This is a genomic window from Streptomyces sp. NPDC102467 (assembly GCF_044765445.1).
In the GTDB taxonomy this organism is placed as follows: domain Bacteria; phylum Actinomycetota; class Actinomycetes; order Streptomycetales; family Streptomycetaceae; genus Streptomyces.
The window spans coordinates 169,904-226,628 of sequence record NZ_JBIWKA010000008.1 but is presented as its reverse complement, the minus strand read 5'-3'; the positions used below and the strand labels follow the sequence as shown (position 1 = coordinate 226,628).

51 protein-coding genes, 2 tRNA genes and 1 pseudogene (2 of these 54 cut by a window edge) are annotated in these 56,725 nt (G+C 70.0%); 17 read left to right on the top strand and 37 right to left on the bottom strand.

Going from position 1 to position 56,725, the window contains the following annotated elements; genetic code table 11:
• Positions 1-734, bottom strand: the 5' portion of a protein-coding gene (locus ACIREE_RS18710) for a metallophosphoesterase (RefSeq protein WP_404152822.1). Its footprint begins 334 nt before the window's first position; only the first 734 of its 1,068 coding nucleotides appear in the window; the start codon lies at positions 732-734; its stop codon lies beyond the left edge, outside the window.
• A 216-nt stretch (positions 735-950) separates the two neighbouring features.
• On the bottom strand, positions 951-2,063 hold the full coding sequence (locus ACIREE_RS18705; protein ID WP_404152819.1) for a LacI family DNA-binding transcriptional regulator: 1,113 nt from the start codon (positions 2,061-2,063) through the stop codon (positions 951-953).
• Positions 2,064-2,443: 380 nt separating this feature from the next.
• Here ACIREE_RS18705 and hisC point away from each other — a divergent pair, with 380 nt between their 5' ends.
• The 6 genes from hisC to ACIREE_RS18675 all read left to right on the top strand — a co-directional run bounded on the left by hisC (position 2,444) and on the right by ACIREE_RS18675 (position 12,894).
• Positions 2,444-3,529: a histidinol-phosphate transaminase gene (hisC, locus tag ACIREE_RS18700; protein ID WP_404152816.1), complete on the top strand. Its 1,086-nt coding sequence runs from the start codon at positions 2,444-2,446 to the stop codon at positions 3,527-3,529.
• A gap of 292 nt (positions 3,530-3,821) precedes the next feature.
• The gene (locus ACIREE_RS18695) at positions 3,822-5,327 is read left to right on the top strand and encodes a cytochrome ubiquinol oxidase subunit I (protein ID WP_404152814.1); all 1,506 of its coding nucleotides are present in this window, start codon (positions 3,822-3,824) and stop codon (positions 5,325-5,327) included.
• Between the two features lie 21 nt (positions 5,328-5,348).
• Positions 5,349-6,356, top strand: coding sequence for a cytochrome d ubiquinol oxidase subunit II (gene cydB, locus ACIREE_RS18690; RefSeq protein ID WP_404152811.1), 1,008 nt, complete (start codon positions 5,349-5,351; stop codon positions 6,354-6,356).
• Positions 6,357-6,408: 52 nt separating this feature from the next.
• The gene (cydD, locus tag ACIREE_RS18685; protein WP_404152809.1) at positions 6,409-9,912 is read left to right on the top strand and encodes a thiol reductant ABC exporter subunit CydD; all 3,504 of its coding nucleotides are present in this window, start codon (positions 6,409-6,411) and stop codon (positions 9,910-9,912) included.
• 82 nt (positions 9,913-9,994) lie between these two features.
• A complete protein-coding gene (locus tag ACIREE_RS18680) occupies positions 9,995-11,731 on the top strand; it encodes a GAF domain-containing sensor histidine kinase (RefSeq protein ID WP_404152807.1) in 1,737 nt (578 codons plus the stop codon).
• A 122-nt stretch (positions 11,732-11,853) separates the two neighbouring features.
• Positions 11,854-12,894, top strand: a complete 1,041-nt coding sequence (locus ACIREE_RS18675; RefSeq protein WP_404152805.1) for a M23 family metallopeptidase — start codon at positions 11,854-11,856, stop codon at positions 12,892-12,894.
• A gap of 21 nt (positions 12,895-12,915) precedes the next feature.
• Here ACIREE_RS18675 and ACIREE_RS18670 read toward each other — a convergent pair whose 3' ends face one another.
• The 10 genes and pseudogenes from ACIREE_RS18670 to ACIREE_RS18625 form a co-directional block, all read right to left on the bottom strand.
• On the bottom strand, positions 12,916-13,794 hold the full coding sequence (locus ACIREE_RS18670; protein ID WP_404152803.1) for an HAD hydrolase family protein: 879 nt from the start codon (positions 13,792-13,794) through the stop codon (positions 12,916-12,918).
• A 107-nt stretch (positions 13,795-13,901) separates the two neighbouring features.
• Positions 13,902-14,843, bottom strand: a complete 942-nt coding sequence (locus ACIREE_RS18665) for an LLM class flavin-dependent oxidoreductase (RefSeq protein WP_404152800.1) — start codon at positions 14,841-14,843, stop codon at positions 13,902-13,904.
• A 99-nt stretch (positions 14,844-14,942) separates the two neighbouring features.
• A complete protein-coding gene (locus ACIREE_RS18660; RefSeq protein ID WP_404152797.1) occupies positions 14,943-15,785 on the bottom strand; it encodes a bifunctional 5,10-methylenetetrahydrofolate dehydrogenase/5,10-methenyltetrahydrofolate cyclohydrolase in 843 nt (280 codons plus the stop codon).
• Positions 15,786-15,968: 183 nt separating this feature from the next.
• A complete protein-coding gene (locus ACIREE_RS18655) occupies positions 15,969-16,589 on the bottom strand; it encodes a cyclodeaminase/cyclohydrolase family protein (protein ID WP_404152794.1) in 621 nt (206 codons plus the stop codon).
• 74 nt (positions 16,590-16,663) lie between these two features.
• Positions 16,664-17,116 carry a hypothetical protein gene (locus ACIREE_RS18650; protein WP_404152790.1) on the bottom strand — a complete coding sequence of 151 codons (453 nt, stop codon included), beginning with the start codon at positions 17,114-17,116 and terminating at the stop codon, positions 16,664-16,666.
• A gap of 41 nt (positions 17,117-17,157) precedes the next feature.
• Complete coding sequence (locus tag ACIREE_RS18645; RefSeq protein ID WP_404152788.1) at positions 17,158-17,700, bottom strand: RNA 2'-phosphotransferase; 543 nt, start codon at positions 17,698-17,700, stop codon at positions 17,158-17,160.
• 127 nt (positions 17,701-17,827) lie between these two features.
• Positions 17,828-18,781, bottom strand: a complete 954-nt coding sequence (locus tag ACIREE_RS18640; RefSeq protein ID WP_404152786.1) for a MerR family transcriptional regulator — start codon at positions 18,779-18,781, stop codon at positions 17,828-17,830.
• Positions 18,782-18,857: 76 nt separating this feature from the next.
• Positions 18,858-19,037 (bottom strand): annotated as a pseudogene (locus tag ACIREE_RS18635) (metal-dependent hydrolase); the annotation flags it as partial.
• A gap of 116 nt (positions 19,038-19,153) precedes the next feature.
• Entirely contained in the window at positions 19,154-20,935 is a 1,782-nt protein-coding gene (locus ACIREE_RS18630) for an SDR family oxidoreductase (RefSeq protein ID WP_404152785.1), read from the bottom strand.
• Positions 20,935-21,777: a M24 family metallopeptidase gene (locus ACIREE_RS18625; protein WP_404152783.1), complete on the bottom strand. Its 843-nt coding sequence runs from the start codon at positions 21,775-21,777 to the stop codon at positions 20,935-20,937. The genes ACIREE_RS18630 and ACIREE_RS18625 overlap by 1 nt, the downstream gene beginning before the upstream one ends.
• 294 nt (positions 21,778-22,071) lie before the next feature.
• Here ACIREE_RS18625 and ACIREE_RS18620 point away from each other — a divergent pair, with 294 nt between their 5' ends.
• The 6 genes from ACIREE_RS18620 (at position 22,072) to ACIREE_RS18595 (ending at position 26,349) form a co-directional block, all read left to right on the top strand.
• Positions 22,072-23,100, top strand: coding sequence for an ABC transporter ATP-binding protein (locus ACIREE_RS18620; protein WP_404153325.1), 1,029 nt, complete (start codon positions 22,072-22,074; stop codon positions 23,098-23,100).
• Positions 23,090-23,992 (top strand): ABC transporter permease subunit, encoded by a 903-nt coding sequence (locus tag ACIREE_RS18615; protein WP_404152781.1) that lies wholly within the window; start codon positions 23,090-23,092, stop codon positions 23,990-23,992. The genes ACIREE_RS18620 and ACIREE_RS18615 overlap by 11 nt, the downstream gene beginning before the upstream one ends.
• Complete coding sequence (locus ACIREE_RS18610; protein WP_404152778.1) at positions 23,989-24,900, top strand: ABC transporter ATP-binding protein; 912 nt, start codon at positions 23,989-23,991, stop codon at positions 24,898-24,900. Before ACIREE_RS18615 ends, ACIREE_RS18610 begins: the two co-directional genes overlap by 4 nt.
• A gap of 9 nt (positions 24,901-24,909) precedes the next feature.
• The gene (locus ACIREE_RS18605; protein WP_404152775.1) at positions 24,910-25,629 is read left to right on the top strand and encodes an ABC transporter permease; all 720 of its coding nucleotides are present in this window, start codon (positions 24,910-24,912) and stop codon (positions 25,627-25,629) included.
• Between the two features lie 108 nt (positions 25,630-25,737).
• Entirely contained in the window at positions 25,738-25,980 is a 243-nt protein-coding gene (locus ACIREE_RS18600; protein ID WP_404152772.1) for a hypothetical protein, read from the top strand.
• 260 nt (positions 25,981-26,240) lie between these two features.
• A tRNA-OTHER gene (locus ACIREE_RS18595) sits at positions 26,241-26,349 on the top strand.
• Positions 26,350-26,388: 39 nt separating this feature from the next.
• On the opposite strand, the gene ACIREE_RS18590 is transcribed toward ACIREE_RS18595, so the two are convergent.
• The 9 genes from ACIREE_RS18590 to ACIREE_RS18550 all read right to left on the bottom strand — a co-directional run bounded on the left by ACIREE_RS18590 (position 26,389) and on the right by ACIREE_RS18550 (position 36,809).
• Complete coding sequence (locus ACIREE_RS18590; RefSeq protein ID WP_404152770.1) at positions 26,389-27,213, bottom strand: HAD family hydrolase; 825 nt, start codon at positions 27,211-27,213, stop codon at positions 26,389-26,391.
• 24 nt (positions 27,214-27,237) lie between these two features.
• Complete coding sequence (serS, locus tag ACIREE_RS18585) at positions 27,238-28,509, bottom strand: serine--tRNA ligase (protein WP_404152767.1); 1,272 nt, start codon at positions 28,507-28,509, stop codon at positions 27,238-27,240.
• Between the two features lie 770 nt (positions 28,510-29,279).
• Complete coding sequence (gene pheA / locus ACIREE_RS18580; protein WP_404152764.1) at positions 29,280-30,212, bottom strand: prephenate dehydratase; 933 nt, start codon at positions 30,210-30,212, stop codon at positions 29,280-29,282.
• Positions 30,213-30,368: 156 nt separating this feature from the next.
• Complete coding sequence (efeB, locus tag ACIREE_RS18575; protein ID WP_404152761.1) at positions 30,369-31,637, bottom strand: iron uptake transporter deferrochelatase/peroxidase subunit; 1,269 nt, start codon at positions 31,635-31,637, stop codon at positions 30,369-30,371.
• Between the two features lie 6 nt (positions 31,638-31,643).
• Positions 31,644-33,725 (bottom strand): copper resistance CopC/CopD family protein, encoded by a 2,082-nt coding sequence (locus ACIREE_RS18570; RefSeq protein ID WP_404152758.1) that lies wholly within the window; start codon positions 33,723-33,725, stop codon positions 31,644-31,646.
• 16 nt (positions 33,726-33,741) lie between these two features.
• A complete protein-coding gene (locus ACIREE_RS18565; RefSeq protein WP_404152756.1) occupies positions 33,742-34,218 on the bottom strand; it encodes a copper chaperone PCu(A)C in 477 nt (158 codons plus the stop codon).
• Positions 34,215-34,883 (bottom strand): SCO family protein, encoded by a 669-nt coding sequence (locus tag ACIREE_RS18560; protein ID WP_404153322.1) that lies wholly within the window; start codon positions 34,881-34,883, stop codon positions 34,215-34,217. The genes ACIREE_RS18565 and ACIREE_RS18560 overlap by 4 nt, the downstream gene beginning before the upstream one ends.
• A gap of 156 nt (positions 34,884-35,039) precedes the next feature.
• Positions 35,040-35,795, bottom strand: coding sequence for a YcnI family protein (locus ACIREE_RS18555; protein ID WP_404152754.1), 756 nt, complete (start codon positions 35,793-35,795; stop codon positions 35,040-35,042).
• A 210-nt stretch (positions 35,796-36,005) separates the two neighbouring features.
• The gene (locus tag ACIREE_RS18550) at positions 36,006-36,809 is read right to left on the bottom strand and encodes a hypothetical protein (protein WP_404152752.1); all 804 of its coding nucleotides are present in this window, start codon (positions 36,807-36,809) and stop codon (positions 36,006-36,008) included.
• A 191-nt stretch (positions 36,810-37,000) separates the two neighbouring features.
• Here ACIREE_RS18550 and ACIREE_RS18545 point away from each other — a divergent pair, with 191 nt between their 5' ends.
• The gene (locus ACIREE_RS18545) at positions 37,001-37,453 is read left to right on the top strand and encodes an ATP-binding protein (RefSeq protein WP_404152750.1); all 453 of its coding nucleotides are present in this window, start codon (positions 37,001-37,003) and stop codon (positions 37,451-37,453) included.
• A 14-nt stretch (positions 37,454-37,467) separates the two neighbouring features.
• Here the strand turns inward: ACIREE_RS18545 and ACIREE_RS18540 are convergent, their stop codons facing one another.
• From ACIREE_RS18540 to ACIREE_RS18530, 3 genes are all read right to left on the bottom strand, one after another.
• Positions 37,468-37,842 (bottom strand): hypothetical protein, encoded by a 375-nt coding sequence (locus ACIREE_RS18540; RefSeq protein WP_404152747.1) that lies wholly within the window; start codon positions 37,840-37,842, stop codon positions 37,468-37,470.
• A 212-nt stretch (positions 37,843-38,054) separates the two neighbouring features.
• Positions 38,055-39,545 (bottom strand): aminopeptidase P family protein, encoded by a 1,491-nt coding sequence (locus tag ACIREE_RS18535; protein WP_404152745.1) that lies wholly within the window; start codon positions 39,543-39,545, stop codon positions 38,055-38,057.
• A 146-nt stretch (positions 39,546-39,691) separates the two neighbouring features.
• A complete protein-coding gene (locus tag ACIREE_RS18530; protein WP_404153319.1) occupies positions 39,692-41,200 on the bottom strand; it encodes a PP2C family protein-serine/threonine phosphatase in 1,509 nt (502 codons plus the stop codon).
• Between the two features lie 503 nt (positions 41,201-41,703).
• Between ACIREE_RS18530 and ACIREE_RS18525 the strand changes: the two genes are divergently transcribed.
• Positions 41,704-42,399 carry a bifunctional DNA primase/polymerase gene (locus ACIREE_RS18525; protein WP_404152743.1) on the top strand — a complete coding sequence of 232 codons (696 nt, stop codon included), beginning with the start codon at positions 41,704-41,706 and terminating at the stop codon, positions 42,397-42,399.
• A gap of 56 nt (positions 42,400-42,455) precedes the next feature.
• A complete protein-coding gene (locus ACIREE_RS18520; RefSeq protein WP_404152740.1) occupies positions 42,456-43,124 on the top strand; it encodes a hypothetical protein in 669 nt (222 codons plus the stop codon).
• 261 nt (positions 43,125-43,385) lie between these two features.
• Here ACIREE_RS18520 and ACIREE_RS18515 read toward each other — a convergent pair whose 3' ends face one another.
• From ACIREE_RS18515 to ACIREE_RS18505, 3 genes are all read right to left on the bottom strand, one after another.
• On the bottom strand, positions 43,386-44,348 hold the full coding sequence (locus ACIREE_RS18515; RefSeq protein ID WP_404152738.1) for a DUF5926 family protein: 963 nt from the start codon (positions 44,346-44,348) through the stop codon (positions 43,386-43,388).
• Between the two features lie 104 nt (positions 44,349-44,452).
• Positions 44,453-45,091 (bottom strand): ATP-binding protein, encoded by a 639-nt coding sequence (locus ACIREE_RS18510; RefSeq protein WP_404152735.1) that lies wholly within the window; start codon positions 45,089-45,091, stop codon positions 44,453-44,455.
• A 73-nt stretch (positions 45,092-45,164) separates the two neighbouring features.
• A complete protein-coding gene (locus ACIREE_RS18505) occupies positions 45,165-45,968 on the bottom strand; it encodes a glycerophosphodiester phosphodiesterase (protein WP_404152733.1) in 804 nt (267 codons plus the stop codon).
• A gap of 297 nt (positions 45,969-46,265) precedes the next feature.
• Between ACIREE_RS18505 and ACIREE_RS18500 the strand changes: the two genes are divergently transcribed.
• Both ACIREE_RS18500 and ACIREE_RS18495 read left to right on the top strand, forming a co-directional pair.
• Complete coding sequence (locus tag ACIREE_RS18500; protein WP_404152730.1) at positions 46,266-47,723, top strand: S1C family serine protease; 1,458 nt, start codon at positions 46,266-46,268, stop codon at positions 47,721-47,723.
• 74 nt (positions 47,724-47,797) lie between these two features.
• Positions 47,798-47,882, top strand: a tRNA-Ser gene (locus ACIREE_RS18495).
• A 138-nt stretch (positions 47,883-48,020) separates the two neighbouring features.
• Here ACIREE_RS18495 and ACIREE_RS18490 read toward each other — a convergent pair.
• The 10 genes from ACIREE_RS18490 to ACIREE_RS18445 form a co-directional block, all read right to left on the bottom strand.
• Positions 48,021-49,436: a tyrosine-type recombinase/integrase gene (locus ACIREE_RS18490; RefSeq protein WP_404152727.1), complete on the bottom strand. Its 1,416-nt coding sequence runs from the start codon at positions 49,434-49,436 to the stop codon at positions 48,021-48,023.
• 60 nt (positions 49,437-49,496) lie between these two features.
• Positions 49,497-49,685, bottom strand: a complete 189-nt coding sequence (locus tag ACIREE_RS18485; protein WP_404152724.1) for a helix-turn-helix transcriptional regulator — start codon at positions 49,683-49,685, stop codon at positions 49,497-49,499.
• 279 nt (positions 49,686-49,964) lie between these two features.
• Positions 49,965-51,512, bottom strand: coding sequence for a YfjI family protein (locus ACIREE_RS18480; protein WP_404152722.1), 1,548 nt, complete (start codon positions 51,510-51,512; stop codon positions 49,965-49,967).
• Entirely contained in the window at positions 51,509-51,835 is a 327-nt protein-coding gene (locus ACIREE_RS18475) for a hypothetical protein (RefSeq protein ID WP_404152720.1), read from the bottom strand. The genes ACIREE_RS18480 and ACIREE_RS18475 overlap by 4 nt, the downstream gene beginning before the upstream one ends.
• Complete coding sequence (locus ACIREE_RS18470) at positions 51,832-52,737, bottom strand: DNA primase (RefSeq protein WP_404152718.1); 906 nt, start codon at positions 52,735-52,737, stop codon at positions 51,832-51,834. Before ACIREE_RS18470 ends, ACIREE_RS18475 begins: the two co-directional genes overlap by 4 nt.
• A gap of 90 nt (positions 52,738-52,827) precedes the next feature.
• Positions 52,828-53,202, bottom strand: coding sequence for a hypothetical protein (locus tag ACIREE_RS18465; protein WP_404152715.1), 375 nt, complete (start codon positions 53,200-53,202; stop codon positions 52,828-52,830).
• A gap of 16 nt (positions 53,203-53,218) precedes the next feature.
• A complete protein-coding gene (locus ACIREE_RS18460; RefSeq protein WP_404152712.1) occupies positions 53,219-53,722 on the bottom strand; it encodes a hypothetical protein in 504 nt (167 codons plus the stop codon).
• A gap of 24 nt (positions 53,723-53,746) precedes the next feature.
• Positions 53,747-53,938, bottom strand: a complete 192-nt coding sequence (locus ACIREE_RS18455; RefSeq protein WP_404152709.1) for a hypothetical protein — start codon at positions 53,936-53,938, stop codon at positions 53,747-53,749.
• A gap of 213 nt (positions 53,939-54,151) precedes the next feature.
• Entirely contained in the window at positions 54,152-56,266 is a 2,115-nt protein-coding gene (locus ACIREE_RS18450) for a hypothetical protein (RefSeq protein ID WP_404152707.1), read from the bottom strand.
• Between the two features lies 1 nt (position 56,267).
• On the bottom strand, positions 56,268-56,725 hold the final stretch of the coding sequence (locus tag ACIREE_RS18445; protein WP_404152704.1) for a hypothetical protein. The gene runs 1,126 nt beyond the window's last position; 458 of the gene's 1,584 nt are visible here — the last part of the coding sequence; its start codon lies off the right edge, out of view; it ends in the stop codon at positions 56,268-56,270.

Here is a 56,725-nt window from a genome sequence, read left to right as displayed (position 1 = left end):
TCGTTGACCGCCTCGATGGAGTCGCCGTAGTCGAGGTAGGCCGTGGTGTCGGAGTGCATGAGCAGGTGGTCGTCCTCGATCTCGATCGCGTCGAGCCGGGACATCCACTGCAGATGTACGTCCTGGAGGCGGTCCATGTCGGACTTCTGGCCGCCGTTGAGCAACCAGGCCGCCTGGAAGGTGGCGGTGCCGGCGCCGGAGTTGACGGGGGTGTCGCCGAACCGCTTCGCGCCGAGCAGCAGCAGCTCGTGGTTGCCCATGAGCGCCTTGCAGTAGCCGCCCGCCGCGGCCGCTTCTGCGCTCAGCCGCATCACGAGGTCGATGACGCCGATCCCGTCGGGGCCGCGGTCGGTGAAGTCGCCGAGGAACCACAGGCGTGCGTTGCCCGCCGCCCAGGTGCCCTCGGCGTCGACCAGGCCCTTCGCGTGGAGCGCCGCGAGCAGCTCGTCGAGGTAGCCGTGCACGTCGCCGACGACGAACAGCGGGCCCATCTCGTCGCTCTGCCGGGGCGCTACCTGAGCGGCCTCCACCTGCACCGTGTCTCCCCGGTTGATGACCGGCAGGTCGCGCTCCGTCGGCGTGTAGCCGTCGGGGAAACCCGCTGGTTCGGGGGGACCGGGAACAGGATCGGTGGGCAGCACGTTCGCCGGTACGTCATGGACGTACGCGGGAACGCGGAAGTCACGCAGCGTCTCCGTGCGCGCTGCGGGTCCCTGACCGGCCCCCTGAGTCATCGACCCCTCCACCATTGCGCCGCCTGTGCACCGGATCGGACTGCCTGGTCGCAGCGGCCCGCGGTGTCGTGCGCCCATCATAGGAATGCGGCTCGCGCTGTGTGATGCACCAGGGGTGGTGAATCGGTGACGGGCGGCTGTTCACCACACTTTTCTCCCGAATTGGTGTGGACTTTTCCTCTCGTCCGAGAGGGTGGCGGCGGGGGGTGGGGCCGGTCAGCCCTGTCCCGGGGAGCGGGGCGGGCTGACCGTGGTACGCGGCGGGCGGCGCTGCGAGGAGGTCCGCACGATCAGTTCGGTCGGTATCACCTGCTCGACCGGCAGATCCGAATCGACCCCCTCGATGGCATCGATGAGCAGTTGGACGACGGCCGTGCCGATACGGCGCGGTTTGAGCGAAAGGGTGGTGATGGGCGGTTCGGTGGTGGCGTACACCGTGGACTCGCTGCAGCACACGAGCAGCAGGTCGTCCGGGACGCGCAGGCCGTAGCGGCGGGCCGCGGCGAGCAGGTCCGTGCCGTTGGGGTCGAAGAGGCCGTAGACCGCGTCGGGGCGGTCGGGCCGGGCGAGCAGCCGGTCGGCTGCGACGGCGCCCGCGCACGGGTCGTGCGCGGGATAGGACTCGTAGACCGGTTCCTGCCCGATCCGCTCGCACCAGCGCAGGTATGCGGAGGTGGAGAGGTGGGTGTACGTGTCCGTGGTGGTGCCGGTGAGCAGGCCGATGCGGCGCGCGCCGGCCTCGGCGAGGTGGTCGAGGATGCCGAGGACGGCGGCCTCGTGGTCGTTGTCGACCCAGGCGGTCACGGGCAGGGTGCCCGCGGGACGTCCGTCCGAGACGACGGGCAGGCCCTGGCGGACCAGCTCGCTGACGACCGGGTCGTGGTCGGAGGGGTCGATGACGACGGTGCCGTCGAGGGCGACGTTCGACCACACGTCGTGACGTGAGGTGGCGGGCAGGATGACAAGGGCGTAACCGCGGGCCAGCGCGGCCGAGGTCGCGGCTCTAGCCATCTCCGCGAAGTACGCGAACTCGGTGAAGGTGAAAGGTTCATCCCCGTATGTCGTCACTGTCAGGCCGATCAGGCCCGACTTGCCGGTACGGAGCGTGCGGGCGGCCGCGGAGGGGCGATAGCCCAACCGGTCGGCGACCTCGCGGACATGGCGTCGGGTGGCGTCCGGGAGCCGTCCCTTGCCGTTGAGCGCATCGGAGACAGTTGTGATCGAGACCCCGGCGGCTGCGGCAACATCTCTGATGCCTGCCCGGCTCGGCCGGGTGCCCTTGCGGGTCGTCTCCGCCCGGCTCACCTGGTGCTTCCCTGCTGCTGTCATGGCGAGCCGATAGTAGGGCTCATGCGGCTGCATGGCGGGGGTGCATATGCACGCGTTGACAGGCACGTTTCTGCAAGGTGAAAGGCCATCAGTACCCTTTGAAAGCAATGGAGTTGAGGGTTATCAGGGTGCTACGTCACGCGTCGGCGCGCATGGGCCTGCCAAGTCGGCGATGTTGCGAGTAGGTCTCAACTCACCTTCACGGGTGATGCGCGCCACGGCGCGAGCCACCGGCGCGCGCCAGGGAATGGAGCGCTCCCCCCTCCTCGTACGCCTTCACACGCCTGCGGGGACGGCGGAGGGGACCGGGCCATTGGGGCAGGCGGTCAATCCTCTTAAGGTGAGCAGTATTGGAACGGCGGCCACATAGGAGGACTGCGGTGAGCGAGACGAACCCCAAGCTGCGTGCGGAGCTGGCGGGGATCCCCGCCTACAAGCCGGGCAAGCCGGCGGCTGCGGCTGCCGGGGGCCCGGTGGCGTACAAGCTGTCCTCCAACGAGAACCCCTATCCCCCGCTGCCCGGCGTCATGGAGCAGGCGATCGCGGCGGCCGGGACCTTCAACCGCTACCCGGACATGGCCTGCACGGAGCTGATGAAGGAGCTGGCGGACCGCTTCGGGGTGCCTGCCTCGCATCTGGCCACGGGCACGGGTTCGGTGGGCGTCGCCCAGCAGCTGCTCCAGGCGACCAGCGGCCCGGGTGACGAGGTCATCTACGCGTGGCGGTCCTTCGAGGCGTACCCGATCATCACGCAGATCAGCGGTGCGACGTCGGTGCAGGTGCCGCTCACGCCCAGCGAGGACCACGATCTCGACGCGATGGCCGACGCGATCACCGATCGCACGCGCCTCATCTTCGTGTGCAACCCCAACAACCCCACGGGCAACGCCATTCACCGGGCCGAGCTGGAGCGGTTCCTCGACCGGGTGCCCTCCGACGTGCTGGTCGTGCTCGACGAGGCGTACCGGGAGTTCATCCGCGACGCCGAGGTGCCGGACGGCGTGCAGATCTACCGGGACCGGCCGAACGTGGCGGTGCTGCGGACCTTCTCGAAGGCGTACGGGCTCGCCGGGCTGCGGGTCGGGTTCGCCATCGCGCACGAGCCGGTGGCTGCGGCGCTGCGCAAGACGGCGGTCCCCTTCGGCGTCAGCCAGCTCGCGCAGGACGCGGCGGTGGCCTCGCTGCGCGCGGAGGACGAGCTGCTGGGCCGGGTCGGCTCGTTGGTGTCCGAGCGGACCCGGGTGGTCGAGGGCCTGCGGGCACAGGGCTGGACCGTGCCCGAGACACAGGCCAACTTCGTGTGGATGCGCCTGGGCGAGCGGACCATGGACTTCGCGGCCGCGTGCGAGGAGGCCGGGGTGGTCGTGCGGCCGTTCGCCGGCGACGGGATGCGGGCCACGATCGGTGAGACCGAGGCCAACGACATCTTCCTGCAGGCGGCGGAGGCCTTCCGCAAGGAGCTCTGAGCCTGCCTCCGGCTCCGCGGGGCCACCGGGCAGAACTGCACAGGCTCGCGAGACGGCACTCGTCGTCTCGCGAGCCTCACGCGTTTCCGGGGCCCTTCGCGCGGCTCCCTTCGCGCGGCCCTCTGTGGTGTTGCTCGCAGTATGGGACCCCCCTTCGGATCCCGACCGCCCGTACGACATAATGCTTGTGAATGTGAACGCGTTCACAAGCGCGTCCCGGTTTCTCCCAAGATCAGTGGGATTTACGGGGCAAACTGCCGCTGTGACCACGGCGACGTAAGGAGATGACGCAGTGGACCTGGCTCTGGCGCCGGAGACCCTGGCGCGATGGCAGTTCGGCATCACCACCGTCTACCACTTCCTCTTCATCCCTCTGACGATCTCCCTCGCGGCGCTGACCGCCGGGTTGCAGACCGCCTGGGTGCGCACGGAGAAGGAGAAGTACCTCAGGGCCACCAAGTTCTGGGGGAAGCTGTTCCTGATCAACATCGCGATGGGTGTCGTCACCGGCATCGTGCAGGAGTTCCAGTTCGGTATGAACTGGTCTGACTACTCCCGTTTCGTCGGTGACATCTTCGGAGCGCCGCTGGCCTTCGAGGCGCTGATCGCGTTCTTCTTCGAGTCCACCTTCATCGGCCTGTGGATCTTCGGCTGGGACAAGCTGCCGAAGAAGATCCACCTGGCCTGCATCTGGATGGTCTCGATCGGCACGATCCTGTCCGCGTACTTCATCCTCGCGGCCAACTCCTGGATGCAGCACCCGGTCGGCTTCAGGTACAACAAGGCCACCGGCAGGGCAGAGCTCACCGACTTCTGGGCCGTGCTGACGCAGAACACGGCGCTCACCCAGGCCTTCCATACGCTCTCCGCCTCGTTCCTCACCGGCGGCGCGTTCATGGTCGCCATCGCGGGATTCCACCTGGCGCGCAAGAAGCACATCACGACGATGAAGACCTCGCTGCGGCTCGGGCTGATCACCGTCGTCATCGCCGGTCTGCTCACCGCGATCAGCGGCGACCAGCTCGGCAAGGTGATGTTCAAGCAGCAGCCGATGAAGATGGCCGCGGCCGAGGCGCTGTGGGACGGCCAGGACTCGGCACCGTTCTCGATCTTCGCCTACGGAGATGTGAGCAAGGGCCACAACTCCGTCGAGCTCTCGGTCCCCGGAATACTGTCCTTCCTCGCCGACGACAACTTCACCTCGCACATCCCCGGCATCAACGACACCAACAAGGCCGAGCAGGAGAAGTACGGGCCCGGTGACTACCGGCCGATCATTCCCGTCACCTTCTGGGCCTTCCGCTGGATGATCGGTTTCGGGATGGCGTCCTTCGGCATCGGTCTGCTCGGACTCTGGCTCACCCGCAAGAAGTTCATGCTGCCGCAAGCCTTGCGGACAGGTGAGGACGAAGCGCCGAACCTGGTGCTCTTCAAGAACAAGGCCCTCAGCCCGAAGTTCACGAAGCTCTACTGGATCGTCGCCCTGTGGACCATCGGCTTCCCGTTGATCGCCAACTCCTGGGGCTGGATCTTCACCGAGATGGGCCGTCAGCCGTGGGTCGTCTACGGCGTCCTGCAGACCCGGGACGCGGTCTCCCCCAGTGTTTCGCAGGGTGAGGTGCTCGCCTCGCTGATCGTCTTCACCCTGCTGTACGCGGTGCTCGCCGTCATCGAGGTCAAGTTGCTGGTCAAGTACGTCAAGGCCGGGCCGCCCGAGCTCACCGACGACGATCTCAACCCGCCCACCAAGATCGGCGGCGACCGGGATGCCGACAAGCCGATGGCCTTCTCCTACTGAGGCCCAGGGAGCGCTCAAGTCATGGAACTCCACGACGTCTGGTTCGTACTCATCGCGGTCCTGTGGATCGGCTACTTCTTCCTGGAGGGCTTCGACTTCGGGATCGGCATCCTCACCAAACTGCTGGCCCGTGACCGCACCGAGCGGCGCGTACTGATCAACACGATCGGGCCCGTCTGGGACGGCAACGAGGTGTGGCTGCTCACGGCCGGCGGCGCGACCTTCGCCGCCTTCCCCGAGTGGTACGCGACGCTCTTCTCCGGCTTCTACCTGCCGCTGCTGATCATCCTGGTCTGCCTCATCGTGCGCGGTGTCGCCTTCGAGTACCGCTCGAAGCGGCCCGAGCAGAAATGGCAGACCAACTGGGAGCACGCGATCTTCTGGACCTCGCTGATCCCGGCGGTGCTGTGGGGCGTGGCCTTCGGGAACATCGTGCGCGGCGTGAAGATCGACAAGAACTTCGAGTACGTCGGCACCTTCTGGGACCTCTTCAACCCGTACGCGATCCTGGGCGGCCTGGTCACCCTGACCCTGTTCACCTTCCACGGTGCGGTGTTCGCCTCGCTCAAGACGCTCGGCGACATCCGGACGCGGGCGCGGAAAATGGCGTTGACGCTCGGTCTGGTGACCGCGGTGCTGGCCCTCGTATTCCTGATCTGGACCCAGGCCGACAAGGGGGACGGCGGCTCGCTCATCGCGATGATCGTGGCCGTGGTCGCGCTCGTCGGGGCGATCGTCGCCATCAAGGTGGGACGTGAGGGCTGGTCGTTCGCGCTGTCCGGCATCACCATCGCGGCCGCCGTCGCGATGCTCTTCCTGACGCTGTTCCCGAACGTCATGCCGTCGTCGCTCAACCCGGAATGGAACCTCACGGTCTCCAACGCCTCGTCGAGCCCGTACACCCTGAAGATCATGACGTGGCTCGCGGCGATCGCGACGCCGCTCGTGCTGCTCTACCAGTCGTGGACCTACTGGGTGTTCCGCAAGCGGATCGGCACGAAGCACATCGCCGCCGACGCCACGCACTGAAGCTGATCTGCATGCCTACGTACCTACGCGCCTACGTGAGGGTGTGTTTCACGTGAAACCGATCGACCAGCGTCTGCTCCGGTACGCCCGGGCCACCCGCCTCTTCCTGTTGGCGGTGGTCGTCCTCGGCGCCGCCGGGGCGGGCCTGGTCGTGGCCCAGGCCATGCTCATCGCCGAAGTGGTGGTGGGCGCCTTCCAGCACGGCTTCGACGTGGGGCGGCTGACCACTCCGCTGCTGCTGTTGGCGCTGGTCGCGGCCGGGCGCGCCCTGGTGTCCTGGCTGACCGAACTGGCCGCGCACCGGGCGAGCGCGGCGGTCAAGTCGGAGCTTCGGGGACGGCTGCTGGAGCGGGCGTCGCAGCTCGGCCCCGGCTGGCTGAGCGGGCAGCGCACCGGTTCGCTGGTCGCCCTCGCGACGCGCGGCGTGGACGCGCTCGACGACTACTTCTCGCGTTATCTGCCGCAGTTGGGGCTCGCGGTGGTGGTTCCGGTGGCGGTGCTCGCCCGCGTCGTCACCGAGGACTGGGTGTCAGCGGCGATCATCGTCGGCACGCTCCCCCTCATCCCGATCTTCATGATGCTCATCGGCTGGGCCACCCAGTCCCGGATGGACCGCCAATGGCGTCTGCTGTCCCGGCTTTCGGGGCACTTCCTGGACGTGGTCGCGGGCCTGCCGACCCTGAAGGTGTTCGGCCGGGCCAAGGCACAGGCCGAGTCCATCCGCACGATCACCGGCGACTACCGCAGGGCGACGATGCGCACCCTGCGGATCGCCTTCCTGTCGTCCTTCGCGCTGGAACTGCTCGCGACCCTGTCGGTCGCCCTGGTCGCCGTCACCATCGGCATGCGGCTCGTGCACGGCGACATGGACCTCTACGTGGGCCTGGTGATCCTCGTGCTCGCGCCCGAGGCGTATCTGCCGCTGCGGCAGGTCGGTGCGCAGTTCCACGCGGCGGCCGAGGGCCTTGCCGCCGCGGAGGAGATCTTCGCCGTACTGGAGACACCGCTGCCCGAGTCCGGCGCTGGGCCGGTCCCTTCGGCCGGTGGCATCGGGTTTGAATCCGTTTCTGTCCGCTATGAAGGACGGGTCGAGGATGCCGTCTCTGATGTCTCCTTCGAAGTCGCCGACGGGGAGACAGTCGCCCTCGTCGGGCCGAGCGGGGCGGGCAAGTCGACGCTTCTGAGCGCCCTGTTGGGGTTCGTACGTCCCTGTAGCGGCCGGGTTCTCGTCGGCGGCGCCGATCTCGCCGAGACCTCGCGGGAGGCGTGGCACGCGCGCGTGGCGTGGGTTCCGCAGCGGCCGCAGCTGTACGCCGGGTCGATCGCGGACAACGTACGCCTCGCCCGGCCCGACGCCGACGACGCGGCGGTGCTGGCGGCCCTGCGGGAGGCCGGGGCGCTGGAGTTCGTCGAGGCACTGCCCGGCGGCGTACGTACCGAACTCGGCGAGGACGGGGCAGGGCTCTCGGCCGGGCAGCGGCAGCGGCTCGCGCTGGCCCGGGCGTTCCTCGCCGACCGGCCCGTCGTGCTGCTCGACGAGCCGACGGCCGCGCTGGACGGCGAGACCGAGGCAGGCATCGTCGAGGCGGTGCGCAGGCTGGCCGTGGGCCGCACCGTGGTGCTGGTCGTGCACCGGCCGGCCCTCCTTGCTGTGGCCGACCGCGTCGTGCGGCTGGAGGCTCCCGGCACGGACCGGCTGCCGCACCAGCGTGCTGCCACGGCGCCGGGCCTGTCCGCACCGGGTCCGGTCGTCGCCGCCCTCGCGGCGGCCCAGACGCAGGACGCGCCCGCGGACCGGCGGCATGTCCTCACCCGCCTTCGGGCCGCGGCGCGCCCGCGCCGCTCGCGACTGGCTCTCGCGCTGTTGCTCGGGGCGCTCGCGCTCGGCAGCTCGGTCGGCCTGATGGCGACCAGCGGGTGGCTGATCTCGCGGGCCGCGCAGCAGCCGCCGGTGCTGTACCTGATGGTCGCGGTGACGGCCACGCGCGCGTTCGGCATCGGCCGGGCCTGCTTCCGGTACGCGGAGAGGCTGGTGTCGCACGACGCCGTGCTGCGGATGCTGGCCGACACCCGGGTCGCCGTCTACCGGCGCCTGGAGCGCCTCGCGCCCGCCGGGCTGCGTACGACGCGCCGCGGCGACCTGCTCTCCCGGCTCGTCGCCGACGTGGACGCCCTCCAGGACTACTGGCTGCGCTGGCTGCTGCCCGCCTCCGTCGCGGCACTTGTAGGCGTGGGTTCCGTGGCATTCACCGCATGGATGTTGCCCGCGGCCGGTGTCGTGCTCGCCGTTGGGCTGCTGCTCGCCGGGGTCGGTGTCCCGCTGCTGTCCGGTGCGGTGGCCCGCCGGGCGGAAGGGAAACTCGCTCCCGCGCGCGGAGTGCTTGCCACCCGCGCGGCCGAACTGCTCACCGGGACGGCGGAGCTGACCGTCGCCGGCGCGCTTCCCCGGCGTACGAAGGAAGCGAAGGACGCCGACTCGGTGCTGACCCGGATCGCGTCCCGCGCGGCCACCGCGACCGCGCTCGGCGACGGCCTCACCGCGCTGATCACCGGCCTGACCGTGGCGGGTGCCGCACTAGTCGGGGTGCAGGGCGTCCGCGCCGGACAGCTCGACGGGGTGACCATGGCGGTCGTCGTCCTGACACCGCTCGCCGCGTTCGAAGCGGTGCTCGGGCTGCCGCTCGCCGTGCAGTACCGGCAGCGGGTTCACAAGAGCGCCGAGCGCGTCTACGAGGTCCTGGACGCCCCCGAACCCGTACGGGAGCCCGAACGGCCCGCACCGGCGCCGCAGGACCCCTTCCCGCTCGTCGTGCGGGGCCTCACCGCCCGGTACGAGGGGCAGACGCGGGACGCGCTCGGCGGGGTCGACCTGACGCTGGAGCGCGGCCGCAGGATCGCCGTCGTCGGGCCCTCCGGGTCGGGCAAGACCACGCTCGCCCAGGTGTTGCTGCGCTTCCTCGATGCGGACGCCGGGACGTACACGCTCGGCGGGACCGACGCGTACGCCCTCGAAGGCGATGCCGTACGACGTCTGGTCGGGCTGTGCGCCCAGGACGCGCACCTCTTCGACAGCAGCGTCCGCGAGAACCTGCTGCTCGCCAAGAAGGACGCCACTGAAGGCGAATTGCGGGACGCGCTCGACCGTGTACGCCTCCTGGAGTGGGCGGACGCGCTGCCCGACGGGCTCGACACCCTGGTGGGTGAGCACGCCGCGCGGCTGTCTGGCGGGCAGCGGCAGCGGCTCGCGCTGGCCCGTGCACTCCTCGCCGACTTCCCCGTCCTGGTCCTGGACGAGCCCGCCGAGCACCTCGACCTGGAGACGGCGGACGCGCTCACCGCGGACCTGCTGGATGCGACCCAGGGGCGTACGACGGTGCTCATCACGCACCGGATCACCGGTCTGGACGCCGTCGACGAGGTGCTCGTGCTCGACGGCGGGCGGGTCGCCCAGCGCGGCTCGTACGGGGAGCTGATTGCTGTGGAGGGGCCGTTGCGGGAGTTGCGGGAGCGGGAAGGCGCGGCGGAGTTGCTGGTCGGCTCCGGTGGACGCCGGTGATCGCGGCTGCCGGTGATCGCGGGCGTGCGGCACCGGTAACCCCGACTTTCCTCGCCAAATGGGACTAACTAGTCTCGGGGGCATGGCAGCACCCTTGGAGCCCGCCGCTCCGGACCCGGCCGCGTCCACCGCGAACTCCGTGGAGGCGACGACCCAGAGCACCCGCAGCCTCCACGGGCTGTCGACGGAGCTGACCGCGCGGGTGCCGCAGCTCCTGGAAGCGATGCGTTCCGTCGGCACCGGCCCGGAGCTGCACTCCACGCTCGACCGGATCTGCGAGACCGCCGCCGAGCTGGCGGACGCCACGTACGCGGCGATCGGTGTCATCGCCGAGGACGGCGCCGGGCTCTCGGACTTCGTCTACTACGGCATCGACGACGAGACCGCGCTGCGCATCGGACGGCTGCCCGACGGGCACCGGGGACTGCTCGGCGCGCTCATCCATGACCCCGAACCGATGCGCCTGGCGAACCTCGCGGACGACCCGCGCTCGTGCGGATTTCCTGCGCACCATCCGCCGATGCGGACGTTTCTCGGCGTCCCCATCCGCGTACAGGGAGAGATCTTCGGAAACCTCTACCTCACGGAGAAGCACGGGGGCGGCGAGTTCAACGACTACGACCTGAACATGGTCCGGGTGCTCGCTACGGAGGCGGGCATCGCGATCGGCAACGCGCGCCTCTACGAAGCGGCCAAACAGCGCGAGCGGTGGATCGACGGGTCCGTGGCCGTGACGACCGCGCTGCTGTCGGGCGGCGACGCCGAGGACGCGCTGCAAGTGGTCGCCGAACAGGCCCGCCAGCTCTCGGAGTCGGCGGCCGGCATAGTGCTGCTGCCGGACGAGGAGGGAGGCATGGAGATCGTCGCCGTCGCCTCGGACGGGCCTTCCAGCGCACTGGGCGTGATCATCCCGCCGGAGAGCGAGATCGTCTCCGAACTCCTCGCCGGTGAAGCCGTTTTCATCGACGACACGGCCACCGACCCGCGCGTGATGACCGATCTCGCGCGGGACTACGGCCCGGCCATGCTGCTGCCCCTGCAGAGCGACGGACGCGTACTGGGGACATTGGTGACGCCCCGCGCGCGTGGAGGGCGGCCCTTCACGGAGGGGGAGCGCACCCTCGCCACGCAGTTCGCCTCGCAGGCGGCGCTCGCGCTGATGATGGCCGAGGCGCAGCGCGACCGGGAGCGGCTCGCCGTCTTCGAGGACCGCGACCGTATCGCCCGCGACCTGCACGACCTCGTCATCCAGCGACTGTTCGCCACCGGGATGATGCTGGAGACGGCCCAACGCCGGTCCGTGGTGCCCGAGGTGCAGACCGGTATCGGCAAGTCCGTCGACGAGCTGGACGTCACGATCCAGGAGATCCGTACGGCCATCTTCGCGCTCCAGCAGGGACCGACGGAGGCACCGTCGGGCCTGCGCACGCGCGTGCTGCGGGAAGTCAACATGGCCGCTGTGCCACTCGGCTTCAAGCCCTCGTACCGTTTCCTGGGGGCGGTCGACGCTGTGGTGGGCGAACTCGCCGGCAAGAACCTCATCGCGGCCCTGCGGGAGGCCCTCTCGAACGCGTTCCGGCATGCGGGCGCCTCGCGGATCGACGTCGTCGTGGACGCGACCGTGCTCCTGCCGGACGGCTCGCAGGGCGTCCGGCTGACGGTCGCCGACGACGGCGTGGGTATCCCCGAGGGCGGCCGGCGCAGCGGTCTGAAGAACCTCAAGAGGCGGGCCGAGTCGCTCGGTGGCGACAGTTGGTACGGACCCGGCATCGGGGACGACGGGGGTGGCACGACGGTGGTCTGGCAGGCGCCCTACTGAGCGGGCCGAGCCGACGCCGTACCTGAGTCGGCGGTACGTTCCTGCGCCGTACGGGGCAAGCGTTCCCCCGGCCGTACGAATCCCGCAGGAGGGCGGCCGCACGGCGGGCAACGATCCGGGGCATGCGCCAACGACCTCGCCGCTCCCTAGTCGTCCCGGCGCTGCTGTGCGCACTCCTCGTACTCGGCGGCCCGCCCACGCTCTCCCGGGGCGCGGAGGGCCCCGAGGCCAGTGCCGAAGTAGCGCGCCTCTTTGAGGAGGCGTCAGCGGCGACACAGCGCTACGAAGCGGGGCGTAGAGCCGTCGGCGTACAGAAGGCGAAGGCGCGGAAGACGGAGCGGCTGCTCGCCAGGGAGCGGCGTGAGATCACCGTGCTCCACAACGACCTCGGCCGCATCGCCCGCGCGCAGTACCGCAGCGGCGGCGACATCCCGTTCACGGCGCAGATGCTCCTCTCCGCCGAGCCCGAAGAGCTCATGCACGGCCAACGTGCCGTCTGGCAGGCCGACCTGGCGCTGAACAATGCCGTGGGCAAGAGTCGGCGCGCCGAGAAGAAACTTGCGGAGGGGCAGCGCGGAGCGAGCGCCCAATGGCACTCCCTGCAAGCGCGCAACGTGCAACTCGCCCAACTGAAGAAGAGCATCGCGAGCAAGCTCGCACAGGCACAGGGGGAACTGCAGGACGAGGCCGACCGGTCGGTGACGGCCGGGCAGTGCCGTGGCGCAGTACGCCTCGAACAGCCGAAATTCCACGCCACGCGCGCGTGGGTGCCCCCTGTGCGGAGGTACGAGCTGTCCGCGGGCTTCGACAGTGCGGGCGAGCACTGGGCGCACCGGCACACCGGACAGGACTTCGCGGTCGACATCGGCACGCCCGTGCGGGCGGCCGGCGCGGGGCGCGTCGTGAGTGTGTCCTGCGGCGGGGCCTTCGGCATCGAGGTCGTCGTGCGGCACCCGGGCGGCTACTACACGCAGTACGCGCACCTCGCGGCCGTCACCGTCGAACAGGGCGAGAGGCTACGGACGGGACAGTGGCTCGGGCAGTCGGGGACCACGGGCAACTCGACGGGGCCGCACCTGCACTTCGAGGTGCGGCTCACGCGGTACCTGGGGTCCGGGGTGGACCCGGTGAAGTGGTTCGCCGAGCGGGGCGTACGGCTGTAGTGCAGTGACGCCCGCTGTAGTTCAGCGGGCGGCCAGGATGTCCTCGATGACGCGGGCCACGCCGTCCTCGTTGTTGGTCGCCGTGACGCCGGTCGCCGCGGTCACCAGGCCGGGGTGCGCGTTTCCCATCGCATAGGAAGCGCCCGCCCAGGCGAGCATCTCCATGTCGTTGGGCATGTCTCCGAAGGCGACCACTTCGGCAGGAGAGATGCCGCGCTCCGCGCAGCACAGTTCGAGCGTGCTCGCCTTGGAGACGTTCCGGCCGCTGATCTCCAGGAGGGCGCTCGGGCTGGAGCGCGTGATGGCCGCCAGGTCACCGACGGCGGCGCGGGCCAGGGTCAGGAACTCGTCGGGGCCGAGCTCCGGGTGGAACGCGAGGACCTTCAGGACCGGCTGGTCCGCCACAGCGGTCCCCTGGCAGTCGGCGGCGAGCAGCTTCTCGGCGGCCGCGACGCTCTCCCCGGGTTCGAGGTGCAGCGGCGGGTACGTCGGCTCGTGGTGCAGGCCGCCCGTCCGCTCGACCGCGAACGACGTGCCGGGGGCCGCCGCGCGCAGGACCCGTACGACGTCGAGCGCGTCCGGGACCGCCAGTTCCCGGATCTTGACGAAGCGGTGGTTGCCGGGGCCGCCGTGCAGGTCCACGACGGCGGCGCCGTTGCCACAGATGGCCAGACCGTGACCGTGCACATGATCGCTGACGACGTCCATCCAGCGGGCCGGGCGGCCCGTCACGAAGAAGACCTCGATGCCGGCCTCCTCCGCGGCGGCCAGTGCGGCGACCGTCCGGGGAGAAACGGTTTTGTCGTCGTGCAGCAGCGTGCCGTCGAGGTCCGTGGCGATCAGCCGTGGCGCGGGGGCGGAGGGGGCCGGGGTCCGGGGCCCAGGAGTCGGTGAGGTCACCGCCCTATCGTCGCGCACCTGTGCGCACGGGCGTGCGGCGGGGCGCACAGATGAGTGCGCTACTGGCGCATGCGCCCCGCCTGGCCCGTGCCGTCGCCCGCCGCGATTCAGCCGAGTTGGGCGAGGGCCTCGGTCGCGATGGTTTCGAAGATCTTCTGGTCGGCCGCGAAGTCGGTGTCGGCGATCGGCCAGTGCACGACGATCTCGGTGAAGCCCAGCTCCCGGTGGGTGCCCGCGAAGTCCACGAAGGCGTCGACGGACTCCAGCGGGCGACCGCGATCCGGGGTGAATCCGGTGAGCAGGACCTTGTCGATCTCCGCCACGTCGCGGCCGATGGCATCGCACGCCGCGGCCAGTTTCCCGACCTGACCGCGAATGGCCTGAATCGATTCCTCCGGGGTCCCCGATGCGTACAGCTTCGGGTCGCCGGTCGTCACCCATGCCTGCCCGTGGCGGGCGGCCAGCTTGAGGCCACGCGGCCCGGTCGCGGCCACCGCGAAGGGCAGCCGGGGGCGTTGCACACAGCCCGGGATGTTCTGGGCGCCGCCCGCCGAGTAGAACGTGCCGTCGTACGAGACGGTGTCCTCGGTGAGCAACCGGTCGAGCAGGGGGACGAACTCGGCGAAGCGGTCCGCCCGTTCGCGCGGGGTCCACGCTTCCTGGTCGCCGCGCGCGAGGGCGCTCGCGTCGAAGCCGGTGCCGCCCGCGCCGATGCCGAGCGTGACCCGGCCACCCGAGATGTCGTCGAGCGAGATCAGTTCCTTGGCGAGGGTGACCGGGTGCCGGAAGTTCGGCGAGGTCACGAGGGTGCCCAGGCGCAGCCGCTCCGTGACACCCGCCGCGGCGGTCAGCGTCGGGACCGCGCCGAACCATGGTCCGTCGCGGAACGGCACGCGCCAGGACAGGTGGTCGTACGTGTACGCGGTGTGAAAGCCCAGTTCCTCGGCGCGCACCCATGCCTCACGGGCGCCCTCGTGCCAGCGGCGGTAGGGCAGGATCACGGTGCTCAGACGGAGCGGGGTCTGGGACGCGGGGGCCTTGTCGGTCATGCCCGTGAGCGTATGCGGAGCGCTCCGCCCCTGCTCGGGGTGGTGAGGAGCGGGGCGGGCCGGGGGCGGCCGACGGGGCCGGGATCGGGTGCCGCGCGGTCAGGAGGCGTCCGCCGCCATGACCGTGTGCCGCAGGAGCAGAGCCGTCGTGACGGGGCCGACGCCGCCGGGAACTGGAGTGAGGGCCCCGGCCGTTGACATCACGGACGGGTCGACATCGCCGACGAGGCCGCCGTCGTCGGTCGGGTTGGTACCCACGTCGATGACGGTCGCGCCGGGGCGGACGTGTGCGGCGGTGATCAGCCCGGGGCGGCCCACGGCGGCGACGAGTACGTCCGCGGTGGAGGTGATCGCGGCCAGGTCCGTGGTGCGCGAGTGGCAGACGGTCACGGTGGCGTGGCGGTCGAGCAGGAGGTGGGCGGCGGGTTTTCCGACGACGGTGGAGCGGCCGACGACCGCGACGTGCCGACCGTGCAGTGCGACCCCGTGATGGTCGAGCAGGGCGACCACGGCCTCGGCCGTGGCCGGGGCGAAAGCCGGCAGGCCGGACGCCAGGCGGCCGAGCGAGAGCGGATTGGCGCCGTCCACGTCCTTGGCCGGGACGATGGCGGAGGCCAGATCCTCCAGGTGCGCGCCCTGCGGCAGCGGGGTCTGCAGGATGATCCCGTGTACATCCGGGTCGGCACTCAGCTCCATGAGGCGGGCGCGGACGTCTTCGGCAGGGGCGTCGTCGCCCAGGTCGGCGACGGTGCAGCGTAGTCCTGCCTTCGCCGCCGCGCGGGCGATGGAGCGGACGTACCAGGCACTGGATTCGTCGGAGGTGGCGGTGACGACGGTGAGATGGGGGCGTGTGCCGCGGGCGGTCAGGTCCGCGGCGTGGGTCGCGGTCGCCTGGCGGAGAGCACCGGCGAGTTCCTTGCCGTAGAGGAGTGTGGCGGTCATGTGCGGGCTCCTGGAAGGTGCGGGGCTTGGGAGGAGTCTCAACCGACGAAGGGTGTTGAACCGGTGACGGGGGCTGGACCGGCGAAGGGTCTCAACCGACGAAGGGGTCTGATCGGCGAAGGGGTCTGGACCGACGAAGGGATCCGACCGGCCAAGGGGAGTCTCAACCGGCGGGAGGGAGTCTCAATCGGCGATCTGTCGCCGGACGTCCGACGTCACCCGCTCGGCGCGGGACGCGACGGCGTCCACGTCCGCGATCGCCGCGCGCAGAGCGTCCCGCGTCGACTCGTCCTTGATCCCGGCCAGATTGACCTCGACGTTCACACGCGCCGTGGCGACCGCGGCCCGAGCAGCCTCGGCCGCGGCGGCGACGTCAGTGCTGACATTGCGGTTGCTCAACGGCAGGATCTCCTCGGCCAGTTCGACAAGGCGTGTGGCGAGGGCGATCACGCGGGCGGGCACGTCGGCGGCGCCCCGCAGTGCGGTGGCGATGGCGGCGGATCGCTTCTCCTTCTCCGCGTCCGAGGTCCGTGGCAGCTTGTACGCGTCGGTGACCGCGGTGAACGCCTCCGCGTCGTCCTGCGCCGACTGCACCGCGGTGGCGCGCAGCCGGTCCGTCTCGGCCGTGATGCGGGCGATGGGCTCGGCGTGCGCGGCGTACTTCTCGCCGGTGCTGTAGCGCGCCACCATGCCGAGGAGCGCGGCGGCCTGGGCGGCGTGCAGCGCGGCGCTCGCGCCTCCGCCGGGCGCCGGTACGCGGGCGGCAAGGCCGGTCAGGAAAGCGTCGATGGTCACGTCGCGCATGGGCGCGGGCCTTTCGATCGGCGTCGGCGGATACCGCCATCCTTCCACCGCAGACCGGCAGTTGGCGCCCCGAATCAGCGCACGCGGGCGCTCAGCCACGGTGTGAGGCCGATCATCGGCAGGAACTCTTTGTACGTACGGTCGCCGGGCAGCGGTACGACGAGGCGGTATCCGGGCGGGAAGCGCTTGCCGCGGACATGGGCGAGACCGCTGTAGCAGGACCGCAGGAACGGGATCACCTCGTCACGCGGTACGTCGTGGAATGCGACGCCCTCGACCGTGATGAGCGCGTCATCCTCGGGAAAGAGCCGCACGTCGATCCGCGGGGAACCGCCCAGTTCCACATAGGCCTCGTGGGGCAGCGAGCCGTCGGGGTCGGTGATCGCGCCGATCGCGGAGGCAGTGCGGCGGGAGGTCCGGTCCGCGCCGATGTCGTGCGTGACCTCGATCTCCAGGTTGAACTCGCGGGCAGTCACACGCAGCGCGGCGACGGCCGCCTCGGTCGTGGGCAGGTGCACGGGATCCATACCGCCCGATCATGCCTCAGAGCGTCTCGCCCTGATCGGTCTCAGTCGCGAAAGCGCAGGTAGCGCGGGGGAACGGCGGCGGTGAGCCAGACGTCGTTGGCGCTCACACGGAAGGTGTGGCCGTCGCGGTGCATCGCCCCCGCGTCGACCGACAACACGAGGGGCCGGCCGCGCCGGGCACCGACCCGGGTGGCGGTCCCACGGTCCGCCGACAGGTGCACGTCGTGCCGGCTCATCGGCCGAAGGCCCTCGGCGCGGATCGCGTCGAGGAAGCGGGCGACCGTGCCGTGGTAGAGAAACGCCGGCGGCTGCTCGGCCGGCAGACCCAGATCGACCTCGACCGTGTGGCCCTGGCTGGCGCGGATACGGGTGCCGTCGACAGCGAAGCGCCGCTTGTCGTTCTCCGCGACCGCCTGGTCCAGCTCGGCCCGGCTGACACGGAAGCCGTGCGCGGCCGCCGCGGCGAGCAGCTCGTCGATCTCGACCCAGCCCGCCTCGTCGAGCGTCAGCCCGATGCGGTCCGGCTGATGTCGCAGATGCTTCGAGAGGTACTTCGACACCTTGACGGTGCGTTGCTCGTTCATGGCGCCAGGGTGCCCGGGAGGGTACCCGTCGTGCACGCAGATTTCTTCCGCGGAAGCGCTCTCGGATGTTTGATCCACAGCCAAATAGTGTTATCCACAGGCTACTTGACGATTCTGTGGACAACTCTCAGGCAGAATAACCCTTTTGGTCAACAGGGGGCGTTGCGTTGCGTTTTGAGGCTAGTGCGTCCAATGCTCGTGCTTGTACCTCGCGTTCTGCCGCGGCGGCGACGAACGCGGAGACGCTGTCCGGACCAACCAGAGTGCGAACAGCCCGCATTGTGTCCGCCGGTATGGCCACGGATTGCGGCTCGTTCGACGGAGCCGCGACCGGGCCGTCCGCGAGGTGACGGTGGAGGTGCTTCGTGGCGAACAGGCGCATAGCCCGAGCCAGTTCGGCATCGACCGACTGCTGCGCGAGAGGTCGTAGGCGGCGTACAAGCGACGCGGCTTCGGCGGCTTCTGTGTCGGTCGGCGGGTACGGGCCGAGATAACGGGCGAACACATGCTCGGTCGTGAACTCCAGGAAACGAGCGGCTATATGTTCGATCTGGCCCCTCAACTCCCGTAGATGGCCGGAGATCGCGGGCAGCGGCACGCCCGCCGCGTACAACTCCACGGCTACGGCGAGCTCTTGAGGGCTCGGGACAAGGAACTCGTCGTCCTTCCCAGGGACGCGCTCGAGCACGCCGAGCTCGACCGCGTCCTGCACAGCGGCCTCGTCGGGGTGGCCGCCGAACCGCTCGTCCAGCTCCGCGCGCGTGATGCGGCCGGCCCGCTCGTCCGTCCAGGGGCCGTCCACCTCGGCGACCAGGCCGAGCACGCCGCCGAGGCCGCGGCCCGCGTCCCAGGCCTCCAGGAGTTCCTTGATGGACGCCAGGGTGTAGCCGCGGTCGAGCAGGTCGGCGATCTGGCGCAGCCGGGACAGATGCGCGGCCGTGTAGACATTGGCCCGGCCGCGGCGCTCGGGCCGCGGCAACAGCCCACGGTCCTGGTAGGCGCGGATCGTGCGGACCGTGGCACCGCTCTGGTGGGCCAGATCCTCGATCCGGTACTCGGCGACCGACTGCTGCTCCGTCACACCCCACGCCCCTTGGCCGTTCCTGGTCGTCTCTGCGGAGGACCCGGGCCGCGACCCTGACCGCGCCCCTGACCGCTCACGCGGTGGCCGAGCGGTTGATCGCGCCCGCTGTGGCCCTGGCCGCGGGCGAGGCCGCCGGATACGCGACCGCCTTGCGCGGCGAGCCCTCCTGCGAGGGATGGTACGACCGACGCGGGTAGCGGGGTATGGCCGCGCCCAGCTCCCGAGAGGCGGGCAGCAGCCCCTTGCGGACGGCCCCCTGTGTGGCACTCGGCTGCAGTGGCGGCGACTCCCGGTCGAAGGGGACGCGGCGCGGGGTGAGCGTGTGGTGCCCTGGGCTCTCCTCGGTGTCGTACGTGCCGTCTTCCGTGCTCACAACGGGGGTTCCATCCGTGCGATCGCGCGCAGGGCCCTGGGCGCGAAGCGGGACATGAGGCGGGCGCCGCGGGCCTCGGGGGTGACCGGAACGACCGCCTTGTTGTGCGCGACGGCGCTCAGGATCGCGTCGGCAACCTTCTCCGGCGGATAGTTGCGCAGGCCGTACAGGCGGGAGGACTTCTTCTGGCGGCGCTTCTCCTCTTCGGCGTCGACCCCGGCGAAGCGGGCCGTCGCCGTGATGTTCGTGTTGACCAGGCCGGGGCAGATCGCGGAGACGCCGATGCCCTGCCCCGCCAGCTCGGCGCGCAGGCACTCGCTCAGCATGAGAACCGCGGCCTTGGAGGTGGAGTAGGCGGGGAGCACCTTCGAGGGTTGGTACGCGGCCGCGGAAGCGGTGTTGACGATGTGGCCGCCTTGTCCGCGCTCGGCCATCTGCTTGCCGAAGAGGCGGCAGCCGTGGATGACGCCCCACAGGTTCACGTCGAGGACCTTCTTCCAGTCCTCCGGAGTGGTGTCGAAGAACGACCCCGACAGGCCTATCCCCGCGTTGTTCACCAGTACGTCGACGATGCCGTACTCGGCGGCGACCTTCTCCGCGAGCTTCTCCATGGCCTGCGCGTCGGTGACGTCGACAGTCTCCGCCCACGCCTGGGGCGCCCCGATGAGCTGGGCCATCTCGGCGGTGCGGGCCGCGCTCTCGGCGTCCCTGTCGACGGCGATCACGCGCGCGCCGGCCTCGGCGAACGCGAACGTGGTGGCCCGCCCGATGCCGCTGCCCGCGCCGGTGACCAGGACGAGCTGGCCGCCGAACCGGTCCGCGTACTTGCCGTCGGCCGTCGTGCGGGGAGCGGGCACGCCCGCCTGCTGCTCCTCGTGCGCCGTGACGAACTCACTGATCCAGGCGGTGAGCTGGTCGGGCCGGGTGCGTGGAACCCAGTGCTTGGCGGGCAGCGTCCGGCGGGTCGACTGGGGCGCCCACCGTTCGAGCTCGTCGTAGAGCCGGGGGGAGAGGAAGGCGTCCCCGAGGGGGGTGATGAGCTGCACGGGCGCGTGCGCGTACGCGTCGTCGCGCGGCCGGCGCAGCCTCGCCCGCACGTTGTCCCGGTACAGCCATGCTCCGTGCGCCGCGTCGGAGGGGAGCGACGCGGTCGGGTAGTCGCCCGCAGGGACCTTCTCCACGCGCTCCAGGATCTTGGGCCAGCGCTTGCCGAGCGGCCCGCGCCAGGCCAGCTCCGGAAGGACCGGTGTGTGCAGCATGTAGACGTACCAGGATTTGGCGCCCTGCCCGAGCAACTGCCCCACCTTGCGGGGCGTGGGCCGCTTCATACGGTGCTTGATCCAGTGCCCGAAGTGGTCGAGCGAGGGGCCGGACATCGAGGTGAAGGACGCGATGCGGCCCTCGGTGCGCTTGACCGTGGTGAATTCCCACGACTGCACCGAACCCCAGTCGTGGCCCACCAGGTGGACGGGCCTGTCGGGGCTCACGGCGTCGATGACCGCCACGAAGTCGTCGGTCAGTTTCTCCAGGGTGAAGCCGCCGCGCAGCGGGGTCGGTGGCGTGGAACGGCCGTGCCCGCGGACGTCGTAGAGCACGACGTGGAAGCGGTCCGCGAGGCGCGTGGCGACGTCCGACCAGACCTCCTTGGAGTCCGGGTAGCCGTGTACGAGGACGACGGTCGGCCGCGCCGTGTCGCCCAGTTCGACGACGCACAGCTCGATTCCGCCTGTGCGCACCCAGCGCTCGTGCGCGCCGTGGATCTTCGTGAGGTCCGTCATCAGATGCCTTCCGCCCAGCGCCGCACGTGCGGCAGATCGTCGTCCAGCCAGAACGCGCTCTCTTCGGGATCCTTGGAGTCGGTGACGACGAGGATCTCCTCGAACTTGGCGCCCGTACCGCGGAATCCGAGGTGTGGCTCCACCGCCCACAGGCCGGGCTGTGGGGGGTGGTCGGAGAACCGGTAGGGGGACCACAGCGGCGACCAGCCGTCCCGGTGCCCGTGCAGCGCGTCGCTCGCGAGGCCCTTCAGCGACTGTGTACCGAAGCCGAACAGGGTGGGATTGAGCCGCCGCTCCTTGACCCGGTCGACCTTGTGCGCGATGACGCCGAAGGGGTACGCGCGATGCCGGTTCGCATAGCCCTGGCGGACCATCAGCCGGTCGATGTCCTCGTAGATCTCCCGCAGCGAGCGGCGCTCGCGCACCTTGCGCAGGAGGAGCTCGCGGTGTGCCGCCAGGTCCGAAAGCAGCTTGTCGTGGAGGGGGTTGAGGCCGAGGCAGCCGGAGTACCCGATGTCCGCCGTGAAGCCCTTGTGGACGGGGGCCATGTCGAGGATGAACGGCATCCCCGCCTCGAGCTCGCGGTTCGTGGGGAAGAACTGCAGCGGTATCCGAAAGTTCGCGAACGCCGTGCGGTCCCCGAACCAGGCGAACGGCAGATGGAACCAGTCCCGCACGCCGCGCTCGCGCAGCCACTCCCGCTGCATCCGCGCCGCTTCTCGCTCGGTCACGCCGGGCTTCAGCTGCGCCGCCACCGCTTCCGCGCACTCGTACGCGAGCGTCTGGACCTCTCTGAACCCGCGCAGCTCCGCGGAGAGTTCCCGTACCACTGCTGTGGTCATGCCACCGTCCGTCCCGGTCACGGCCGCCCGTGACCGGGTCGTCGCCGTACGCGCTCGTAACTTGACACTGATGAATGTGACAATGCCTGACGGCGGCGTCAAGGGGCCTGCCGCAGACTGTGGAAAACGTCCGTGATGTGCACAGAGTCGGCACCGGGACGAGTGAGGGTTCCGGGCGCGAGGAGCTACTCAGGGTGGACCCCTAGGGTCCCGTAATACTCAGGTCTCATATGAGGTCGAGCCTCTGGTCTGACGAATCGGTGTGGCTTGCGCCACTACGGTCGAACCGTGACTGTGATCGCGACCGAAAGCCTGAGCAAGCGGTTCCCCCGGGTGACCGCGCTTGACCGGCTGACCATGGATATCGGGCCCGGGGTGACCGGACTCGTCGGAGCCAATGGAGCCGGCAAGTCCACCATGATCAAGATCCTGCTGGGTCTTTCCCCCGCCACGGAGGGCCGGGCCGAAGTGCTCGGCCTCGACGTCGCGACCAAGGGCGGTGAGATCCGCGAGCGGGTGGGGTACATGCCCGAGCACGACTGTCTGCCGCCCGACGTCTCGGCCACCGAGTTCGTCGTCCATATGGCGCGCATGTCGGGGCTGCCGCCCACCGCCGCCCGCGAGCGCACCGCCGACACGCTGCGCCACGTCGGCCTCTACGAAGAGCGTTACCGCCCCATCGGCGGCTACTCGACGGGCATGAAGCAGCGCGTGAAGCTGGCCCAAGCCCTGGTCCACGACCCGCAGTTGGTGTTCCTGGACGAACCGACGAACGGCCTCGACCCGGTCGGCCGCGACGACATGCTCGACCTCATCCGCCGCGTCCACACGGACTTCGGCATCTCCGTCCTGGTCACGTCGCACCTGCTCGGCGAGCTCGAGCGCACCTGCGACCACGTCGTCGTCATCGACGGCGGCAAGCTGCTGCGCTCCAGTTCCACCACCGACTTCACCCAGAGCACGGCGATCCTCGCGATCGAGGTCACCGACAGCGACGAACACCCCGACGGGACCAGCGCGCTGCGCGAGGCGTTCAGCCGGCGCGGCATCGAGACGACCACCGGCGGCGAGCTGCCCGGCGCGGGCCACACGGTGCTGCTCACCGCACAGGGCGAGGAGACGTACGACATCGTCCGCGACGTCGTCGCGGACCTCGGCCTCGGCCTGGTCCGGATGGAGCAGCGCAGGCACCACATCGCGGAGGTCTTCCGCCCCACCGACCAGCAGGACGAGTCGCAGCAGGAGCAGATCTCCGAGCGCACGGCCGCCTGGGCGGCCACCGCCGCCCCACAGCAGACGGGAGGCTCGCGCGATGACCACTGAGCCCATGGCCACGGACCGTGCGTCCACCCAGATCCACAACATCGGCTACCGCCACTACGACGGACCGCGCCTGGGCCGCGCGTACGCGCGGCGCTCGCTGTTCTCGCAGAGCCTGCGCGGCGCGTACGGGCTCGGCCGCTCGGCCAAATCCAAAGTGCTGCCGATGCTGCTCTTCGTAGTGATGTGCGTCCCCGCGCTGATCATGGTCGCGGTCGCCGTCGCCACCAAGGCGAAGGACCTGCCCCTCGACTACACGCGCTACGCGATCGTCCTCCAGGCGGTGATCGGCCTCTATGTGGCGTCGCAGGCGCCCCAGGCCGTCTCCCGTGATCTTCGCTTCAAGACGGTGCCGCTGTACTTCTCGCGCCCCATCGAGCGCGTCGACTACGTAGCCGCGAAATACGCCGCTATGGCGTCGGCCCTGTTCATCCTCACGGCAGCCCCGCTGCTCGTCCTCTACGTAGGCTCTCTGCTCGCCAAGCTGGACTTCACCGAGCAGACCAAGGGATTCGCCCAAGGACTGGTTTCCGTGGTGCTGCTGTCGCTGCTCTTCGCCGGGATCGGACTCGTCGTCTCCGCCGTCACCCCGCGCCGCGGCTTCGGTATCGCCGCTGTCATCGCCGTCCTGACCATCTCCTACGGTGCCGTCTCCACGGTCCAGGCGATCGCCTACACGCAGGACAACGGGAGCGCGGTGTCCTGGCTCGGCCTGTTCTCGCCGATCACGCTCATCGACGGCGTACAGACCGCCTTCCTGGGTGCCACGTCCGCCTTCCCCGGCACGGACGGCCCCTCCGCCGGCCAGGGCGTGGTCTACCTGCTCGTCGTCCTCGGGCTCATCGCCGGCTCCTACGGGCTGCTGATGCGCCGCTACCGGAAGGTCGGACTGTGACCACGATCAACATCGACCACGTCTCGCGCTGGTTCGGCAACGTCGTGGCGGTCAACGACGTCACGATGAACATCGGCCCCGGCGTGACCGGCCTGCTCGGTCCGAACGGGGCGGGTAAGTCCACGCTCATCAACATGATGGGCGGCTTCCTGGCCCCCTCGAACGGTTCGGTGACGCTCGACGGGCAGCCGATCTGGCGCAACGAACAGATCTACCGCCACATCGGCATCGTCCCCGAGCGCGAGGCGATGTACGACTTCCTCACGGGACAGGAATTCGTCGTCGCCAACGCCGAGTTGCAGGGCCTCGGCAAGAAGGAGGCCCAGAAGGCGCTCGCCACGGTCGAGATGGAGTACGCGCAGGACCGCAAGATCTCGACGTACTCCAAGGGCATGCGGCAGCGCGTGAAGATGGCGTCCGCGCTCGTCCACGAGCCGTCCGTGCTGCTCCTGGATGAGCCGTTCAACGGCATGGACCCGCGCCAGCGCATGCAGCTCATGGACCTCTTGCGGCGCATGGGAGGCGAGGGGCGCACCGTGCTCTTCTCCTCGCACATCCTTGAAGAGGTTGAGCAACTCGCCTCGCACATCGAGGTGATCGTCGCCGGGCGGCACGCTGCCAGCGGCGACTTCCGCAAGATCCGCCGCCTGATGACCGACCGCCCGCACCGCTACCTGATCCGCTCCAGCGACGACCGGGCCCTGGCCGCGGCGCTGATCGCGGACCCCTCGACAGCGGGCATCGAAGTCGACCTGAAGGAAGGCGCGCTGCGCATCCAGGCCGTCGACTTCGGACGGTTCACGACGCTGCTGCCGACGGTCGCGCGGGCGCACGGCATCCGCCTGCTCACGGTCTCGCCGTCCGACGAATCGCTCGAGTCCGTCTTCTCGTATCTCGTCGCGGCGTAGGAGGCCCTGATGTACGACCCCACTGTCGCCCGGCTCACCTACCGGGCCCTGCTCGGCCGTCGCCGGGCCCTCATCCTGTTCGCACTGCCCGTACTGCTCGTCGTGATCTCCGCGCTGGTGCGTGGCCTCACAGGAGCCGATGACCAGACCGCGTCCGACGTCCTGGGCGGCTTCGCGCTCGCCACGATGGTGCCGCTCATCGGCGTCATCGCGGGCACGGGCGCCATCGGCCCCGAGATCGACGACGGGTCCGTGGTCTATCTCCTGTCCAAGCCGGTCAAGCGCCCCACGATCATCTTCACGAAGCTCATCGTGGCGATCGCCGTGACCATGGTGTTCTCGGCCGTCCCGACACTGATCGCCGGCCTGATCCTCAACGGGAACGGGCAGCAGATCGCCGTCGCCTACACGATCGCCGCCCTGGTGGCCTCCATCGCGTACGCCGCGATCTTCCTGCTGCTCGGCACGGTGACCCGGCACGCGGTCGTCTTCGGCCTGGTCTACGCCCTCGTATGGGAGGCACTCTTCGGCTCCCTGGTCGCCGGGGCCCGCACCCTCAGCGTGCAGCAGTGGTCCCTCGCGGTCGCCCACAAGGTGTCCGGCGGCGACCTCATCACCTCGGACGTGGGGCTGCCGCTCGCGACCGTGCTGTTGGTGGCCGTGACCGTGCTGGCGACCTGGTACGCGGGGCAGCGGCTGCGGTCCCTGAAACTGGCAGGGGAGGAGTAGGGGCCGGGAGCAGGGGCTCCGCGCCGTTCTTCATGCCGCCTTCACCCTCCCATCCGGACACTGGTGGGAGGGTGCGCTGTCCGACAGGCCACCCGAGGAGGACGCACGATGGCAGCCGAGCCGATCAGCGAGGGGGGCAGGCCCGATCAGGGCGACACCTGGGACGACGTGGTCCTGGACGCCGACTTCATACGGTCCGCCGATACCGCCGAGCCGTCGGCGCGAGCGCGCATGCTCACCGCGCGGTGGCGGCGCGACGGGAGCCCCGACCCGCAGCCCTGGCGGTCGGGGGAGCCACCCGCCGGGTGGTTCTTCAGCAAGGCGCGACGCCTTAAGTGGCGCCGCCGGTGATCACTCAGGATTAATTCGGTGGCGGTGAAATCGGCGGCGCGGCACAGTAGTTGTCGTATCACCGCGCCGGTCCACTGCCGGCGCCCGTCCACCGGGAGAGGAGCGCGACGATGACCGTCAGTAGTCCGTCGAGCTCCCCACAGGGCAGCCCGAGGCAGGCTCCGGAGTAGTCACTGCACTCCGTCGAGCCCCGCCCAGGGGTGCTGCCCGGGGCGGCCGCTTCGAGCGCGTGTCCTCAGCGGCATGCGGGCCGCCCACCCGGAGGATTGGCCGAGTGGTAAGGCAGCGGCTTGCACTGTGTTCCTGCAGAAGCGAGTCGTCGTCGGGGCCGGAAACCCCGCGCGCGTTCGATCCGCGCATCCTCCGCCACACACACCGCAGACGCGTCGGACAAGCGCCTCTGGGCGCTCAGCCCAGCAGGCGCTCAAGGACGACCGCGATGCCGTCGTCCTCGTTCGACGCCGTCACCTCGTTCGCCACGGCCTTCAGCTCCACGTGGGCATTGGCCATCGCCACGCCGTGGGCCGCCCAGCCGAACATCGGGATGTCGTTGGGCATGTCGCCGAAGGCGATCGTGTCGGCCGCCTTCACGCCCAGGCGGCGAGCCGCGAGGGAGAGACCCGTGGCCTTGGACAGACCCAGCGGGAGCAACTCCACGATGCCCTCGCCCGCCATCGTGACGCCCACCAGATCGCCGGCCACCGCGCGCGCGACCTCCACCAACTGGTCGTCGCTCAGGCCGGGATGCTGGACGTACACCTTGTTGAGGGGCGCAGCCCACAGCTCCGCGACGTCCGTGAAGGGGGTCGACGGCAGATACCCGTCCCCCTCCCGGTAGCCGGGACCGACGATGACGTCACCGTCGAGCCCGTCCCGGCTCGCGGCCAGCGCCAGCGGGCCGACCTCCGCCTCGATCTTGGAGAGCGCGAGCCCGGCGAGCTGCCGGTCGAGCGTCACCGACGTGAGGAGGCGGTGCTCCCCCGCGTGGTAGACCTGCGCGCCCTGGCCGCACACCGCGAGACCGTCGTAGCCGAGGTCGTCGAGGATGTGGCGGGTCCAGGGCACGGCCCTGCCGGTCACGACGATGTGCGCGGCGCCCGCCGCGGTGACCGCGGTGAGCGCCTCACGCGTCCGCTCGGAGACCGTGTCGTCGGAGCGCAGCAGCGTTCCGTCGAGATCGGTCGCGACGAGCTTGTACGGGAAGGCGGGGGCGAGGGGAGCGGGGTGGCTCACTTGTTGATCGGCTCCAGGCTGCGGTTACTTGGGGTCAAGAGTGGTGCGTCCCCCGAGGTACGGCCGCAGCATCTCGGGCACGTGCACGGAGCCGTCGGCCTGCTGGTGGTTCTCCAGGAGGGCGACGATCGTGCGGGGCACCGCGCACAGCGTGCCGTTCAGGGTGGCGAGCGGTTGGACCTTCTTACCGTCGCGCATCCGGATCGACAGGCGGCGCGCCTGGAAGCCGTCGCAGTTCGACGCCGACGTCAGCTCGCGGTACTTGCCCTGCGTCGGGATCCACGCCTCGCAGTCGAACTTGCGCGACGCCGAGGAACCGAGGTCACCCGTCGCCACGTCGATCACCTGGAAGGGCAGCTCGAGGCCGGTCAGCCACTGCTTCTCCCACTCGAGCAGACGCTGGTGCTCGTTCTCCGCGTCCGCCGGGTCGACGTACGAGAACATCTCGACCTTGTCGAACTGGTGCACGCGGAAGATGCCGCGGGTGTCCTTGCCGTACGTGCCGGCCTCGCGGCGGAAGCACGGCGAGAAGCCGGCGTAGCGCAGCGGCAGCTGGCCCGCGTCGAGGATCTCGTCCATGTGGTACCCGGCGAGGGCCACCTCGGAGGTGCCGACCAGGTAGTAGTCGTCCTTCTCCAGGTGGTAGACGTTCTCCGCGGCCTGGCCGAGGAAGCCCGTGCCCTCCATGGCGCGCGGACGCACCAGCGCGGGGGTCAGCATCGGAATGAAGCCGGCCTCGGTGGCCTGGGCGATCGCGGCGTTCACGAGCGCGAGCTCCAGGAGCGCGCCGACGCCCGTCAGGTAGTAGAAGCGCGAGCCGGAGACCTTCGCACCGCGCTCGACGTCGATGGCGCCGAGCGCCTCGCCGAGCTCCAGGTGGTCCTTGGGCGCGAAGCCCTCGGCGCCGAAGTCGCGGATCGTGCCGTGCGTCTCCAGGACGACGAAGTCCTCCTCGCCGCCGCTCGGGACGTCGGGGTGCACGACGTTCCCCAGCTGGAGGGCGAGACGCTGGGTCTCTTCCTCCGCCTCGCGCTGCTCGGCCTCGGCGGCCTTCACGGCGGCGGAGAGCTCGCCCGTCTTCTTCAGCAGCTCCTGGCGCTCCTCGGGGGAGGCCTTGGGGATCAGCTTGCCGAGCGTCTTCTGCTCGGAGCGGAGTTCGTCGAAGCGGAGCCCGGACGACCTGCGCCGCTCATCGGCGGACAGGACGGAGTCGACGAGCGCGACGTCCTCTCCACGGGCGCGCTGGGAGGCGCGAACACGGTCGGGGTCCTCACGGAGCAGGCGAAGGTCAATCACCCCCCCAGGCTACCGGTGCGGGGTTCCGGCTCTCGACCCGATATCCGTTGCGTACGTTTATGCCCTATTTGCCGGAATGTGAGTTAAAGGCTGAACGCGGCCGGAAAAGATCGACTCAAGGCCCTCTGGGCGTACGTCAATAAGAACGCCCCTTTTCCCCGAAAGAGCCAGGCGCGATACGAAGCTTTGACTCGATTCCCTTGCGGGAGGCGGGACTTGGAGCCCCGTTGTCCACAGGAGTGATCCCCTACAGTCAGTTATCCACAGGCTGTGAGAAAGATCTGTGGACGCCGGAAGGGATCGTTCCGAAAGCCGCATGTATCGCGAAGGATTCCCGAGCCAAACCCGCTCCATGCTCACTTTCGGGTGGAAATACTTCACTCCAAAGGGTTGATCAACGGAAAAGCATGGACGACGGGTGACCTGCGGGTCTGTGGACTGAGTTGGGTACTGTAGGGCGATTTGTCGACCATGTGGTGCCTTCCTGTCGACTTGTCCCCAGGTCGAGAAGAAGGCCTGTGGATAACTCTTGTGGACAGAGAAAATCCGCTGGTCGGACCGGGTGTGACGACGACGGGAAGCCGGACCGGGCAGTGGAGAACTCTGCAGTAGAGAACTCACGGCAGGGGAGAGCCCGGATCCGGCAAGGGCAGCCGCGGTGAGCGGGTGGCGGGCTGAAGGCAGCCGAATACGGCCCGAAGGCAGGCTGAGGGCAGGCCGAAGGCGGGCGGCAGGCAGGCGGAAGACAGGGGAAGACGGGGTGAAGGCGACTAGAACCTGCCGTCCTGGCAGCGCGCCAGCCAGTCGGACGCCGTCACGAACTCGTCGTCCGACGTCCCGGTCCTCGGCGGCCGTACGTCCTCGACGGCGACGCCGGCTCTCGGGTACGAGCCGAGATAGCGCACCCGCGGGCACGCCCGCTTGAGGCCCATCAGCGCCTCCGCCACCCTGCGGTCCGAGACGTGGCCCTCCGCGTCGATCGCGAAGCAGTAGTCGCCGATGCCCTTACCCGTGGGCCGGGACTGCAGCAGCATCAGGTTGACGCCGCGGATCGCGAACTGTTGGAGCAGCTCCATGAGGGCTCCGGGGTGGTCCTCGCGCTGCCAGATGACCACCGAGGTCTTGTCCGCGCCGGTCGGCGCGGCGGGGCGGGCGGGCTTGCCCACCAGGACGAACCGGGTCTGCGCGTTCTCGCGGTCGTGGATCTCGGTGACCAGCGGTTCGAGCCCGTAGCGCGCGGCCGCGAATTCCCCGGCGAAGGCGGCGTCGTAGCGGCCTTCCTGGACGAGACGCGCCCCGTCCGCGTTCGACGCCGAGGACTCCCAGATCACATCCGGCAGATGGTCCTTCATCCAGTTGCGGACCTGCGGCTGGGCGGCCGGGTGCGCGGTGACCGTCTTGATCTCGTCGAGCTTCGTGCCGGGGCGGACCAGCAGCGCGAAGGTGATGCTGAGCAGCACTTCGCGGTAGATCATCAGCGGCTGGCCCGCGACCAGCTCGTCGAGGGTCGTGGTGATGCCGCCCTCGACGGAGTTCTCGATCGGCACGAACGCGGCCTCGGCCTCGCCGTTGCGGACGGCGTCGAGCGCCGCGGGCACGGACACCATCGGAACGAGTTCCCGGGTGGCCGCCTCCGGGAGCGTGCGCAGGGCGACTTCGGTGAAGGTGCCCTCGGGGCCGAGATACGCGTAGCTGGCTGGCATGGGGTCACCCTAATGGGCCCTGTGCGGCGCGGCTCACGGATGCGCCCCGGGCCACCCCGTTCAGCGACAGCAACGCCAGGGGCCGCTCGCCCCTGGCCCAGCCCGGCTTGCCCCCAGCCCGGCCCACTCGCCCCTACCCCAGCCCGGCTCGCCCGCTCACCCCTCAAGCAGCTCCTGCCCCACATAGCCGCCCTGCCGCGCACCGCCCGGCACCGCGAACAGTCCGCTCGCCTCGTGCCGGATGAACCGCGACAGGGCGTCGCCGCGGTCGAGCTTGCGCTGCACGGGCACGAAGCCGCGCAGCGGGTCCGCCTGCCAGCACACGAACAGCAGGCCGGCGTCGGGGGTGCCGTCCGTGTCGAACCCGTCGTGGAAGGAGAACGGCCGGCGCAGCATCGCGGCGCCGCCGTTCTGGTCGGGGCGGCTGATGCGCGCGTGCGCGTTGATCGGGACGACGAGGTCGCCGTTCGCGTCCGTCTTCTCCAGGTCCGGCTCGGTCGTCTCGGTGCCGCCGCTCAGCGGGGCCCCGGTCGACTTCTTGCGCCCTATGACGGCCTCCTGCGCTGTCGCCGGCTGCTTCTCCCAGTCGTCGAGGAGCATCCGGATCCGGCGTACGACGACGTACGAGCCGTTCGCCATCCAGGCCGGGGAGCCCGAATCGGGCACGTAGATCCGTTTGTCGAAGTCGGACTCGGCGGGCTTGGGGTTGTTGGTGCCGTCGATCTGGCCCATCAGGTTGCGGGCCGTCAGGGGCTGAGTGGTGGCGCCGGGCGAACGGTTGAAGCCGTTCATCTGCCAGCGCACCTTCGCCGCCGCGCCCGCGTCCTTCTGCAGCGCGCGCAGGGCGTGGAAGGCGACGAGGGAGTCGTTGGCGCCGATCTGAACCCACAGGTCGCCGTTGCTGCGCGCCTTGTCGAGGTGGTCGGAGAAGAAGTCGGGCAGCGGGTCCAGCGCGGTCGGGCGCTGCTTCTCCAGGCCCGTGCGCGAGAAGAAGCTGTGCCCGAAGCCGAAGGTGACCGTGAGGGAGGACGGGCCGGCGTCCCGGGCGACGTCGGTGTCGTCGGTCGCCGACGCTTCACCCGCCATCAGCCGCTCGGCCGTCGCCGACCAGCGGCGCAGCAGAGCGGTGGCCTCTTTGCGGCCCGCTCCCGCCGTCAGGTCGAAGGCGACGAGATGGCCGCGGGCCTGCATCGGGGTGGTGATGCCGGGCTGATGTTTCCCGTGAAACATCACCTCGTCCGCGCCGAGTGACGTCAACGCGGCTGCTTGTTCGGGCGAGTTCGAGGAGGCCACGGCGTATCCCGTGCCCGCGCCGACGGCGCCCAGGGCGACGCCGGTGGCGCCCGCCGTCCCGATCAGACGGCGCCGGGAGATGCCAGTAGGGACGGCCTCCGGGGGTGCCGTACGGCTTTCGGTGTCAGCCATGGTGGTTCAGCCGATCTTCGCGTTCTTGGTGACCGTCACTTGGTCGATGTCGGAGGTGCGCACGGTCACCGCGATCTTCCAGTCGCCCGCTCCGGGGATCTGGAAGCCGCTCGCGGTCCAGTGTCCCGTGGCGATGTGGTCGGGTGCGACGGACAGCGGACCGATCTTCTTCGACTCCAGGGTGAAGGCAATCTTCACCTCGGGGACGTCGAAGGCCTTGCCGCTCGGCCGTTCTACGTAGATGTGCATTTCGTTGGCGCCGGTGCGGCCGGGGTCCAGGTCGAGCAGGACCGTGCCCTTGCCGTCCGTGCCCCCGGTGTCGAACGGCAGTTTCAGCGACAGCGGCCCCGACTGGGTCTGCGCGGCGGAGGTGGCGGACTTGGCCTCTTCCTCCGTGCGGCCCGGTTCGGTGGTCGTCAGCACCGTGGTGACTGCGAGCAGGACGACCGCGATGCCGGCCTCTGCGAGCACGGAGCGGCGTAGGCCGAAGCGGTGCGGGTCGGCGTCGCGGACGCGCTTCTCGCGGGCGGTGGCGATCGCGGCGCGCTGGCGGGCGAGTTGGGCGGAGCGCGCGGGGTCGTCCGCCTTCCGGTCACCGGCCTTGGCGTCGTCGCCCTTGGAGTCGCCCTCCATAGGGGCGCTTTTCTTGGAGTCGCCCTCCTTGGAGTCGTCCCTCGCAGGGCCGTTCGCCTTCACGTCGTTCGTCTTGGCGCCATCGTTCTTGCCGCTGCCGCTGCCGCTGCCGCTGCCGCTGCCGCTGCCGCCGACCGTGACCGGCTTCTTCTTTTTCTTCTCAGACGTGTTTTTCTTCTCAGACGTGCGCTGTTCCACTACGGCCGCGGCTGCCTCGGGGGACAGCCGCTCGGAGAGCCGGCCCGTCCACCTGCGGGAGATCCAGGCCACGCCGACGAGCACGGCGACGAGCCCGACCTTGAGCAGCAGCAGTTGCCCGTAACGCGTCCCGGTCAGTGCGGACCAGGAGCCGACCTGGCGCCACGACTGGTAGAGCCCGGTCGCGGCGAGTGTCACGACGCTGCAGAACGCCACCCGGGAGAAGCGGCGCACCGCCGAACCCTCGATGGAAGGCGCCCGGTACAGCGCGACGAGCAGAGTCGTAAGGCCCCCGAGCCACGCGGCCACGGCCAGCAGGTGCAGTACGTCGACGGGCATGGCGAGTCCGGCCTGGATGCCGGTCGAGGCGTGTTCGGCCATGGCCCAGGTCGCGCCGAGTCCGGCCGCGACGACGGCTCCGCCGATGGCGAGCCCGAAGGTGAGGTCTTTGACCTCCTTCTTGTCGCCGTCTTCGGCCCTCTTTACGTAGGCGCCGAAAAGCACCGCAATGAAGAGGGCGGCCGCGGCGAGCAGCAGAAGACGGGACGTAAGTGCCGCGCCGGTCTTCGTCTGCAACACCTGGCCGAGCAGCGACATGTCGAAGATGTCGCCGACCTTGCCCGACCCGACGTACGAGCCGCGCATCAGGAGGAGGGCGAGGGTGGCCGCGGTGAGCGCGGTCCAGCCGCCGACGACGACCCGCTGCACCGGCTTGATCCCGGCTCCGCGCGGCCAGCAGCCGAGGACGAACGCGGCGCCGCCCACGAGCAGGGTGAAGCCCGCGTACGAGATGTAGCGCGCGACGCCGTAGAGGCCGCCGACGACGCCTCCGCCGGCGTTCTGGTCGGTCAGCACCGCGGAGGTCTTGGAGGGGGCGCCGACGGAGAAGGTGAAGGCGCCGGAGACGGGATGGCTGTCGGCCGAGACGACTTGGTAGGCGACGGTGAACGTGCCGTCCGGCAGGCCCGAGTGGAGCTGCACCGTGTAGGTCGTGCCGCCGGGGTGCCCGATCTTGCCGCTGTCGACGCGCTTGCCGGCGGGGTCGAGCACGCGCACGGAGCCGCTGGACATGGCGACGTCTTCGGAGAAGGTCAACGACACCTGCTGTGGCGCCGTCTCGACCACCGCTCCCTGCTTGGGATCGCTCCCGGTCAGCGCGGCATGCGCGGACGCGGGTGCGGCACCGGCCAGGAGTGCGCCGGTGACGGCGAGGAACAGCAGCACCAGGTGCCTGAAGCGGGGAGCGATGGTCTTCACGTACGGGTCAGCCCCTTCAGTGAGAAGCGTGCGACGCGTGCGACGTCGGGTTGTAGGTGGCGGCCTTCACCGGGAAGGAGACAGAGACGGTGCCGGACTTGGCGAAGTGCAGTTTCACCGACACCTTGTCGCCCTCGCGCGGCTTCCGCTTGAGGTTTTCGAACATGAGGTGATTGCCGCCTCGTTCGAAGTCCAGCTCGCCGTCGGCGGGGACGGCGAAGGACTTCTGTTCCTTCATCACGCCGTCCTCGGTGCTGTGCAGGGTGACCTGTCCGGCGATGTCGCTGCTGACGGAGGAGAGGGTGTCGGCGGCGCCACTGTTGTGGACGAGGAAGAACCCGGCGGCCATGTCACCGGAGGCGGGCTCGGGGATGAAGGCGCCCTGCACCTTCACTTCCGGTGCGTCGCCGGAACCGCCGGAGGAGCCGCACGCGGTGAGCGCGAGCCCGGAGGCCAGGACTATGGCACTCAGAGCCGCGGGGCCGCGCCTCACGGCTTCGCCCCATTGATGATCTTGGGGAGGTCCTTGGTGTAGTCGTCGACGGTGGCGTCCTCGCCGTAGAGGATGTAGCCGCCGTTGGTCTTCGGCGAGAACGCGATGACCTGTGTGCCGTGCATCGACACGAGCTTGCCGTTCTTGTCCTTCTGCGTCGGCTCGATGGAGATGCCGAGGGTGCGTGCGCTGCCCTGGATGGTGGCGAAGTCGCCGGTCAGCCCGATGAAGTCGGGGTCCTGGGCCTTCAGCCACTTGCCGAGGACAGCCGGGGTGTCACGGTCGGGGTCGGTGGTGACGAACACGACCTGGAGCTTGTCCTGCTCCGACTTGGGCAGGGCCTTCTTGGCGACGGCGATGTTGCTCATCGTCAGCGGGCAGACGTCCGGGCAGTGCGTGTAGCCGAAGTAGATCAGCGTCGGCTTGTCCTTGGTCTGCTCGCGCAGGTCGAACTTCTTGCCGTGGGTGTCGGTGAGGACCAGGTCCGGCTTCTTGAACGGCTGGTCGAGGACTGTCGCGGCCTTCTGCGTACCGGCCTCGGTGGACACGTCGGCGACTGCCTTGCCGCTGTCGTCGCCGCTGCCGCAGGCGGTGAGGACGAAAGCGGCCGCCGTGACCAGACCGGCGGCGGCGAGCAGCGTCTTCCTGTTCCTCGTCGCGCTCATCCGCTTCGTGCTCGACTGTTCCGTGAACGTCCGCTTCGTGCTCGTCTGCGTATTGCTCGTCTTCATGGTCTTGCGCATAGAAAAATGTCCCAGATGTGAGGGGTCCGGCCGGTGCCGGGGTCGCCCACCGCGACCCCGGCACCGGCCACGGGTGGCTCAGCTGTTGGTACGCCGACGGCCGGCCAGAACGCCGAACGCCACACCGGCGCCGCCGACGACGATGCCGACGATGCCGAGGACGCGGGCGGTGGTGTCGCTGTCGGAGCTGTCGGACGACGTGCTGGAAGCCGCGGCGGCCTCCTTCTTGTCGGCGCCATCGGCGTCGTCGGCGGAGGCACCGGACGCGCCGTGCTCGTCGTCGGCCGCGGCCGTCAGCTCAAGAGTGGGCGCCGGGTTCTCCGGCTCCTCCTGGCCCTTCTCCTGCGGCTCGATCCAGCGCACGACTTCCTTGTTGTCGTACGTCTGGATCGCCTTGAAGACGAGCTGGTCGACGTCGGTCGGCAGGGCGCCGATGGAGAGCGGGAACTTCTGGAAGAAGCCCGGCTGAACGCCCTTGCTGTCGCCGGAGCCGGTCGCGGTCCAGGTGACCTTGGAGACGGCCTCGGTGATCTTCTCGCCGTGCATCTCCAGCGGCTTGTCGAGCTTGGTCTTGGTGACCTCGGCCTTCCAGCCCGGGATCGGCTCGGGCATCACCGAGGCGAGCGGGTGCTCGGTCGGGAAGTTGACCTCGAGCTTGGTGGTCGCGGCGTCGTCACGCTCGTTCGGCACCTTGAAGTCGACCACGGCGTAACCGCCCTTGGCGGCGGCACCCTCCGGCTGCACACTCACATGCGCGAAGGCGGGGGCGGACACGAGGACGACGGAGGAGACGGCGGCGGCACCGACGAGAGCGGCGCGGGACATCTTCTTCATGGCAGAGAGCTCCACGTTCAGCTGGATTCAGCGGGGATTCAGCAAGAGATGAGGGGCGCGTCCACGCGACGCCGTACTACGTAGCCGCATTTACATGACGGCACTACATAGCGGCGAAAAAGCGGGTACGCGCGCGTGCCGCACAGCACGCCTCACCCCGAGCGAGACCCCGTGTGATCACACGAGTCGCGGAGAAGTTCGGCTGCTGTGTCAGGCAGCGAGAAGGAACGCGTCGGCCGCGGCGGGCGGCCCGCGCCGGATCACGAAGTGCTGAAGCACCGCCGTCCGCAGGGCGGGCCGGACGGGGAACCCGGCGCGGGGCGCGCACGGGAGTGCGTCGGGCGCGCCGGGCAGCCCCGCCCTCAGCGTGCGTACGAGAGCGAGAGCCGCCCGCAGGGAACGGACCAGCGCCCCTTCCGCGACCTCCTGCGCCGACAGCTTCGAGAGCCGCACGATCCGGCCCAGGGCGAGATCGCCGCGGCGCAGCAGCCACCCGGTGCCGGCCGCGGCCAGCAGGTGTCCGATGAGCATCGGCAGGGACGGCAGCAGGGGCATCGAGGAGCCGGCCGCGGCCGCCATGTCGTGGTGCATCCCCGCGGCGGCGTCCGACGGGACGCGCGCCTGGTCGAGGATCCGCTGCGCCTGCACCGGGCTGAGCGCCGAGGCACCCGCCCCGCACATCAGCCGAGCGGCCCGCTCCGTGACGGAGAGCTCCCCGGTGCCCATGGTCATCGAGCCGTGCTGCCCGAGGGCGAAGAGGCTGTGCAGGCCGATCTGCCCGATCCCCAGCGTGGCGGCGATGCCCGGCAGTGACCGCTCGCGGCCGGCCAGCGGGACGGTCACGCAGAAGACGGCGAGGAAGCCGAGCGACAGCGACCACAGCGGGACGGTGGCGGTCGAACCGAGGGCGTGCCCCGCCGCGGACAGCACGACGCAGACCGCGGCGAACACCGCGGCCCTCAGCAGCCGGAGATCGGCCGCGCTGCGCGCCGTGCGCATGTGGGGGGCAGACATGGCGGGGTCATCATCCCACTGGCCTTACCTGTCTCACACGGCAGGTCCACAAGGTCCCAAATCTCCTTTACAAGCGCAGCTGCTCTGCCCGCGTCGGCCATATGGGCGGAATCACGTCAAGTGCGCGATTGCGCAGGGCCGGTGGCGGCAATACGTATCGGTATGTCGAGCCGTGGCCAGGAGGCTGGAGCATGAGCATCTGGTGGTCCCTCCATCTTCGGCGCGAGGCTGCGAGCGTGCCGCTCGCCAGACGCCTGCTCATCGGCACCATGGAGACCGCGGGCGTCGACCCGGACATCTCCTACGACCTGTCGGTCGCTCTCAGCGAGGCGTGTGCGAACGCCGTCGAGCACGGCGGCACGTCCACGAGCGAGTCTTCGGGCGCATACAGGGTCACCGCTTACTTGGACGGCGAAAAGTGCCGCATTGAGGTCGCCGATTCCGGCCCGGGTTTCCCCGTCCTGAGAAGTCGTGCGGCTCTGCGCCCGGCTCCCGACGACGCCGAGAACGGCCGCGGCCTCTGTCTCATCCACGAACTCGCCGACCATGTGCACGTCGACAACAGGCCCGGCCGGGGTGGCGCCGTGGTCAGCTTCGACAAGATGCTCAAGTGGACGAAGGACGCCCCGCTCATGGCGGTGTAGCCCAAGTGCCGCCCCTACGTAAAACGTGCGACGGCCGTCATGGTGGGCCGCATGTTCCGTAGCGCGGGCACTTTTTTCAACAGGGGTGCGAGCGCCCCGTAGTACGCGCCCCGGCCCCGCGGCAGCGGCAGTTCCCGTACGTCGCCGACCGCCGAATGCGCCGTACGCACCTTGTCCAGCTCCCCCGCGTCCAGACCCCACGGCATCGGCGGCGTGCTGTACCCCTGCTTCGTGCGCGTCTCCCCGCGCATCGTGCGCGCGCTGAACCGGCGCGGCACCGCGTCGAAGACCAGCGCCCCGCCGCCGAACCGCTCGGCGCAGCCCGCGATCAACTCCCGCACCTCCGGCGGCCGCAGATACATCAGCAGGCACTGCGCCGTGATCAGCACGCCGCGCTAGAGGTTCCACAGCAGCGTCTCGGGTACGCCGCTCAGCTCAACGGACGCCATTCGGCTCTCCCTTGTACACACGCTTGTAGACGCTTATCCGGAGCAGGGTCTTACGAAGCAGGTCTTACGGAGCAGGTCTTACGGAGCAGAGTTTTGCGCAGCAGAAGAGGGCCGTGCCAGTAGGCCACGGCCCTCTTCCACTATGTCGCCGGTCAGCCCTTCAGGCGGGCCATCCATGCCTCGACCTCGTCGGCCCGACGCGGCAGGCCGTCCGACATGTTCCGGTTGCCGTCCTCGGTGACGAGGATGTCGTCCTCGATGCGGACGCCGATGCCGCGGTACTCCTCCGGCACGGTCAGGTCGTCGGCCTGGAAGTACAGGCCCGGCTCGACGGTGAGCACCATGCCGGGCTCCAGCGTGCCGTCCACGTACGCCTCGGTTCGCGCGACCGCGCAGTCGTGGACGTCCATGCCGAGCATGTGGCCGGTGCCGTGCAGGGTCCAGCGGCGCTGCAGACCCAGTTCCAGGACGCGCTCCACCGGGCCCTCGACCAGGCCCCACTCGACGAGCTTCTCGGCGAGCACGCGCTGCGAGGCGTCGTGGAAGTCGCGGTACTTGCCGCCCGGCTTGACGGCCGCGATGCCGGCCTCCTGCGACGCGTACACGGCGTCGTAGATCTTGCGCTGGATGTCGCTGTACGTGCCGTTGATCGGCAGGGTGCGCGTCACGTCGGCGGTGTAGTACGTGTGCGTCTCCACACCGGCGTCGAGCAGCAGCAGGTCGCCGGAGCGGACCGGGCCGTCGTTGCGGACCCAGTGCAGGGTGCAGGCGTGCGGGCCCGCGGCGCAGATGGAGCCGTAGCCGATGTCGTTGCCCTCGACGCGGGCGCGCAGGAAGAACGTTCCCTCGATGTAGCGCTCGCTCGTCGCCTCGGCTTTGTCGAGGACCTTCACGACGTCCTCGAAGCCGCGCACCGTCGAGTCGACGGCCTTCTGCAGCTCGCCGATCTCGAACGCGTCCTTCACGACCCGTGCATCGGAGAGGAACGTCTTCAGCTCGGCGTCGCGCTCGGCGGTGACCTTGTCGGTCAGCGCATCCTCGATGCCGGCGTCGTAGCCGCGCACGACACGCACCGGGCCGGTGGCCTCGCGCAGCTTGTCGGCGAGCTCGCGCACGTCGGCGGCGGGGATGCCGTGGAGCTTCTCGGCCTCGGCCAGGGAGTGCCGGCGGCCCACCCACAGCTCGCCGTCGCCGCCCAGCCAGAACTCGCCGTTCTCCCGGTTCGAGCGCGGCAGGAGGTAGATCGTCGCCCGGTGCCCGCCCGTCGTGGGCTCCAGCACGAGGACGCCGTCCTCGGTTTGGTTGCCGGTGAGGTACGCGTACTCGACGGAGGCGCGGAAGGCGTACTCCGTGTCGTTCGAACGCGTCTTGAGGTTGCCCGCGGGCACGACGAGACGCTCGCCCGGGAAGCGGGCGGACAGGGCGGCGCGGCGGGCGGCCGTCTCGGCGGCCTGCGCGATCGGCTGCAGGTCGTGCAGCTCGGTGTCGGCCCAGCCGGACTTCATGTTCTCGGCGAGTTCGTCGGACACGCCCGGGTAGAGGCCGTTCTTGCGCTGCTTGATGGGCTCGTCGCCCTCAGGGGCCTCCGGCCCTGCCGCGGTAGCGGCATATTGACCGGAGTCCGGGGTGAGCTCCTCCGACACGGTTCCTCCTTGACGCGGGTCCGTGGAATGACCTTGGTATGGCCTGATATGGCAGTGGACCCCCTCCATCGTACGAGCGTACGGAAGGGGGTCCAGGGCCGGATGACCTCTTACAGGGAGTGCACATACAGGCAGTACGTAGACGCCTACTCGAAGCGCGCGGCAAGAAGGACGACGTCCTCGTCGCTGTCGATGGCGTCGAGCCCGTCCGGGAGCACCGTGCGCAGTACGTGGTCGGCGATCGCGCCGGGGTCGTCGCGGAGCGCCTTGGGGACGCTCGCGGCGGCCGCGTGCAGCCGGGCGAAGGCGCGGTCCATGGGGTCGCCGGTGCGGTGCAGAAGGCCGTCCGTGTACAGCAGCACCGTCTCGCCCGGCTCGGGCGAGATCTCCACGCTCGGCGCCTCCCAGCAGGCGAGCATGCCCAGCGGCGCGGAGAGCGTCGTCTCCGCGAACTCCGTGCGCCGCTCCCCGATCACCAGGGGCGGGCTGTGGCCTGCGCCCGCGAGGACGATCTTGCGCTGGGCGGGCTCGCAGTACGCGAACAGGGCGGTCGCGCTGCGGGCGGGCTCGGTCAGCCGGAGCAGCAGTTCCAGGTCGGACAGAACCGCGACGGGGTCCTCGCCCTCCATCACCGCGTACGCGCGCAGCGAGGCGCGCAGCCGGCCCATCGCGGCGACCGCGCTCGCGCCGGAGCCGGTGACCGAGCCGACCGCGAGGCCGAGTGCTCCCTCGGGCAGCGGCAGTGCGTCGTACCAGTCGCCGCCGCCGCGCGGCCCGGTGCGGTGCCGCATGGCGAGCTGTACGCCCGCGACGCGGGGCAGCCGCTCGGGCAGCAGTTCGTCGGAGACGGTGCGCGACCACGCGCGCGTGCGCTCCAGTTCGAGCAGGCGTGCCAGGTGTTCGGTGGCGTAGCGCGTGTACAGGCCGATGAGGTGGCGCTGGCGCTCGACGGGCTCGGCCGGTTCGTCGTAGAGCCAGACGGCGGCGCCGAGCCGGCCCGCGTCGTCGGTGGCGAGCGGCAGCGTGTAGCTCGCCGCGTAGCCGAGGCGGGCGGCGACCTCGCGGTGGCGCGGGTCGAGCCCGTCCTCGGAGAGCAGGTCGGCGTGGGTCTCGTCCTCGGTGCTGAATCCGTCGAGGATGCGCCCGTACGACGTCACTCCGCGCGGCACCGTTTCGATGTGTCCCAGGTCGGGGCGGGACAGGCCGAGGCCGACGGTGGTGTCGGGGCCGAGCCCGTCGCCGGGCTCCAGGACGACAAGACCGCGCCGGGCGCCCACCAGGGCGGCTCCGGCGCGCAGGAGTTCGTGCAGAGCTTCGTCGAGTGCTGCCGTGCGGGCCAGCCGTTCCGTGAGTTCGTGCAGTGTCGTGAGATCGGAGATCCAGCCGGCGAGTCTGTCCTGGATCACGGCTCCGGGTGCCGCCGGTTCGGGAGTGACTTGTGACACCGCGGGCGCGGGCGCGACGGTGTGGGCGGGAGGGGGAACCTGTCCAGGAGGGGAATCGATTCCGGCCACTTTCGGCGGGTGCGGGGTTGTCATGGTTTCCGGCTTTCCGACCGGCGCGTATTGCTCAATAGCATCGCAAACCCCCATGTCATTCTGCGCCGCCAGCAAGGTCTCCACATGTACACGCACTGGAGAGGGGATGTCCAGCATTGTCCTGCTGGGATTCCTGGTGTCCGTGGTGCTCAAGTGACTTCTGCGGTAATGCGATCTCTGTTCTCCTCCGTCTGCTCGCCATGATCCCGATCGTTTGAAGTTGGCCAAAAAGCGACTGGGGGGACGGCGTATTGCGGTCGACTGGCATTGTTCGACGGAGCGTCATAGCGGCCGCGGTGGGTACGTACTCGGTGAAGACCAGGGGCAGTTGGGATCAACCCGGAACCTGGTGACGGACCCGGGCGTCTTAACTATCGACGACCGTGCCCCATCCTCCCGTGGGGGAGGCGGCGAGAAGTACGCGGGACGGGAAACGCCAGGCGCCGCCACCCCACGCCAGGCTTTTAAAGGACACAGCAGGCGCTCGGACTATAGGGGTTACCCCTGCCTCAGGCCGGCAGATCAGGCTGGGGCCAGGCGCTTCAGCACGTACGCACAGTGACTGTTCGACACATGGTGTGATGTGGCCCTCGGCGTTCAACGGAAAGGAACGAGCGCTCATGCGCGAGATCCTCGGAAGGCGACGCAGGCTCCTGTCCAGGCGTGACAGCGGGAAGTCTGACCTGATCGGCGCGGCCCTCACGTTCGCGACGGCGTGGCAGTGGCCGGTATTGCCGGGCATAGGCCTCGCGGCGGCGGGACGCCGCGACGGCGTCCGCTGCGCCTGCCCCGACCCGGAGTGCACGGTGCCCGGTGCCCACCCGTTCGATCCTGGACTCCTCGCCGCGACGACCGACGAGCGCATGGTCCGCTGGTGGTGGACCAACCGGCCCGGATCCCCGATCGTGCTCGCTACCGGTGCCTCGGCCGGGGCATCCGGGGGGCGCGCACCCTGCGCCGTGAGCCTCCCCGCTGTCGCGGGCGCCCGCGCACTCGCCGCACTCGACCGCGCGGACGTACGGCTCGGCCCCGTGATCGCCACCCCGGAGCGGCTGGCGATCCTCGTCGCGCCCTACTCCATGGAGCAACTCGGCGAGCTCCTGTACGCGCAGGACTTCGTCCCCGGTTCGCTGCGCTTCCATGGTGAGGGCGGCTACCTCGCCCTGCCGCCGTCCACCACGGGCGCGGGACAGGTCCGCTGGGAGCGCGCGCCGCTGCCGGGTTCGGCGGTGCCCTGGACACCGGATGTGGAGGCCGTGGTCGACGCGGTCGTGGACGCTCTCACTCGTACGGGTGTGAGCGCGCCCGAGTTGTAGCGGTATCGGGCGCGCGGCGAGCCGCTGCGACCGGCATGCGCCGATATCTTCGGCGCATGCCTGCCGCGCCCCCACTCCCCAAGATCTCGACCGGGCTCGAGCAGGGGGCTCCCCCTTCGCGCCTTCGTCTGTTCGGACTTCTCGCCGTGGTCGTACTCACCGCCGCGTTGCCGCTTGCGGGCGCATCCGCGGGACCTGTGAACGACGGGTCCGACCGGCCGGCCGCCGAGAAGGCGGAGTCGGAGCCGGCTGGCGCCGCCGACAAGGTCGACGACAAGACGGATGCCGCTGCGGTCAAGCCGAAGAACGGCGCTGCGGACGGGGTGTCCGATGCCGCGGCCGATCGCAGATCCCCCTCGCTCCTGACCGGCCTGGGGCTGGCCACCACCGCCCGCTGCGGCCCCCAACTCGCCTCTCCCGAGGGCATCGAGGCACAGACCTGCGTGCTCCGTCAGGGGCGCGACACGTGGGCGCGTACCTACTACCGGAACACGACGGGCGGGGCGCTGGGCACAGTACTCACCCTGATGGCGCCCGGCGGACGCACGATGCAGATCACGTGCGTGGTGGGCGCGGAGGACGAGCCGGGGCTGTGCGAGACACCACGTGGACGGACCCGGGGCGGACTCGCGGGGTACGCCGCGGTGGCGGAGTACGCGGCCGACGGCGATGCGCCGTTGCTGCTTCGGTCGGGGAGCAACTCGGGGCCGTCGCAAGGGCGTTGAGGCTCGCCGGGCGGCGCGGGCATGAAAGCGCCCGGTTGCTGGCGACGGGGGATGCACCAGCAACCGGGCTACTTGAACGGTAACAAGAGATCGGCAGTTTACAAATTCGATCTCTTCTATTCGGACATGGATTTACCTGCAACTACCGGGAGTTGTGACAGGAGTCACGCAGCCCGAGGGGGCTCCCGGTGGTCCGAACGGCCTGACCGGTCGGTCAGTCCGGTCGATCAGGCCGGTCGGTCGGGCCGGGCACCCCGTACGTCAGCTGAGCGTCACCTGTCGGTTGGTGAGGCCACCGCGCGCGCGGCGCTCGTCCGCGGTCAGCGGCGCGTCCGTGGCGAGTGCGGCGGCGAGTCGCTCGGCGAACTCGGCGGCCGGCTTCTCGACATCCTCCGCCTTCACCGAGCTGGGCAGGTCCCACACCGGAACCGTCAGGCCGTGCGCCCGGAACGAGCCGACCAGGCGCGTGCCCTCGCCGAGCGAGGACGCGCCCGCCGCGTGCAGGCGCGCGAGCGCGTCGAGGAGCTTCTCCTCCGGGTGCGGCATGACCCAGCGCAGGTGGTTCTTCTCCGGGGTCTCGCACCAGTAGGCGCTGTCCACGGCGGCGATCTTCACGGTCGGGATGGCCGCGGCATTGGCCCGCTCCAGAGAAGCGGCGACCTCACCCGACGCGTTCTCCGAGTCCGGCACCCAGAACTCGAAGCCCGTGTGCACGACAGGCTCGAAAGTGCCGTTCGGGTCGAGGAGGTCCTGGAGGCGCGGGCCGTCGGCGGGCGCGCGGCGCGCCTGCACCGGGCTGCCCGGCTCGGCGGTCAGCGCGCGCTGCAGGGTGTCGGCCAGGTCGCGGCTGATGTCGCCCGACGGTGTGTCGTTCTGCAGGCCGAGCAGGACCGAGCCGTCGTCGCGGCGCAGCGCGGGCCATGCCATCGGCAGGACGGTCGCGAGGGTGACCGAGGGGACGCCCTCGGGCAGCTCGTCCTTGAGGGGCAGCGGCACGGTCGCCGCGGGCACCAGCTCGCGCAGCGCGACCCAGTCGCCCTCGCCCGGCAGCCCCTCGAAGGGACGCTGTACCAGCTCGGTCACCGCGTGCGCGGCGTCCCGGCCGTGGCAGGCCTTGTAGCGGCGGCCACTGCCGCAGGGGCAGGGCTCGCGGGCACCGACAACCGGGATCTCTCCACTGGTGACTTGCGGCTTGCCCTTGGTCTGCGGGCGCTTCTTGGCCATCTTGGATGTCTCCCGGATACGGCTCAGGTACGTACGGGCGCGAGCCTAGCCGCTCGTACTGACAAGGGTGGGATTCGGTCCAAGTGCCCTGCGCGGGACGGCGCTCAGCCCAGGTCGTCGAAGGCGTCCGCGAAGTCGAGGCCCGCCAGGCCGCTTGCGGGCGGAGAGGCGATACGCGCCGCGAAGTCCTCCCGTCGGTGTGCCGCCGCGTCCGCGTGCACATCCTTGTGCACGACCACCCAGACGGTGACCTCGCCGCGTGCGTCGTCGCGTACACCCCAGTCGTCGGCCAGTGCCGTGATGATGTTGAGCCCGCGGCCGCCCCGTGCGGTCACCGACGGGGTGGCCGGAACCGGGCGGGTCGGGCCGCCGCCGTCCGTCACCTCGACCGTGAGACAACCCCGGTCGTCCACGCACCACGCGGCTCGTACGTCGCCGTCGCCCGCCATGTCGTCGCCGAGCGGTCTGCCGTGCCGACAGGCATTGCTGAGCAACTCGGAAAGAATCAGAACCGCATCGTCGACGACCGAATCCGACACCCCGCGGAAACGCAGCTGATCACGCATCCGGTGCCGTGCTTCGCCCACGCCCGCAGGGCCATGGGGAACGGCCATGCTCGACGACGCAGGCACCTCCTGTGCCACCACCAACGCCACCCCCGAAACCTCCTTTGCCCCACGCCACGGTGTGGATGCCCCAATGGACTGGACCGGAAACCGGCCAGTACGCGTGCGGTGACGCACTCGTAACGATCGAATACGGTACGAACGCGCCGGAGCACTCCCCGTGACGGTCAGGGGTGAAGGTGGCCGGAAATCACCCTTTGCCGAGGTGCCGCAGCACTGCCGCCGGCCGGTTCGTGATGATCGCGTCGACGCCGAGCCGGACACAGAGGTCGACGTCCTCGAGCTCGTTCACCGTCCAGACGTGAACCTGGTGACCCGCGCGCGTGAGCTTCTCGATGTACGCGGGATGGTTGCGCACGATCCGGATGCCGGGGCCCGCGATGCGCACGCCCTCGGGCAGGCGCCCTTCCCGGTGGCGGGGCGAGACGAACTGCATCAGGTAGACGGTCGGCAGGGTCGGCGACGCCTCCTGGACGCGCAACAAGGAGCGGGCCGAAAAACTCATGACCCGTACCTGTGAGGGCTCGTCCGGAGGCGGGGCGTCCAGGCCGAACCGCTTGAGCAGGTGCAGGAGCCGCTCCTCGACCTGGCCCGCCCACCGCGTCGGGTGTTTGGTCTCGATGGCCAGCTCGACCCGGCGCCCGGCGTCGGCGACCAGTTCGAGGAGGCGCTCCAGGGTCAGTACGGACGTGTCGGCCGAGCCCACCGCCCAGTCGGGGCCCTCCTCGAGGTCGCGCCAGGAGCCGAAGTCGAGAGTGGCCAGAGCCTCCAGCTCCAGGGCCGAGACAGCTCCCCGGCCGTTCGACGTACGGTTGACGCGGCGGTCGTGCACGCAGACCAGATGGCCGTCCGCCGTGAGCCGCACATCGCACTCCAGGGCATCGGCGCCGTCTTCGATCGCCTTCTTGTATGCGGCCAATGTGTGCTCGGGGGCGTCCTCCGAGGCTCCGCGGTGGGCGACGACCTGGATGCGTTGCTGTCGTGCGTGGGTCACCGCGTCATGGTGCCACCGCGCGGCCCGACAGCGAGAAAGTTCGGCCTAGCGGATGCGTCCGTTTCGACCGGCATAAAGGATGGCAGCAGACGCACAGGAACGCTTTATGGTGCCCTGACGCCCCGTGGGAAAAGCTGACCGCGTACAACTGCACAACTGGACCGTGACAGGACCATGCCGGAATGGTGAGTGACAGCGGTCGGTCAAGCGCCGCTGTAGAGACCGATGGGTGTTCGAAGACGATCGAGCGCCCGGACCGGACCGGCAACGACAGCCGTGGATCGAGGAGAGAAAGCTGTGAGCACCGAGAACGAGGGCACTGCGGTCCCCCCGGCCCCGTCCGCACCTCCCGTGCCGGTGGACGCTCCCGCTGCTCCCCCCCAGGCACCGGCCGGGCCGGCGCCGTCGGCCCCCGAGGGCGCCGGGTACGACACGGTGAGCCAGGGCGGGCCGACCGCCGGCCACGGGGCACCCGGAGCGGCCACCGGTGACGCGGGCGCCACAGGCCCTGCCGGGCCCGCGCCCGCCGGGGAGTGGCCGCCTCCGCCGCCGGCGATTCCGTCGTACGCGGGCGGTGGCGGCGGTGCGTCGTGGGGCTCCTCCTACGAGCAGCCGCAGCCCAAGCCGGGCGGCCGCCGCGGCGGGCTGGTCGCCGGGGTCATCGCGGCCGCCCTGATCGCGGGCGCCGTCGGCGGTGGCGTCGGCTACTGGGCCGCGGAGCGGGGCGACGACGGCGGCACGGGCTCGACGACCGTCTCCGCCTCCAACCCCGCAGACCTCAAGCGCGACCCGGGCACCGTGGCGGCCGTGGCAGCCAAGGCGCTGCCCAGCACGGTCACCATCGAGGCCGAGGGCAACAACGGCGAGGGTGGCACCGGCACCGGCTTCGTGTACGACAAGCAAGGCCACATCCTCACCAACAACCACGTGGTGGCGGAGGCCGTGGACGGCGGCAAGCTGTCGGCGACGTTCTCGAACGGCAAGAAGTACGACGCCGAGGTGATCGGCCACGCGCAGGGCTACGACGTCGCGGTCATCAAGCTGAAGAACGCGCCGAACAACCTCAAGCCCCTCGTGCTCGGCAACTCCGACAAGGCCGCCGTAGGTGACTCGACCATCGCGATCGGCGCGCCCTTCGGCCTGTCCAACACGGTGACCACGGGCATCATCTCGGCGAAGGACCGCCCGGTGGCCTCGAGTGACGGCACGGGCAGCAGCAAGGCCTCGTACATGAGCGCCCTGCAGACCGACGCGTCGATCAACCCGGGCAACTCCGGAGGGCCGCTCCTCGACGGGAACGGCAATGTGATCGGCATCAACTCGGCCATCCAGTCCTCCTCCAGCGGCGGCATGGGCGGGGGTTCGGGCCAGGCCGGTTCGATCGGCCTCGGCTTCGCCATCCCGATCAACCAGGCCAAGATGGTCGCCCAGCAGCTCATCAAGACCGGCCAGCCGGTCTACCCGGTGATCGGTGCCTCGGTCTCCCTCGAAGAGGGCACGGGCGGCGCGAAGATCACCGAGCAGGGCGCGAGCGGCTCGGCCGCGGTCACGGCGAACGGTCCGGCGGACAAGGCCGGTCTGAAGCCCGGCGACGTCATCACGAAGCTGGACGACTCGGTGATCGACTCCGGCCCGACCCTGATCGGCCAGATCTGGACGCACAAGCCGGGCGACGTCGTGAAACTCACCTTCACGCGCGACGGCAAGGAACGCACCACCGACGTGACCCTCGGGGAGCGCAAGGGCGACAGCTGACGGACTCCGTTCCCGGACCCGCTACCCTGGTCCCGCGCCACCGGCTCGCCTTCGTGCGGCTACCGGGGGCGCGGGGTGGGTTGCCCGAGCGGCCTAAGGGAACGGTCTTGAAAACCGTCGTGGCGCGAGTCACCGTGGGTTCAAATCCCACACCCACCGCGTCGCAGGTCAGAGGCTTGCAGGTCAGAAGGGGTGCCACTCTCCGGAGCGGCACCCCTTCTGCGTGAAGCCTTCCTCACCCTTCCTCGCCTGTTCACCACCTCTGACCAGTGTTTGTGGGCCACTGGTGGGCCAGAGTCAGGCGGCGGGGCCTTCGTCCAGCGCGCGGGAGATCAGGTCGTTGGAGTGCTGTTGGCCTCCCTTGAGGATCTTCGCGTAGAAGCGGTACAGCACCGCGATGCTGTGGCCGGCACGGGCGGCGACTTCTGCCGGGTCCACACCGGATTTGATCCACAGGGATACGCCGGCATGACGTAGGGAGTACGGCACGGCAGCAAGGTCCGACGTGATCTCACGCGGAGACAGGACCTTCTTTCGGGCCTTTTCCCAGCTGTCGCAGTACTCGGTCGACGGGACCCTTCCGCCCCGGGCAGCCCTGAACAGACGGCCGTCCTCAGCAGTGCCGAAGCGCGCGATGTGCTCACGGAGCAGGTGCACCAGCACGGGAGGGATCGGTACGGTCCGCGTCGCGCCGCGCTTTCGTCGCTTGAGCCCTCGCGTCTCGTACGACGTGCCCTCGTCTGTCCACCCGCCGCCGACCTCAGGACGACTTTCCCCGAGCAGAAGCTCCCCCCACTCCTTCACGGCCTCCGGGGTGTTGGGCGGCAAGGTGCAATCCGACGCTTTGAGCGCGACGATCTCGCCCGGACGCATTGACGCGTAATACAGGCATCCGAAGAACGCGTGAAGGTGCTGGCCTCGGGGCCCGGAATCACGCACAGCTCCGAGCAGCGACCGTGCCAGAACCGGATCCGGAACGTATCGGAAGTCGATCTGGTCATCGCTCTCGGGCGGTGTCCAGTCCACGCGAGGAAGGGGGTTGGCCGACAGAAGGCCCTTCTCCTCCACCGTGTATCGCAGGACGTTGCTCAGCACCATGCGCTTGCGCCGGGCCGTGTTCTCCGCAGCCTTCTTCCCGTCCAGGCGGAGCGACAGAGCCTCCAACGCAGGGCGGAGCAGCGCGGGATCCTCCAGAGCCTTGACCTTGATGGAGTGGCCAGAGACCCATTCCAGAGCTGAGCGGACTTCCGCAGGCGGCTCCTCCACCGTGTGCCGCGACACCCAGGCCCCGTCTGGGGAGCGGACCGCTCGAAACGCCCACTGATACAGGGCAGCGCGCAGTACCGCCGCACCGGGTGCTCCCCTGCGAGTGGTGACGAGCGCGGGAGTGACGACCGCGAGGGATTCCGCGATGCTCGCCCGATGCTTCGCAGCGGCCTGTGGCCACTTCATGAGCACGTACGTCGTCGCGTGCTCGTACCAGGAGGGGGAGTTCCGAGCCGCCAACTCGCCAGCGGGGAGCCCCGTTTCCTCGTCGAACTGCTGCTGATTGCGTAGAGCAGCCATCAGCTCCGCACGTCGGCCATCCGCTTGCGGCTTGAGCTTGAAACTGCGGGAGTGCGGACGCTCACCAACGCGCCAACGCAGTTCCCATGGTTTCGGTCGGCCAGCGCGCTTGCGAATAGACCAGACATCGACGTCGTACGTGAGCATCTCTCTCCAAACAGAAAGAGGGGCCCGCGCTCAGCGCGGGCCCCAGGGAAGGTGTCGGAATCAGGCGGCGGGCAGCTCGCACTCCTCCCACCAGGCGTCCAAGTCGGCTCGTCTGACGCGGAGCTGGCCATTGGGAAGCTTGCGGATGCGAGGGGCTTTGCCGCGGGCTCGCATGCGGTCAAAGGCGGCGCGGCTCATGCCGACTTCTTCGAGGACTTCGGAGAGCTTGAGGGGGCGTGCCACGGTCATCTCCTACTCGGAAGCTGCGATCCGCTGACAGAACTGACAGAACCTCTGCACGGGGCCGCTGACCTGCGGATACGGAGGGTTCGTAATCTTTGACAGAACTGAATTAATTGCTGACAGAACTCCTGTGCGGGGGTTGTGTCAGCGGACGCTCGGCAGGGGCGTGGGAGGTTCTGTCGAGTTTTAAGTCAGTTCTGTCAAAACCGTGATCACGGTCGTTTGTGCAGGTCAGCGTCCCGCGTGGGGGGTTCTGTCAGTTGTGTCAGCGGGTTGGGGGTTCTGTCAGAGCGCGCGGGTGATGCGGGGGTGGGTCTCGTAGCGCGGGGAGGGCGGTCGGCCGCCGCGTCCCGACCGTGGGGGCGGGGGGAGTTGGCGGATCCAGCCGTGTTCTTCGAGCAGGCTCAGCGCGGGGTCGAGATCGCCGATGGCGGGGAAGTCGGCCCGGCGCAGCATCCGGAACAGCTCGCGCTTGGTGAACTGTTCAGGCTGGTTGCTGGCGAGCATGGTCAGGACGGTCAGGCCGGCGTCGTGGGCTGGGTCGGCAGCCATGACGGTGAACACGTCGAGGGCGTGGGCGGTGAAGTAGTCACCGAGTTCGGTGGCGGCGGCCATGGTGGCGGCCTCAATGGGCTTGTGCCATCCGTCCTCGGGGTGAGCGGCCAGATGCAGCAGCCCGGCGATACGCGCCACCGCCCCGTCCCGCTTGGATGCCCACTTCACGACCGGCGCGAGCGGGCCGTCCGGACCGAGCCGGGATTCCGTGACGCGCTGGAAAGCCAGCAGTACCGCGTCGGCTTCCGGCGTGAGTTGCAGGAGTGCCGGATCAGTCCAGTCGGCCAGAGCAAGGGTGAGACCGCCCAAGCGCTTGGCATAGGTGGCGGCCACCTCCTCCTCCAGCAGATCCGGGGTGAGGTTGCGGCGGCCAACCAGAGAATCGGGCTTGGAGTACAGGAACCGGGCCAACAGGCCGCGCCCGTCGGCTCCGTCGATACGGTTGAGCGCGTCCAGGACTTCGGGCTGCACGGCAAGCCCGATGGTGACAGCGGGGGCGTCGATGTGCTGGGCTTCGCGGCCCTGCCGGTTGACGCGGATCATGTCGCCCGCGTGGCCCTTGAGGAACATGCCCATGTTGGGCTTGCCGGTGTAGCGACCGGCGATGATGTCGAACAACTCGCCCTCGGCACTGAGGCAAGAGATCCGACCGCCCTGCTGGTCGAGGAGCGTGCCCACGTTCTCCGGAGTCACGTCGTCGGCCACGAGCTGGGGCACTGCCGGCACGCTCAACTCGTCAGCCGCCTGCGCGAGGGAAACCGCGTCGGCGGTGAGCAGGTCGCGCTTGTCCGGCTCGGCGTTCGCGGCCTTGGCGGCGGCCTTGTCCGCGGCAGCCTTGGCCAGCCGTTGCGTGGTCTCGGCCTCTGCTCGCGCGGGGCCGGACACTTCGATCAGCGCCTTTTCCGCGGCGAGCAAGGGGCGCACCATCAGGTCGAACACGGCGGATTTGCGGTTGCCGGGGTCCAGGGCAACGGCGGTGTAGATGTTCACTGGTTCGCGCCAGTGGCCGCGCACGCACACCTTGACCCGTCCGCCGGCCGCCGTGGCAATGACCGAGAGGGCGAGGCATCCGGCGAGGTCGGCGGGGGTCTGTGTCTCCTCGGCCACGCCGCGCACCATGTCGCCCAGCCAGGTGGGCAGGGCAGCGACGGGGAACGCCGGGAGGGCGGGGCGGGCCTTGAGGGGGACGGGTTCGTCCCAGGTGAGTCCGGTGATCTGCTCGGGTTCGATGTGGTCGAACCCTTCCCACAGATCAGCGCCCGTGTGGTCGGTGGTCATGCGGCGGCCCTGCCTTCCTGAGGAGTGTGCAGCGGGCAGAGGTCGCGGTGGGCGGCGTGGTCCTTGATGAGGGCGAGCACACGGGTGCGGCCGGTGGCGTTGATGTCCCGTCCGCACGCGCAGAAGGAGGTGGCAGTGGGCGCGGCGCCGCGCGGGGTGGTGATGCGGAGCCAGCCGATGACGGAACCCGCGGTGTGCCGGGGCGGGGTGGTCGGGTGCGGGTCAGGGCGAACCGATGAAAGGACGCCTTCGGCGACGCCCTTCGGGTCGCCCACGCTGGCCACGGGCGGGCGTTGTCCGGCGGGGTGGGGCTGTGTGGTCATGCCGCCCTCCCTGCACTCGTGTTGAGGCCGTTGGCGACCGCGCGGCGGGCGTAGGGCTCAGGAACGCCGACCGCCATGGCGGCGGCCACGATGGCGTCTGCCAGAGCGTCCAGACCACAGGGCCCGGGGCACTGCTCGTGCTGTTTGGCGAGGAACCGGGCGACGCCGAACGCCTGTGATCCGGCGCCCGAATCTGCGTGGGCGCGGACCTTTCTCACACCGCGCTGGAGGCCCGTGTGCACGTACAGCGCGGTGTGGCGGCATCCGGTGGCCACGGCCGGATTCCAGGTGGCCGCCGCGGGGAGAGAAGAGACCACCTCCCCCGGGGCGGGGGTGGTCTCTTCCTGCTCCACCAGGGCGCGGACGGCGTCCGGCAGGGCGACCATGCTGCCGGTTCCGGATCCGAGCCACCGGGCGTACTGCATGCACGACTTGATGTCGACGCCCGGGCGTACGGCGTTGGCCGACCGCATGGCGCCCCGGTAGATCCAGTGCTCCCCGCGAGTCGTCGGCACGGTCCGCGTGACGGGGAGCGCCTGGTGGGCCCAGGCGACCGCGTCGGCGTTGTCCAGGTCCACAACGGTGACCCCGGCGCCGCCCGGGTGGTAGGCGACCGTGGCGGCCTCACGCCACGCAGCAGCCCAGGCAGCAGAGGTGAGGGTGTCCGGGTCGGTCGTGGCGGCGGCCCACGCGTGGCACGGGCGGGGGCAGTGGCAGGGGCCCGCGTGCTTCATGTGCGGCCGGCCGCCGCAGGCGGTGCCCGTGCAGGCGCCGCAGTTGCCGAACGGCACCTTGCCCGCCCGCAGCGGCAGGACGGGAACGCCGGATCGGGCGAGGGACAGCGACAGTTCCAGCAGAGAGGGCCGGTGGCCGTCTCGCCGAATGTCGGTCGGTTGGGTCATGCTGGAAGTCCTCCAGTTCGTTTCAGCGTGCTGGGAGACAAGGGCGGCCCCGCGGCTTTGGCGAGACGATGGGGGCCGCCCTTGGCGTAGCTACTGGGGGCCGCTGTAGCCGAGTACGCCGGTCGCGCTGTGCGCGCGTTCCAGGACGGCGGCCAGGGAACGGGCCAGCTCGTCGGCCTCGTTCAGGGCGGCGATGGCGGCGTTGACGTGGTGGTCGACGTCGCCGTGGTCGGCGGTGAGGTGGCCGGCTTCCGCGAGGGTGTCCAGGGCGTTGCCGATGTGCTCGAAGCCCTGGGGCATGCGGTAGGCGAGCGCGGTGTACGCCGCGATGGCGCGGTAGGCCTCGCCCGGATACGGGAGCGGGCGGGGGTTGTGGGTGGTGGCGTAGGTGGCGTGGTTGAACTTGCGCAGCGACTCGGCGGCATCCTGCGGGTGCTGGACCGGGTCCACGGGCTTGCTGTCCATAGGGGTGCTCCTCTGCTCAGCCGTGGAAGGTGTTGTTCGTGCGGGAGAGCCCGCGGGAGTGGGTGGTGACGTGCGTGTTCTTGGTGACCGGGCCGGTGTAGACGTGCTTGGACACGGAGCGCTTGGCGCGGGAGAAGGCGGCGCCGATGGACAGCACGAAGAACGCCGCTCCGGAGAAGAGCACGCCCATGCAGACGACGCCGGTCACGGACATGGAGGCGAATCCCTTCAGCACGAGCCAGACCCCGCAGCCAACCCCGGTGGTGCCGGCGCCGATGCCGATGGAGGCGACCGCGGCGCCGGCGGCCCAGGCAGGCACGATCCGACGGTCGTCCTGGTGGACCGGAACGGCGTCCCCGATCGCGGGCGCGGGGGTCTCGTCGCGAAAGCTGGTCGGGACGGGCGGCACCGGGCGGGCGGGGCGGTAGACGTCGTCGATGATGCGGCGTGCTTCGGCGTTGGCGGCGGCGTCGCTCATCCGCGGCGACCACGCCGTGGCTGGCTGCTCGTACTCGGTCATGGGCGGGGCCTCCGGGCGGTCGTGTCAGGAGAGGTTGTCGGCGGCGTTGGCGAGCGCGGAGAGCACGGCGCGGATGGCGTCGGCGGCGCCGGTGTCGGCGGTGAAGAAGCCGAAGAGGAACACCGCGAGTGCGGCGAGCGGGCCGACGGAGCGGCCGCGCAGGAGCAGGAAGGTCAGGAGCCCGAAGAGGGCGACGGCGGACAGGGTGAGGATCACGTGGGGCCTCCCAAAGACGGCCGGCGGGCAGCACCCGGAGTGGGGGTGCTGCCCGCCGATGGCTTGTCGTCTGGCTTGTCGCTTGTCTTGTCGTCCCGCTTGTCTTGTCGCTTGTCTTGTCGCTTGTCGCCTCCCAGGTCACAACCCGTTTTCGGCCCCTCACGACAAGCCGGGACGGCTTGTTCGTATGGAGCGTGCGACAAGCGACAAGCGCTACTCGGACGCGGGCGGTTCGGGGGTGTGGTCGCGGTGGACGTAGCGGGCTTTGGTGCCCTCCCCGACACGCACCGCGGTGCCGTCCTCGGCCCACGTCTTGAGCCAGCCGACGACCGTCTGACGGGTCGTGCCGCACTCGTCGGCAAGCGCGCGTGCGATCGCGGATGCGCCGGTTCCCTCCGGTCCCGCGGCGAGCAGCGCGGCGAGCGCGGCCCGCTGTGCGGGGCTGTCCTGCTCGGCCTCGCCTTGCAGCGCGGACAGGTTCAGCCCCGATGCGGCCGGCGGTGCGTCCGGGTCGGGGGCGGTGCCGAACTGGGCGTCGATCTCCTCGCGGAAGCGGCGCAGCAACTCGTCCTCCGACCCCTTTGCGGCCCGCTGCTCGCGGTGGGCGGACAGGTTCAACCCACCCTCCCCGCTCGCCCCCGCGGCCGGTCCGGGGCCGATGTTGCTCTGCGGTCCGAGGTCGCGCATCCAAGCGGTGCGCTCCGCATCCCAGCGCCGCGCGTAGTCGGCGCCGGCCGCCTTAATGGACACGTCGTCCAGGCGCGGGTGCCGCTCGGAGGTGGCCACCGTGATGTCACGGATCTGGGAGGGCTTGATCCGCCACGCCTTGAACAGTGCTCCCGGTGATTCGGGGGTGCCCATGAATCCGGCGCCCTTGAACGGGGCCTGGTCCACCCGCAGGCCGCGGCGGCCGGGGAACATCTTGGAGAGGTCCATGCCCTCCGTCTCGCCGCCGGTCAGGGCGACGCGGACCTTGGCTTCGCGGCGGATGAGCAGGTTGCCCAGCACGCTGCCGGTGGCCCCGAGCGCGGTGATGACGGTACGTCCGCCCATGGCGCGCTGCATGCGAATGAACTCGTAGATCCGCTTGGCGAGTTCCTTCATCCGCCGGTCGGTGGAGACCAGGATTTCCGCGCCCTCATCGATGACCAGCATGATCTGCGGAATCTGCGCGCTGATCGGCAGCAGATCCGTGTCGTGCTGCGCCATGAGCTTTTGGTAGGCGCGCTTGCGGTGCAGCCCGATGGCGATCGCCGCATCGAGCAGCTTCAGGGCTTCCTCGTAGGTGCCGGCGAGCCAGTCGACGCCGGGGCGTACCGGCTTGCCGCTGTCCTGGGTCAACTCGCCGTTGAGGGCGGGCAGGACCCAGGGCAAGCCGGCCGATCCGGCGTTCAGGTCGATCACCCACGTCAGCACGTCCTCGGCGCGGGCGAACCCGGCCAGGATGGTGTGCAGCATGTTCGTCTTGCCCGAACCCGTCGGCCCGACGACCAGGGCGCACTGTTCACGCAGGTAGGCGGGCACGTCGTCGCCGTTGGTCCGGAAACCCCAGGGGATGCCGGTGTGGACGGAGAGCGGGCCGTAGTCCTCGGGGTAGGCGCGGGCTTCGGAGAGGACGTTGCGGCTGGTCACGTCCAGGATGGCGCGGCCCTGGTCGATGCCGGGGCCGAAGGATGCGGTGCAGCCGTGCGGCAGCTTCGCATCGGCCGACAACTGCGGCCCGTGCTGGGCGAGGCGGTCGTAGGTGACGCCGCCGGAGGGTTCGAGGTCGAGGGAGTAGCCGTTGCCGGACTCCCACATCTCGACCGCGAGCACGCGCACGGTGACGTTGCAGATCCTCCCGATCCGCTCCACCCACGCCGCGGCGATCGCCCGGCGCTCCGCGGTCAGCTCCGTGGCGATCTGCCGCTGTTCGGCGGCGATCGCCTCGTCCTCGCGGGCCTCCTCATACAGGGCGACCGAGCGGGCGCCGGCACCGATACCGACGCCGATGGTGGCCAGCGAGCCGAGCGCGGCCCAGGACAGCGGCCCGGATGCCATGGCCCACGTGGTCCACCCCGCGCCGACCAGCCAGGAAGCGGCCTTGAAGGCGAGGGTGCGGCCCGCATTACGTACCCGCAGACCGGCGACGGTGTGACCGAGGGCGCCGGCGCCACCGACCGCCAGCGCCCACGTGGGCGGCATGGACAGGGCGGCGCCGGTGGTGGCGACGGCGAGGGCTCCGGTGGTGGCGGACAGGGCGCCGGTCACGGGTCCGTGACCGGCGCTCCAGTCCAGCACCGGGCCACTGTGCGCCTGCTTGTTCTTGGCGGTAGCGGCGGCACTCATCTCAGACGTTCCAGCCCTTCTCAGCTTCCGGCCCGTTGCGCGGGTCCTCATGGCGGGCGATGTCGTGCTCGTGGGCCTGCCGGAACAGCGGCCCCATGTCCTCGGCGACGGCGACGGCGCTCATCAGGGCGCCGAAGATGTCGTTGAAGCCGTCCGCGACCTCCTTCTCCAGCGGAAACTCACTGTCGGAGCGCTCGGCGAGGGTCTTCATCACGTTCGCCACGCTGGTCAGCGCGGCGGGGAGGCTTTCGACCATGGTCAGGATCTCCATGGCGTCCTCGGGGTCGTAGGCCTGTGCGGCCTGCTCCATCTCGGCCGCGTGCTCTTCGAACTGGAACCCAGACACGTGCGCTCCTTCACTGCTCGTCGATGTGTTGTCGGTGTTCGTGGTGTCGGGGACGATCTCGGTCGGGCGCTGCACCTGGTCCCCGAGCCCGTCGGTGACGTCCTGGGCGGCCT

What these genes read in the sequence shown, in the direction of transcription:
- ACIREE_RS18655 (WP_404152794.1), bottom strand. Translation starts at nt 16,589, where the DNA reads ATGCGCGACGTGACCATCGACGCTTTCCTGACCGGCCTTGCCGCCCGC.
- ACIREE_RS18675 (WP_404152805.1), top strand. Translation starts at nt 11,854, where the DNA reads ATGCGCCAACGACCTCGCCGCTCCCTAGTCGTCCCGGCGCTGCTGTGC.
- ACIREE_RS18645 (WP_404152788.1), bottom strand. Translation starts at nt 17,700, where the DNA reads ATGAACGAGCAACGCACCGTCAAGGTGTCGAAGTACCTCTCGAAGCAT.
- ACIREE_RS18705 (WP_404152819.1), bottom strand. Translation starts at nt 2,063, where the DNA reads ATGACAGCAGCAGGGAAGCACCAGGTGAGCCGGGCGGAGACGACCCGC.
- ACIREE_RS18550 (WP_404152752.1), bottom strand. Translation starts at nt 36,809, where the DNA reads ATGTCTGCCCCCCACATGCGCACGGCGCGCAGCGCGGCCGATCTCCGG.
- ACIREE_RS18555 (WP_404152754.1), bottom strand. Translation starts at nt 35,795, where the DNA reads ATGAAGAAGATGTCCCGCGCCGCTCTCGTCGGTGCCGCCGCCGTCTCC.
- ACIREE_RS18525 (WP_404152743.1), top strand. Translation starts at nt 41,704, where the DNA reads ATGCGCGAGATCCTCGGAAGGCGACGCAGGCTCCTGTCCAGGCGTGAC.
- ACIREE_RS18665 (WP_404152800.1), bottom strand. Translation starts at nt 14,843, where the DNA reads ATGACCGACAAGGCCCCCGCGTCCCAGACCCCGCTCCGTCTGAGCACC.
- pheA (WP_404152764.1), bottom strand. Translation starts at nt 30,212, where the DNA reads ATGCCAGCCAGCTACGCGTATCTCGGCCCCGAGGGCACCTTCACCGAA.
- ACIREE_RS18480 (WP_404152722.1), bottom strand. Translation starts at nt 51,512, where the DNA reads ATGACCACCGACCACACGGGCGCTGATCTGTGGGAAGGGTTCGACCAC.
- cydB (WP_404152811.1), top strand. Translation starts at nt 5,349, where the DNA reads ATGGAACTCCACGACGTCTGGTTCGTACTCATCGCGGTCCTGTGGATC.
- ACIREE_RS18465 (WP_404152715.1), bottom strand. Translation starts at nt 53,202, where the DNA reads ATGGACAGCAAGCCCGTGGACCCGGTCCAGCACCCGCAGGATGCCGCC.
- ACIREE_RS18475 (WP_404152720.1), bottom strand. Translation starts at nt 51,835, where the DNA reads ATGACCACACAGCCCCACCCCGCCGGACAACGCCCGCCCGTGGCCAGC.
- ACIREE_RS18450 (WP_404152707.1), bottom strand. Translation starts at nt 56,266, where the DNA reads ATGAGTGCCGCCGCTACCGCCAAGAACAAGCAGGCGCACAGTGGCCCG.
- ACIREE_RS18520 (WP_404152740.1), top strand. Translation starts at nt 42,456, where the DNA reads ATGCCTGCCGCGCCCCCACTCCCCAAGATCTCGACCGGGCTCGAGCAG.
- ACIREE_RS18680 (WP_404152807.1), top strand. Translation starts at nt 9,995, where the DNA reads ATGGCAGCACCCTTGGAGCCCGCCGCTCCGGACCCGGCCGCGTCCACC.
- ACIREE_RS18660 (WP_404152797.1), bottom strand. Translation starts at nt 15,785, where the DNA reads ATGACCGCCACACTCCTCTACGGCAAGGAACTCGCCGGTGCTCTCCGC.
- ACIREE_RS18630 (WP_404152785.1), bottom strand. Translation starts at nt 20,935, where the DNA reads ATGACGGACCTCACGAAGATCCACGGCGCGCACGAGCGCTGGGTGCGC.
- ACIREE_RS18530 (WP_404153319.1), bottom strand. Translation starts at nt 41,200, where the DNA reads ATGCTGGACATCCCCTCTCCAGTGCGTGTACATGTGGAGACCTTGCTG.
- ACIREE_RS18625 (WP_404152783.1), bottom strand. Translation starts at nt 21,777, where the DNA reads ATGACCACAGCAGTGGTACGGGAACTCTCCGCGGAGCTGCGCGGGTTC.
- ACIREE_RS18560 (WP_404153322.1), bottom strand. Translation starts at nt 34,883, where the DNA reads ATGAGCGCGACGAGGAACAGGAAGACGCTGCTCGCCGCCGCCGGTCTG.
- ACIREE_RS18485 (WP_404152724.1), bottom strand. Translation starts at nt 49,685, where the DNA reads ATGACCGTGGCACGCCCCCTCAAGCTCTCCGAAGTCCTCGAAGAAGTC.
- ACIREE_RS18615 (WP_404152781.1), top strand. Translation starts at nt 23,090, where the DNA reads ATGACCACTGAGCCCATGGCCACGGACCGTGCGTCCACCCAGATCCAC.
- ACIREE_RS18605 (WP_404152775.1), top strand. Translation starts at nt 24,910, where the DNA reads ATGTACGACCCCACTGTCGCCCGGCTCACCTACCGGGCCCTGCTCGGC.
- ACIREE_RS18515 (WP_404152738.1), bottom strand. Translation starts at nt 44,348, where the DNA reads ATGGCCAAGAAGCGCCCGCAGACCAAGGGCAAGCCGCAAGTCACCAGT.
- ACIREE_RS18600 (WP_404152772.1), top strand. Translation starts at nt 25,738, where the DNA reads ATGGCAGCCGAGCCGATCAGCGAGGGGGGCAGGCCCGATCAGGGCGAC.
- ACIREE_RS18490 (WP_404152727.1), bottom strand. Translation starts at nt 49,436, where the DNA reads ATGCTCACGTACGACGTCGATGTCTGGTCTATTCGCAAGCGCGCTGGC.
- ACIREE_RS18650 (WP_404152790.1), bottom strand. Translation starts at nt 17,116, where the DNA reads ATGGATCCCGTGCACCTGCCCACGACCGAGGCGGCCGTCGCCGCGCTG.
- efeB (WP_404152761.1), bottom strand. Translation starts at nt 31,637, where the DNA reads ATGGCTGACACCGAAAGCCGTACGGCACCCCCGGAGGCCGTCCCTACT.
- ACIREE_RS18460 (WP_404152712.1), bottom strand. Translation starts at nt 53,722, where the DNA reads ATGACCGAGTACGAGCAGCCAGCCACGGCGTGGTCGCCGCGGATGAGC.
- ACIREE_RS18545 (WP_404152750.1), top strand. Translation starts at nt 37,001, where the DNA reads ATGAGCATCTGGTGGTCCCTCCATCTTCGGCGCGAGGCTGCGAGCGTG.
- ACIREE_RS18470 (WP_404152718.1), bottom strand. Translation starts at nt 52,737, where the DNA reads ATGACCCAACCGACCGACATTCGGCGAGACGGCCACCGGCCCTCTCTG.